48 protein-coding genes, 1 tRNA gene and 1 pseudogene (1 of these 50 only partly in view) are annotated in these 49352 nt (G+C 59.7%); 14 read left to right on the top strand and 36 right to left on the bottom strand.

Going from position 1 to position 49352, the window contains the following annotated elements; genetic code table 11:
• Positions 1-452: 452 nt before the first annotated feature.
• Positions 453-1178 (top strand): hypothetical protein, encoded by a 726-nt coding sequence (locus QZ294_RS05505; RefSeq protein WP_297047744.1) that lies wholly within the window; start codon positions 453-455, stop codon positions 1176-1178.
• 90 nt (positions 1179-1268) lie between these two features.
• On the opposite strand, the gene QZ294_RS05500 is transcribed toward QZ294_RS05505, so the two are convergent.
• The 3 genes from QZ294_RS05500 to QZ294_RS05490 form a co-directional block, all read right to left on the bottom strand.
• Positions 1269-1673 (bottom strand): hypothetical protein, encoded by a 405-nt coding sequence (locus QZ294_RS05500; RefSeq protein ID WP_297047742.1) that lies wholly within the window; start codon positions 1671-1673, stop codon positions 1269-1271.
• 163 nt (positions 1674-1836) lie between these two features.
• A complete protein-coding gene (gene traI / locus QZ294_RS05495; protein ID WP_297047741.1) occupies positions 1837-3456 on the bottom strand; it encodes a TraI/MobA(P) family conjugative relaxase in 1620 nt (539 codons plus the stop codon).
• Positions 3453-3776: a hypothetical protein gene (locus tag QZ294_RS05490; RefSeq protein WP_297047739.1), complete on the bottom strand. Its 324-nt coding sequence runs from the start codon at positions 3774-3776 to the stop codon at positions 3453-3455. Before QZ294_RS05490 ends, traI begins: the two co-directional genes overlap by 4 nt.
• Before the next feature lie 479 nt (positions 3777-4255).
• Here QZ294_RS05490 and QZ294_RS05485 point away from each other — a divergent pair, with 479 nt between their 5' ends.
• Positions 4256-4570 carry a hypothetical protein gene (locus QZ294_RS05485; protein ID WP_297047737.1) on the top strand — a complete coding sequence of 105 codons (315 nt, stop codon included), beginning with the start codon at positions 4256-4258 and terminating at the stop codon, positions 4568-4570.
• A 174-nt stretch (positions 4571-4744) separates the two neighbouring features.
• On the opposite strand, the gene QZ294_RS05480 is transcribed toward QZ294_RS05485, so the two are convergent.
• The 8 genes from QZ294_RS05480 to QZ294_RS05445 form a co-directional block, all read right to left on the bottom strand.
• A complete protein-coding gene (locus QZ294_RS05480; protein WP_297047735.1) occupies positions 4745-5962 on the bottom strand; it encodes an integrase arm-type DNA-binding domain-containing protein in 1218 nt (405 codons plus the stop codon).
• A gap of 234 nt (positions 5963-6196) precedes the next feature.
• Entirely contained in the window at positions 6197-7420 is a 1224-nt protein-coding gene (mobV, locus tag QZ294_RS05475) for a MobV family relaxase (protein ID WP_297047732.1), read from the bottom strand.
• A gap of 86 nt (positions 7421-7506) precedes the next feature.
• Complete coding sequence (locus tag QZ294_RS05470; protein ID WP_297047731.1) at positions 7507-9288, bottom strand: AAA family ATPase; 1782 nt, start codon at positions 9286-9288, stop codon at positions 7507-7509.
• Positions 9281-9490, bottom strand: a complete 210-nt coding sequence (locus tag QZ294_RS05465) for an AlpA family transcriptional regulator (protein ID WP_297047729.1) — start codon at positions 9488-9490, stop codon at positions 9281-9283. Before QZ294_RS05465 ends, QZ294_RS05470 begins: the two co-directional genes overlap by 8 nt.
• A gap of 311 nt (positions 9491-9801) precedes the next feature.
• A complete protein-coding gene (locus QZ294_RS05460) occupies positions 9802-9969 on the bottom strand; it encodes a hypothetical protein (RefSeq protein WP_297047727.1) in 168 nt (55 codons plus the stop codon).
• Positions 9947-11185 (bottom strand): integrase arm-type DNA-binding domain-containing protein, encoded by a 1239-nt coding sequence (locus QZ294_RS05455; protein ID WP_297047725.1) that lies wholly within the window; start codon positions 11183-11185, stop codon positions 9947-9949. Before QZ294_RS05455 ends, QZ294_RS05460 begins: the two co-directional genes overlap by 23 nt.
• Positions 11186-11423: 238 nt before the next feature.
• Positions 11424-11499 (bottom strand) — tRNA-Glu (locus tag QZ294_RS05450).
• Between the two features lie 145 nt (positions 11500-11644).
• On the bottom strand, positions 11645-11902 hold the full coding sequence (locus tag QZ294_RS05445; protein WP_297047723.1) for a hypothetical protein: 258 nt from the start codon (positions 11900-11902) through the stop codon (positions 11645-11647).
• Between the two features lie 463 nt (positions 11903-12365).
• Here QZ294_RS05445 and QZ294_RS11000 point away from each other — a divergent pair, with 463 nt between their 5' ends.
• Positions 12366-12740 carry an integrase core domain-containing protein gene (locus tag QZ294_RS11000; protein WP_367118395.1) on the top strand — a complete coding sequence of 125 codons (375 nt, stop codon included), beginning with the start codon at positions 12366-12368 and terminating at the stop codon, positions 12738-12740.
• Here QZ294_RS11000 and QZ294_RS05440 read toward each other — a convergent pair.
• Positions 12694-13893: an iron-containing alcohol dehydrogenase gene (locus QZ294_RS05440; RefSeq protein ID WP_297047721.1), complete on the bottom strand. Its 1200-nt coding sequence runs from the start codon at positions 13891-13893 to the stop codon at positions 12694-12696. The genes QZ294_RS11000 and QZ294_RS05440 overlap by 47 nt on opposite strands.
• A 158-nt stretch (positions 13894-14051) precedes the next feature.
• Between QZ294_RS05440 and QZ294_RS05435 the strand changes: the two genes are divergently transcribed.
• On the top strand, positions 14052-14300 hold the full coding sequence (locus QZ294_RS05435; protein ID WP_297047719.1) for a hypothetical protein: 249 nt from the start codon (positions 14052-14054) through the stop codon (positions 14298-14300).
• A 147-nt stretch (positions 14301-14447) separates the two neighbouring features.
• Positions 14448-14762 (top strand): annotated as a pseudogene (locus tag QZ294_RS05430) (IS5/IS1182 family transposase); the annotation flags it as partial.
• Between the two features lie 188 nt (positions 14763-14950).
• On the opposite strand, the gene QZ294_RS05425 reads toward QZ294_RS05430, so the two are convergent.
• The 11 genes from QZ294_RS05425 to hflK form a co-directional block, all read right to left on the bottom strand.
• A complete protein-coding gene (locus tag QZ294_RS05425) occupies positions 14951-15184 on the bottom strand; it encodes a hypothetical protein (RefSeq protein ID WP_297047717.1) in 234 nt (77 codons plus the stop codon).
• 17 nt (positions 15185-15201) lie between these two features.
• Positions 15202-16326 (bottom strand): His-Xaa-Ser system radical SAM maturase HxsC, encoded by a 1125-nt coding sequence (gene hxsC / locus QZ294_RS05420; protein ID WP_297047716.1) that lies wholly within the window; start codon positions 16324-16326, stop codon positions 15202-15204.
• A complete protein-coding gene (gene hxsB / locus QZ294_RS05415; protein ID WP_297047715.1) occupies positions 16301-17752 on the bottom strand; it encodes a His-Xaa-Ser system radical SAM maturase HxsB in 1452 nt (483 codons plus the stop codon). Before hxsB ends, hxsC begins: the two co-directional genes overlap by 26 nt.
• Positions 17753-18079, bottom strand: coding sequence for a hypothetical protein (locus QZ294_RS05410; RefSeq protein ID WP_297047713.1), 327 nt, complete (start codon positions 18077-18079; stop codon positions 17753-17755).
• Between the two features lie 625 nt (positions 18080-18704).
• Positions 18705-19550: a 16S rRNA (adenine(1518)-N(6)/adenine(1519)-N(6))-dimethyltransferase RsmA gene (gene rsmA, locus QZ294_RS05405; RefSeq protein WP_297047711.1), complete on the bottom strand. Its 846-nt coding sequence runs from the start codon at positions 19548-19550 to the stop codon at positions 18705-18707.
• A gap of 426 nt (positions 19551-19976) precedes the next feature.
• A complete protein-coding gene (locus tag QZ294_RS05400; RefSeq protein WP_297047709.1) occupies positions 19977-21626 on the bottom strand; it encodes a class I adenylate-forming enzyme family protein in 1650 nt (549 codons plus the stop codon).
• Positions 21627-21635: 9 nt separating this feature from the next.
• Positions 21636-22871 (bottom strand): beta-ketoacyl synthase, encoded by a 1236-nt coding sequence (locus QZ294_RS05395; RefSeq protein WP_297047706.1) that lies wholly within the window; start codon positions 22869-22871, stop codon positions 21636-21638.
• Complete coding sequence (locus QZ294_RS05390; protein WP_297047704.1) at positions 22868-24061, bottom strand: lytic murein transglycosylase; 1194 nt, start codon at positions 24059-24061, stop codon at positions 22868-22870. The genes QZ294_RS05395 and QZ294_RS05390 overlap by 4 nt, the downstream gene beginning before the upstream one ends.
• A 1-nt stretch (position 24062) precedes the next feature.
• Positions 24063-24752, bottom strand: coding sequence for a helix-turn-helix domain-containing protein (locus tag QZ294_RS05385; RefSeq protein ID WP_297047702.1), 690 nt, complete (start codon positions 24750-24752; stop codon positions 24063-24065).
• Between the two features lie 21 nt (positions 24753-24773).
• Positions 24774-25622 (bottom strand): protease modulator HflC, encoded by an 849-nt coding sequence (gene hflC, locus QZ294_RS05380; protein ID WP_297047700.1) that lies wholly within the window; start codon positions 25620-25622, stop codon positions 24774-24776.
• A complete protein-coding gene (gene hflK / locus QZ294_RS05375) occupies positions 25619-26842 on the bottom strand; it encodes an FtsH protease activity modulator HflK (protein ID WP_297047698.1) in 1224 nt (407 codons plus the stop codon). Before hflK ends, hflC begins: the two co-directional genes overlap by 4 nt.
• 210 nt (positions 26843-27052) lie before the next feature.
• On the opposite strand from hflK, the gene QZ294_RS05370 reads away from it, so the two are divergent.
• The 8 genes from QZ294_RS05370 (at position 27053) to QZ294_RS05335 (ending at position 34461) form a co-directional block, all read left to right on the top strand.
• Positions 27053-28411: a DUF4147 domain-containing protein gene (locus QZ294_RS05370; RefSeq protein ID WP_297047696.1), complete on the top strand. Its 1359-nt coding sequence runs from the start codon at positions 27053-27055 to the stop codon at positions 28409-28411.
• 171 nt (positions 28412-28582) lie between these two features.
• Entirely contained in the window at positions 28583-29128 is a 546-nt protein-coding gene (locus tag QZ294_RS05365) for a hypothetical protein (RefSeq protein ID WP_297047694.1), read from the top strand.
• Positions 29125-29448: a GIY-YIG nuclease family protein gene (locus tag QZ294_RS05360; RefSeq protein WP_297047692.1), complete on the top strand. Its 324-nt coding sequence runs from the start codon at positions 29125-29127 to the stop codon at positions 29446-29448. The genes QZ294_RS05365 and QZ294_RS05360 overlap by 4 nt, the downstream gene beginning before the upstream one ends.
• Complete coding sequence (locus QZ294_RS05355; protein WP_297047690.1) at positions 29442-30095, top strand: LysE family translocator; 654 nt, start codon at positions 29442-29444, stop codon at positions 30093-30095. Before QZ294_RS05360 ends, QZ294_RS05355 begins: the two co-directional genes overlap by 7 nt.
• A gap of 59 nt (positions 30096-30154) precedes the next feature.
• Positions 30155-30700 (top strand): DUF177 domain-containing protein, encoded by a 546-nt coding sequence (locus tag QZ294_RS05350; RefSeq protein WP_297047688.1) that lies wholly within the window; start codon positions 30155-30157, stop codon positions 30698-30700.
• Positions 30701-30737: 37 nt separating this feature from the next.
• On the top strand, positions 30738-31814 hold the full coding sequence (gene mtnA, locus QZ294_RS05345) for an S-methyl-5-thioribose-1-phosphate isomerase (protein WP_297047687.1): 1077 nt from the start codon (positions 30738-30740) through the stop codon (positions 31812-31814).
• Positions 31811-33877, top strand: coding sequence for a TIGR04326 family surface carbohydrate biosynthesis protein (locus tag QZ294_RS05340; RefSeq protein ID WP_297047686.1), 2067 nt, complete (start codon positions 31811-31813; stop codon positions 33875-33877). Before mtnA ends, QZ294_RS05340 begins: the two co-directional genes overlap by 4 nt.
• Positions 33878-33978: 101 nt before the next feature.
• The gene (locus QZ294_RS05335) at positions 33979-34461 is read left to right on the top strand and encodes a chemotaxis protein CheW (protein ID WP_297047684.1); all 483 of its coding nucleotides are present in this window, start codon (positions 33979-33981) and stop codon (positions 34459-34461) included.
• Positions 34462-34757: 296 nt separating this feature from the next.
• On the opposite strand, the gene QZ294_RS05330 is transcribed toward QZ294_RS05335, so the two are convergent.
• From QZ294_RS05330 to QZ294_RS05275, 12 genes are all read right to left on the bottom strand, one after another.
• Positions 34758-35489, bottom strand: coding sequence for an outer membrane protein assembly factor BamD (locus QZ294_RS05330; RefSeq protein ID WP_297047682.1), 732 nt, complete (start codon positions 35487-35489; stop codon positions 34758-34760).
• Complete coding sequence (trxB, locus tag QZ294_RS05325; protein WP_297047679.1) at positions 35482-36411, bottom strand: thioredoxin-disulfide reductase; 930 nt, start codon at positions 36409-36411, stop codon at positions 35482-35484. The genes QZ294_RS05330 and trxB overlap by 8 nt, the downstream gene beginning before the upstream one ends.
• The gene (gene trxA, locus QZ294_RS05320) at positions 36408-36728 is read right to left on the bottom strand and encodes a thioredoxin (RefSeq protein WP_297047677.1); all 321 of its coding nucleotides are present in this window, start codon (positions 36726-36728) and stop codon (positions 36408-36410) included. The genes trxB and trxA overlap by 4 nt, the downstream gene beginning before the upstream one ends.
• 425 nt (positions 36729-37153) lie before the next feature.
• Positions 37154-38215, bottom strand: coding sequence for a tRNA (adenosine(37)-N6)-threonylcarbamoyltransferase complex transferase subunit TsaD (gene tsaD / locus QZ294_RS05315; RefSeq protein ID WP_297047675.1), 1062 nt, complete (start codon positions 38213-38215; stop codon positions 37154-37156).
• A 96-nt stretch (positions 38216-38311) separates the two neighbouring features.
• Positions 38312-39313: a class 1 fructose-bisphosphatase gene (gene fbp / locus QZ294_RS05310; protein ID WP_297047673.1), complete on the bottom strand. Its 1002-nt coding sequence runs from the start codon at positions 39311-39313 to the stop codon at positions 38312-38314.
• A gap of 79 nt (positions 39314-39392) precedes the next feature.
• Positions 39393-40892, bottom strand: a complete 1500-nt coding sequence (locus tag QZ294_RS05305; RefSeq protein ID WP_297047671.1) for a hypothetical protein — start codon at positions 40890-40892, stop codon at positions 39393-39395.
• Positions 40893-40938: 46 nt separating this feature from the next.
• Positions 40939-41817, bottom strand: a complete 879-nt coding sequence (locus QZ294_RS05300) for a tetratricopeptide repeat-containing protein (protein ID WP_297047669.1) — start codon at positions 41815-41817, stop codon at positions 40939-40941.
• Positions 41801-42124: a septum formation initiator family protein gene (locus QZ294_RS05295; RefSeq protein WP_297047668.1), complete on the bottom strand. Its 324-nt coding sequence runs from the start codon at positions 42122-42124 to the stop codon at positions 41801-41803. The genes QZ294_RS05300 and QZ294_RS05295 overlap by 17 nt, the downstream gene beginning before the upstream one ends.
• 2 nt (positions 42125-42126) lie before the next feature.
• Complete coding sequence (locus QZ294_RS05290) at positions 42127-42381, bottom strand: hypothetical protein (protein WP_297047666.1); 255 nt, start codon at positions 42379-42381, stop codon at positions 42127-42129.
• Positions 42378-42941, bottom strand: coding sequence for a CDP-diacylglycerol--glycerol-3-phosphate 3-phosphatidyltransferase (pgsA, locus tag QZ294_RS05285; protein WP_297047664.1), 564 nt, complete (start codon positions 42939-42941; stop codon positions 42378-42380). The genes QZ294_RS05290 and pgsA overlap by 4 nt, the downstream gene beginning before the upstream one ends.
• 172 nt (positions 42942-43113) lie before the next feature.
• Positions 43114-44034 carry an Mrp/NBP35 family ATP-binding protein gene (locus QZ294_RS05280; RefSeq protein WP_297047662.1) on the bottom strand — a complete coding sequence of 307 codons (921 nt, stop codon included), beginning with the start codon at positions 44032-44034 and terminating at the stop codon, positions 43114-43116.
• A gap of 39 nt (positions 44035-44073) precedes the next feature.
• Entirely contained in the window at positions 44074-44700 is a 627-nt protein-coding gene (locus QZ294_RS05275) for a protein-L-isoaspartate(D-aspartate) O-methyltransferase (protein ID WP_297047750.1), read from the bottom strand.
• 241 nt (positions 44701-44941) lie between these two features.
• Between QZ294_RS05275 and QZ294_RS05270 the strand changes: the two genes are divergently transcribed.
• Positions 44942-46273, top strand: a complete 1332-nt coding sequence (locus tag QZ294_RS05270; protein ID WP_297047659.1) for a M23 family metallopeptidase — start codon at positions 44942-44944, stop codon at positions 46271-46273.
• 139 nt (positions 46274-46412) lie between these two features.
• Here the strand turns inward: QZ294_RS05270 and QZ294_RS05265 are convergent, their stop codons facing one another.
• A protein-coding gene (locus QZ294_RS05265) for a hypothetical protein (protein WP_297047657.1) crosses the window boundary here: on the bottom strand, positions 46413-49352 show its 3' portion. It continues 90 nt past the right edge of the window; the window shows 2940 of its 3030 coding nt (coding positions 91-3030); its start codon lies off the right edge, out of view; the stop codon is at positions 46413-46415.

Genomic DNA, 49352 nt, shown 5'->3' with positions numbered 1-49352 from the left:
CCCCCGATTTGTCTTTTGCCTTTGGCGGTCAAGCGGCACGCTTGCCCACGGGTTTACGCAGTAAACCCTAGTGGGCTACGCTAAAAATATAATTTTTTGTTTTATATCAATGAATTAAAATCTATAATTATTTATGATACCCCTAAAAAATACCCCTAAAATTTTTGGATACATGTGGATGAAGTAGTACATGGCCGAACAACATCCCGAATTCAGTTTTTCGCAGGACGAGAGGTCTCTCGAAAGATTTTGGTACATGCCAATAAATTTTAGCTATAACTTATTGATATGTTTTGTATAAAATAAATTTGCAAAAAAAGCCCCCGGCAGTTATCCTACAGCAACTTGGATAGTATCGGGTATCATTTTAATACTGCTATATAATTAGGAAATACAATAGAGTTAAAAATGCAGTAAATAATAAACATTGTGTAATGAGCATGGAGGTTCCAATGTATTTCTACCGATTCAGAAATTTTTATAGTGAATATGTAATATATCTTATATGTATATTGTGTTTAATGACATGTTCCTGCACGCATATTTCCTCATTTAGTCTCAATACGCAATCTCAATTTTCCCCACAAGTTAACCTAAGTAATGAGGATAAATTTTTTCTTGCCCCTGACAAATCTTTACAAAACAATGATTTAATTTATGTAAATATAGAAAATAGCGTTCGCTCTGTATTTCAAAACCTTGGTCTCCATGTTGTCAATCTATTATCACAAGCAAATTATTTTGTTACAATTAATTATATCAAAGAATCCAATGAAGAAACTAGATATAACGCAATTCCGAAATATGGAATAACACATTATGAAACACAAAATAATATATTTTGTGGAGGTACTAGGAACAATTTTGTCATTCATGGAACGACAACAACAAAACCAGTTTATGGATATACTGGGACAGAGCTTTCTTCTTATAAATACATACAGTATTATAATGGTGTTGGGTTGAAAATTTATTCGATATCAAATAATAATTATAATCTGATTAGCGATATCGCTATTATCTGGAAAGATTCTACTCCAGACATATTCAAACGTATTGATCTTGCGAGTCTCGTATTGCGGGAGCTTCTCATTGCCAAGACAACTAGTAGAAGAATATACACCTTTAGATGGGAAGATAATAAATTATCTGCCTTTACATGGACACCATGGATGTAATCACGCTGAAATTTTATATCCCTGTAAGCTAGCTTATTGGAAGTATTAGTACAAAAAATCAACAAATATGTAATTGTACTTTTTATAGAGCTAAATATGTTGAAAAAGTTCAGTTAATACATATTTTGTATTGTATATTGAATGGTTTAATTTGTAATTAATCATGGCATCTATAAGGTAAACAAGCTCAATTTTAGCTTTGGTATTTTCCTTAACTATAAATGAAAAATAATTCCAAATTTTCTTTTGTTTTGTGTGTCGCTTTAAACAATCATACATTAAATAACTATTGTTTTTTTGATTTTCATACCAAGAATTTGATATATAAATCGCTCTATCATTATTATATAACACATAAAATCCAGTATAAGATGAAAAATTGATATTGCCATCTTTCGCTGACTTTTTATATCCTAACAATACACCTCGCTTACCCTGATAGCCCCAATTAATTGTTGCTCTGCTCCATCTCAACCCAAAATAGAAATTTACCATAATGAAAACTCCATCCGCGAGAGATGATTTATTCAAGCAGGTTAGTTTAATGATACTCAAGCTGCACGCTCTGGTCAACGAAAAGATTTTTATATCCTAGAGAGCTTTATTTACCATTGCTTGAATTGGCAAAGCTGAACGCTGGTGCATATAAAGGACTGGCTCAGCGTAAACGAAACGCGCGATGCTCCTGCTGTGTTCTCTCCCGTTCCATTTTCTCAGCCTCAAGGTTGAACTTCTGAATATGCTCCATCGTAGGCTGCACATTTGCAATATCAATATCTCCTGCCGTGCCGAAGGCGTACCAGACCACCCTGCGCCCGTACTCTATCCGTTCATCACGGCTCTGTCCCGTGGGGCGGGCGGGGGTGTGTCTGAATACTTCGTTGGCAACTTCCTGTGGCGTGTACCCGGCACAGCGCATGTACAAAACAATGGCCGCATCCAGCCGTGATTCGTCCATCTTTTCGGGAAAACGCTTTTTGACCATTTCCCGGTAGGCGGCATACGGGGAAGCCAATGTACCGACCCTGGGGAACTCGCGTTTCCTGACCTCCACGCCGGGAGCGATCCTTCTCCGAAAACGCCACAGATTGCCAAGATGCGGACTGCGCTTGCCGAGCCAGTGCTTGAAGCGGGGGAGCCGTTCCGGTTTTTCTGCTTGAGACTGCCTATCCCGCAATACCGCTTTTTCCTGCCGCTCCTGTTCTTTCAGGAAATGCCGGGCAATGTTCAATACGGAAAGCCCGTGCGCGGCAAGACGGGCCGTAGCCGCCTCACGGCGCTCTGTTTGTCGCCGTTCCAGTGCCTCCCATTCTTCCTCCCGCTTCGCCTTAGCGAGGCGTCTTTCTTCTGCCAGCCTCTGCCGCTCCTGCTGATACTCCTGCCATTCCTCTCGGCACACATGACTGACCGGCTCTGGGGCGGACTTCTTGAATGCCTGTTCGGAGTAGTAGCCGGGTTTGAACTCGCCGAGCCGCTTGCACAGCTTGGACATGCTAAAATTCCTGTCCACGCTGGACGCCTTGACCGCCGTGTCGCCCACAAAAATCACCGCGCCGGAACCCTTGCGGGAAAAACGCAGACCGACCGCATCCAGCCCGGCGTGAAGTTCTTCCCAGGAGGAGGCGTTCTGGATGACGGCATGGCCGCGTTCCTGGGCAATGCGCTGTGCGGACTTTTCGCCCGTGGCGCTTTCAAAGTCCTCGGCCTTGGGCTTGGGTTTTACCTGTTCCCGCCGCTGGAGGTTTTTGACCACATATCCCTGTTCATTGACGCGATAGCGGGCATTCATCTGCGACGCCCAACCCTGTTTGTGTTCGATTGCGGCAACAATCTTGTGCGCCGCCTCGATATCGAAACCTCTGTGCGGCTGAATTACCTTTTCCGTATAGGGATGCGTCCGGTTCACGACGATATGGAGGTGATAATTTCCCGTGTTCTTGTGCAGGGCGTAGATCGTCTGATGTTCGGCCAGTCTCATTCCCCGGAGAAAGAGACTGACCGCCTCATCCACCTGTTCACGGGAAGGCTGTTCGTTTTCCTGCCATGACAGAATCCAGTGTGTGACCGGCATTTTGCTCTGGATGGATTCCTCGGCAAGGGAAATCATCTCCCTTTTCTGCGCGGCAACAGTCATGGTCAGGAAATTTCTGCTTCCGGCGAAAGCAAGTTTGTCTTTCCCGTTGTCGTCTTGTTCGGCAAGGATATAGTCCACCAGACCACCGATCATGGTGGACTTGGATTTCTTGAAGCTGGTACGCTTGAGCTTTTTGACAATCATTGTTTTTCGCTCAGGGCTTCAATGGCTACCCGGACTTCCCACAAGGCGGCGTCCAGTTCTGCAAGAGTGGCTGCGTTTCCCGTATGCTTCACCACGTCAAAATGATGCTTGAGCAGTCCCCCAAGCCGCCGCAGTTCCCGGATGGTCTGGTCATCCGTTCTGGCGATGATGGGCCTGCAGCCGAAGAACAATCGCCGCATGTATTCGGAAACGGAGATTCCGGCTGTCACGGCCTGCCTGGTCAATCTGTCGTCTTCCTCGGCGGTAAGCCGGAGCGTCCGTCGCCTCTGAAATCTGTTTGCCGCCTTCCGCTTTTCCATCTGCCTTTCCTGCCTTTTTGCGAGCGTGAGAAGCGAAGCGCCGAACGCTCTTTGGAGTCCAGAGGCGAAGCCTTTGGCAGGATGCGAGCTGTTGTCAGACAGCTACCATCCTGTAAAGAAGAACGCTCCTCAGTCTCTGGAACACTACCTTCACCCTTCGGCTGGCGCATCAGTTGCGCCATGCTTCCTCTTTTGGCGCAAGCATAGATGAAAAATGCGCTTGAAGGCCAGAGAAAAAGACAAAAAGACGGTATTGTTTTTCCTTGAACAATACATTCCGGCGGAAATAGGATTAGAAGATGAAAAAGTGCAAAAAAGGAATTGTCCGTATTTGTGGAATAGCGTCCGTATCTATCCAGTTTGGGACGCATTTGTCCGGTAAGAAAAGTTGTCAATAAAGTTTTTACCGTGGTATTGGAAAGGAAAAGGAATTTTTGACAAGGAAGGTGATGCTTGTGGCAACAGCTCGACGCTATACAATGGAACAGATAGAGACCGCCCGGAAAAAGCTCCGCAATCTGCCGGTGAAAGAGGCGGGAAAGACTCGCGGGGAAGTCGCGGAATTTCTGGTCAACGGCATCAAAAAGGCCATGCGGCAGGGCTACACGTTACAGGACATCCGGGACTTGCTGGCGGAGGCCGGGGTATCGGTTCCGCTTGCCAGGCTGCAAGGGCTGTTTGAGAAAGCTCCGAAACCGGAGCTTGCAACGGATGGAGAAGGGTTGGGAAAAGACACGGCTCTCCCCGGTGACGCGGGGGAAAAGGGGAAGCAGGGAAGCCCGGACAGGATATGAGGTGGAAGAGAAGCGGCGCGGCCAATGCATGAACCTTTGACCGCGCCGCATGTTGAAGATGACAGTTGCGTTTATAGAAATATCTTTTTGAATTTTGATTTTCCATGTGTCCCCGTTCGGAGACACTGTACTACGCTCATGCCAAAAGCGATAGGAAAACAGGATAATGTATGATTACGGGTTCGCAGGTCGGGCCTTTTCCCGCAGTTCATCCAGATATGCAGCCCATCTGTTCATCATCCTTTTACGCTCGACAAGATGCTCGGTACGGTTGTAGGCACGACCATTCGGATCATGAACAGCGTGGGCAAGCTGGTGTTCAATATGTTCATAGCGTTCGCCCAAAACCTCATCAAGAAGGGTGCGCGCTGTGGCCCGGAACCCGTGAACAGTCATGTCGGAATAAGGTATTCCCAGCTTGCGGAGAGCACTGCACAGTGAACTGGGTCCCATGGGCTTTGTCTTGTCGTGATAACCGGGAAAAACAAGCTCGCATTCCCCGGAAATTTTTCTTTGTTCGTCGAGAATGGCAATTACCTGGGGAGCCAGGGGAACAATGTGGGGGGTATTTGTTTTGTGAACTGTGTAGCGCCATTCACAGGCGTCAAAATTCATGTCTTTCCATTGAGCATTCATAAGCTCGCTGGAGCGTACAAAAACATACGGCATCATCCGCAAGGCGTTGCGTATAGTACCATATCCCTTGTACTGATCTATCTTGTATAAGATACTGCCCAATGATTCAGGGGCGGTGACAGCTGAAAAATGGCCGTATTTGGGAACCTTCAGTAATTGCCGAATGGATGGGACAGGGTTGATTTCGATGATTTCAAGGGCAACCGCATACTGCATGACTTTTGAACAAATCTGGCATGATCGCTTTGAACTGTACAAAGTCCCTTTTTCCTCAATTTTTCTGAATACCTCTATCAAGTGCGATGGTTTGATTTTTTTAACAGGCATGTCCCCGAAATTTGGGAGAAGATAATTCTTCATGAGGGAATTGTAATATTTCAGGGTCTGCGGAGCTATCTTGGAGCCCATGAAATCAATCCATTGCCCGGCAATAGCTCCAAAGGTATTTCTGGCAAGCGACTTGCTTTCGGCCTTCTCGGCGCGAGCAATTTGTCCCGGATCGTTCCCGGATGCCTTTTGCTGCTTCGCTTCGTCACGTTTTCGCCGTGCCTGTTCCAAAGATACCGCCGGGTATGAACCAAAGGAAAGAAGCCCTTCCTTGCCGTTCTCCTGTCGATATTTCAAGCGCCAGAGCTTTCCCCCGGCCGGAGTGACCAACAAAAACAGGCCGCCGCCATCATAAAGTTTGTAGGGCTTGTTCTGGGGTTTCGCATTCTTGACTTGGACAGCTGTAAGCGGTTTGATGACTCTGGGCATGACAAGCCTCCATAATCGGCATAAAAATCGCTAAAGACGTCCCGTTTTCATACCCCTAAAAATACCCCTAAAAGTCTTGGAGGTCAATGGATTTTGATACTCCTCAATACTGGCATTTGCAATATAACTAGTTGTAAATATAAAAATTTTTAGTCTAATGCCGTCCGGTAAAATCTTATAATTGTAGCCTAGTGGGCTATGACTCGCCTTCGAGTCGGGATTCCCGGCGGACGGTCAGCGCATCCTTGAGCGACGGCGTTGGGTCACGGCTTCCGGCTCTTGCTGGATGTGCCGTTCTCGCTCGGCCTGTTGCCGGGCTTCCTCTTCCTGACGTTCGCGCTTCTGCTGTGCCTTTTCCTGCTGACGCTGGAGCTGTTCGGCTCGCTTGCGCTCCACAAAGTCGAGATGCAGCGGGCGGATTTCCGGCTGACGCAAAAACTCCTGATAGCCTGCCATGAGTCTTTTCATTTTCTTCAACAGCGTCTCCATCTCCTCTTTTTCCTCATGGCTTTGTTTCCTGTGAGCCGTGTATTCCGCTTCAAGCTGTGCCTGCTTTTTGCGTAACGCCTCCACTTCCTTTTGCAGGTTTTCTTTCTGCTTTTGAGCAATGTGTGTGACGGCAAGCGCCTTTTTCAGCTCGGCAATGATGAAGGATACTTTTTTCAGCACGGACTGGTAGTTGAACATGGATGCCTTCGGTAAAGCGGAATCTTCCCGAAGAATCTTTTCCGCCTCTTCAGCCTGTCGCTCATACGCTTCAATGTTCTTTTTCAGTTCTTCTTCACGCTGTTCCAGATCATCAAGGATTTGTCGGGAATTTTGGGCAAGTTCTTCAGATTCCAGAATCAGATTGTTCAGAGCCTCCTGTTGCTGCTTGAACTCCCGCGTATCCAGATGCTTTTTCGCTGCCCCCGGTTTCTGCTCGACGCCGCGCTGAATCTCAAAGCCTCGACTTTGCAGGTAGTTCGGCAACTCGGTTTGCAGCTTTTTCAGACTGGCGCGGGTATAAATGCTGTTGGCGCTGAGCCGTCCATCCGGCGTCACCGGCACATGAAGAAAGTGCATGTGCGGCGTCTTTTCATCCATATGCACCATTGCGGAGATGACGTTTTCCTTGCCGACAAAATCCGTGAGATAGGCCGCGGCTTCCTCGAAAAACCGCCTGGTTTCCTCCTTGCCCATGCGGGTAAAGAACGATTTGTCCGAACTGACAATCAGACCGCACATATGCACGGCATCCTTGCGGACAGCCTTGACCATGAGCAGATCGTCAATGCGATTCTGGATGGCCTGCGCGTAGTTGTCGGAGGTTGATTCATGAAGGTCGTAGTTTCCCGCACTTCGGCTGTAATCAATATCAGGGTTGGAATGGCTCTCGCGTTCGCGCCTATTGTGCGACTGGATGCCGCGAACGGCATCCTTTTTGAACTTGCTCATGTGCAGGACGAGTGTGGACATAATGAAACTTCCTTATCCTGTAGGAAACAGGTGTCCCGCTGTACCGACGCTTAAGCAGCGGTACAGCGGGACACCTGAAAATAGGCTCAATCAAGACCTTCCAGTTTTCTTTTCAGTCTGTGGACAGCCGATTTCGATTTGCCCATTTCCTCGGCGCAGTCACGGATGCTGTAGCCCTCGCCAAGCAACCTTTTCAGCTCCTCCAGCTCCACATCCTCAATTTCCCGAACCTGCCAGTGCAGGGCGTTGCCTTCGGTAATCAGGTTGGCCTCGAAAGGTTTGGCGTCATCGCCGAGAATGCCCCTGGCTTTGGTCAGATGAACCTCAAACCTCGCGCCTTCGGCCATTGCGTATTCCCTGGGCCTGCGAAGGCTGATGACCGTATCCATGATGTCCTCCTTCGCACTGGTGCCGCGCTGGTCGCCGGACTTTCCGGCATGGTGAATCAGGAGAACGGTGATGCCCCTGCGGCGCAGATCCAGAAGCCACGCCTGCATGGCCTGCCAGGACTGCGATTCGTTTTCCTTGCCCGTGCGGCAGAGTGTGGCGATATTGTCCAGCACAACCATGTCCACGCCTTTCAGGAGCGGCTCAATCATGGCTTGCCCGTTGGATGTGGACAAATCCGGCATGGCGCACGGCTGCAAGTCCGGTGTGATGAGTGAAAGGTTTTTCAGCGCCTGCGGCGGGATGGCCATGCCGCCCACAAGTGAGGACAATCGGCTCTGCATGGACGTGGCAGGCATTTCACCGTCCACATAGAGCGTCTTCTTGGGCATGGGCGCGCGCCAGTTGAACACCGCGCCGCCGGAGGCGACGGCCACGGCCACGCTCAGGGCGGCAAAGGTTTTGCCCACGCCTCGCGGAGCATAGAGGATGCCTATCCCTTGAACCGGCAAAATGGGCGATAGAAGATAGCCCCGGTCAGGTATCTGCATGGACAGGAACTCGCTCATGTCCAGGGCAACAAGACCGTGCTGTTTGGTCAGGGCTGTTTCCAGTTGAGAACGGACGGCTTCAAGGCCCTCAATCTGGTGGAGGTCATTGAAATCTGTGCCGTTCCCGCTGATGAATTGAGGAAGCACAAGTTGAGCGTTTGCGAGACGGGCCGCTTCCTCGCCTTTGCTGCGTCCGGTTTCGTCTTTGTCGCCGCAAATGATGATTGAGCTGTCTGGAAACTGTTCTTTTACGCTCTTAGCAACTGGTGCAAGATTATTTGCGGAGAAAGCCATATAGACCGTCCAGCCAGTGGCAAGATGGATGCTTGCGCCAGTGGCAAAGCCTTCACAGATGGCTATCGGCTTTTCCGGCTGCCCCTGAATGATGAACCTGCCGTCTGAGACCTTGCTGCCAATGAGGAAGCGCTTGGTTCCATCAGGATAGATGCGTTGCAGGCTTTGCAGATTGTTTGCGGTATCCAGAACCGAGATAAGCAGAGTACCGTCCCGCGATTGCCGTATGCCTTCCAAAGCTGGAATGCCCTTGCGCCACAAGTAGGGATGGCTGGCGTCGCACACTCTTGCCGCATTCCATTCCTGTCTTGCCTGCTGGGCCGCTTCCGCATGGCGTCTGGTACATTCTTCTTCCCTCTGTCGCCGGATGGAGTGCTGGCGTTCCCGCCATGCGGACATTTCCGCAAATGAAAGTGTCTGCTTTTCTTCGGCGCAGACCGTGCCCTGGTCGTCAGTTTCCCAGTTGCACCACCAGAGGGTGGCCGGTTTGTCCAGATGGGCGATATACGCGCCATTCCGCTTGTGGGGCTTGCCTTCTGTGGGGCAACGATGAAGATTGCCGTCCGCAAAAATTTCTTCAGGGACAAGGCCATGCTGACCAAGCACATCATGGAAAGTGTGGAGAAGATCATTCATGGCCTTCTCCTTCCTTACCAGCGTTTTCAATGAACGCCTTGATGTCCTCGGCGCGCCAGACGGTCGTGCGCGGGCCAAGCTTCAGTGGCTTTGGATAACGGCCGGTTGCACAGCCTTTCCACCATGCGCTCTTGCTGATGGGAAAAAGTTCCAGAACTTGCGGAAGCCGAAGAAAACCAGTGGAGGGGATATCTGATGCCATAGCGATAACTCCGTATAAAGTTGATGGTTACGGAGTACTATAGCACAATTGTTCAATAAATACACGTTGTTTGAAGAAGTAGAATAGAGATTTACAGAGTACGATACCGTACGATAACGATGGATACCGATGTGCATCGAAAGCATTTTTTCAGAAAAAATCCTTCCTTCATGCAATAGTTTTCTTTAATTTGTGAAATAAAAAGAATATTTTTTCATCCTTCCATTGATGAACAACACAAAAAACGGCACGGACTGTACAGTTCGTTACTCCGTACAATCTGTGCCGCCAAGAGGCTTACAGTACGTTTTTCAGCTGTACCACGCACGGATCATGTCCATGTCATCATAACCGGCCTGCCGCATGTGCTCCTTTTCTTCCTCACTCCAGCCGGTATCTCTGGTTGTTATCTGGGACTCTTCTTCAATTTTTCCAATGGAGACGCAAATATCATGGTCATTCATCGCGTCCTCGTTCATGTTTCCTCCTTGAGATTGCTTTTTTCTGATATGCAGCGTCGCGTAATCCTGTCAGATAGTCAGCCCATTCCTGCATCATTCTGCGCCTTTCCGGCAGATACTCCGCATAATTGTAGGCCGCACGAACTTCATTCTGTTCGCCGTGGGCAAGCTGGCGCTCTATCCAGTCCCGGTTATAGCCGCGTTCGTTGAGCAGCGTGGAAGCGATGGAACGGAAGCCGTGCACGCTCATTTCGTGTTTCTGGTAGCCCATGCGCCGGAGGGCGTTGAGCATGGTCATATCCGACAGGGGACGGGTTTCGGTGCGAATGGAGGGGAAAAGGTATTTCCCCTCGCCGGAGTATTTCTGAAGCTCCCGGAGAATGGACAGCGCCTGTTCGGACAGCGGCACAAGATGTTGCCGTCGCATCTTCATGCGTTCGGCAGGAATGCGCCATTCCTTTGCTTCAAGATCAAACTCCTGCCACTGTGCGGCGCGGAGTTCAGTGGGACGGGTAAAAACCAGAGGAGCCAGTTTAAGGGCGCAGACCAGAGGGAAATAGCCCTCGTAGTTGTCGATGTCCCGCAAAAGCTGCCCGACTTTCTCCGGTTCCAGCACTGCCGCCCGGTGGACGGTTTTTCTCGGCCGCAAGGCTCCACGAAGGTCAGCCGCGACATTGTGTTTCGCCCGGCCCGTGATGACCGCATAGCGGAAAACCTGACTGATGATTTGCAGCACGCGCCGGGACGTCTCATGGTTTCCCCGCTGCTCCAGCGGTTTGACCACATCCATGACATCCCGTGTTTCCAGTTTGGCGATGTGCGTCTTGCCGATAGCTGGAAAGATGTATGTCTCCAGCCTGTACATGACGGTTCCTCGATGTTTTTCGGAAAACTCGGCCAAGTGGGTTTCATGCCATTCCTTGGCGATGCCCTGGAAACTCTCGCGCTCGGCTGTGACTCTGGCCTGTTTTGCCTCCCGTTTCTGCAGGGAAGGATCAACACCCTTCGCCAGCAGACGCCGCGCATCCTCGCGCCGCTCTCTGGCATCTCTGAGCGAGACGATGGGATATTCCCCGAAACTGAGCAGTTTACTCTTTCCGTCGTAACGGTACGCCATCCGCCACAATTTGCTGCCACTGGTGGGAACATAGAGGAACAGGCCACCGCCATCGAAATACTTGCGGGGCTTCATGTCGGGTTTCAGACTGCGAATGTGGGTATCGGTAAGAGGCATGGGCACTCCCTGGTTGTCGTTGGACGGAGAGATGCCCACATGGACAAAAAATTTTGTATTCCGGCCGGTTATCCATGTAGGTATCGAAAATGCCGTACCACATTTCTACCTACGGATATACCTACAAAATGTTTGGATGCAAGCGGACGAGGCTGGACTTCGGGAAACCGTATTGGAAGGAAAAAACGAAGAATGCCAAGGTCTTTTGGACTTTGGCATTCTTCGTTATACCCAAATTTGGCGTCACCAACGGGATTTGAACCCGTCTTAGCGGCTTGAGAGGCCGCCGTCCTAACCGGATAGACGATGGTGACAGCGAACTTTTTCTACGTGATACCAAACTGTCCGTCAAGCACTATTTTGGAGTTTCCTTATGGGAGGATTTGACCCTTGACACATTCTGAGCATTTTGAAGATCAGCATGCCCTTCCGTTTGTGCGCGGGGAAGAATGGGGGGAATCAGCCTTTGGGGTGCATCCTGGATGCGGCAGCTTCCCGGGAAGGGGCGAGGGTATCCGTCTCCAGCGCCAGGTTGCGGTTCCAGGCGCGGATGGCGGCGCCCTGGGTCACGGACCACTGCTGGAGGGTCTGGCCGCAGGCGCAGACCACGCGCCAGACTTCCTGACGGCGACCAGGCGGAAGCATGGACTCCAGATGCGCGTCGGTGCCTCCGCAGGCAAGACACGGCCGGATGGCGTGCGGATCGAGTTCTTTCATAGCGCCGTTTTAGCAGATTTGCGGCGGACGCACAAGGCCGCATGCGCACCGGGGCGGAACGAGGTTCAGGACTCATGAAACTCCGTTATGTTTTTTTCAGTGAGGAAAAGAGGTTTTTCCTCTGGCCGCCCTTGGCTCCGCTTCGGGCGGGGATGTCGCCGCAACGGTCCTAAAAAATAAGATTTTTTTGCTCTGCCAAGGAAGCGGACGATTTTGGGTGGGAGTATACTCACGTACATGAGCGATAAAAATCGCCCAGTGACGCGACTGAAGGCGGGGCGAAGGGGCGTGCCCGACGAAGTCGATTCAGCGAAGAGCACATCATCGGGATCTTGCGTCAGGCCGAACCGGGCTGAGAATACCTGCATGTGTGCGTGGACGATGCTTCACGACTGGCATATACAGCGGTCCATGCGGACGAGACCGCGGAATCTGTCGTGGAGTTCCTTTGGAACGCGGTGTCATGATAGGTATCATGGTGGATCGAGTCCTCGCGGACAACGGAGCCTGCTGCAAGTCGTGGAAGTTCCGTCACGCGTGCCGGGAACTCGGAATCCAGCATAAACGGACACGACAGTATTCTCACCACACCACTGGGCATGCGGAACGATGTATCAGAACATCATTAAAAGAGTGGGCATATGCATGTACATATACCCACTCCTGGAAACGCACTCAGGACTTGCCCATATGGACGTACCGGTACAATTTCCAGCGTCCACATGGTTCTTGGCAGGAACCCGCCAGCTTCCCGGCTACCGGGTACGGGAACAAGATGTTGACATCTTACACTAGAGGGCCTTTTTGTAAATGGCGGCCACGGCCTCATCGGTCATGATCCTGGGGTTGGTAAGGCCGCAGGCGTCCTTTTGGGCATTGGCGGTCATGACGGGGATGTCTTCCTCGCGCACTTCCTTGCCATATTTCTTGCCCAGGGCGACGAGACCCTCGGGAATGCCCACATCCTGAGACAGCTCGCGGATGGCCTTGATGGCGGACTTGGCGGAATCGTTGGCCGTGAGGCCCTCGGTCCTTTCGCCCAGCAGTTTGGCGATGCGGCCAAAACGGCGGCGGGCCGCGATAAGGTTGTACTCGCAGACGTAGGGCAGGAGGATGGCGTTGCACTCGCCATGGGGCAGGTTGTAGAAGCCGCCCAGCTGGTGCGCCATGGCGTGCACATGGCCCAGGCTGGCGTTGTTGAAGGCCATGCCGGCAAGATACTGGGCATAGCACATGCCTTCGCGGGCTTCCTTGTCCTTGCCGTTGGCAACGGCGCGGCGCAGATAGCGGTTGATGAACTCAATGGCTTTTTCCGCGCAGGCGTCGGTCATGGGCGTGGCGGCTGTGGACACATAGGCTTCCACAGCGTGGGTCAGGGCGTCCATGCCGGTGGCGGCGGTCAGGGCCGGGGGCATGCCCATCATGAGCACAGGGTCGTCAATGGCAACGCTGGGTGTGCAGCGCCAGTCCACAATAGCCATTTTCACCTTGCGGGAGGTGTCGGTAATGATGCAGAAACGGGTCATCTCGGAGGCCGTGCCCGCCGTGGTGTTCACTGCGATATAGGGCGGGAAGGGCTTGGTGGATTTGTCCACACCTTCGTAATCATGGATGGTGCCGCCGTTGCTGACCACAAAGCCAACGCCCTTGCCGCAGTCATGCGAGCTGCCGCCGCCAAGGGTGATGATGCTGTCGCAGTTGTTTTCCTTGTATGCGGCAGTGGCGTCTGCAACGTTGGTGTCAGTGGGGTTGGGCACCGCGCCGTCAAACACCACATAGGATACTGAAGCCTTGTCCAAAATGTCCGTGATCATTTTGAGTATGCCGCAGGCAACAATGCCTTTATCGGTAACAATGAGAGGGTGTTTGGCGTTCAGGCTTTTAAGCCTGTTGGGGATTTCCTTGCTGCAATCGGAGCCAACAAGGGTGACAGTGGGGATGAAGAAAGAAGTGATCTGCCCATGATACATGTTTTTGACGTCGTGGCTCATGGCAAACTCCTTTGCGAAGATGAAATGGTTAAAAATTCTTGTACAGTATCTTCGTAGCGTAAGGGAAACATTCAGTCAATGCGGTGAGGAAAAAATATTATTTCACAAGCGCAAAGATGAGCAGAATACCAGGATAAAGTATACCGCAAAGAAATTTCATGGCAAACGCTTTTTCAGAAAATTTGCCCAGGGATAGTGAAGTATTTAACAAGATAAAATCAGGCGAGGAGAAATATATGCAAAATTTTGAAAGCATTGCTGGAGAATGTCATCTATATGCTTGTTTTTGCGGCACTCTGCTCTTCTCGCGGAAACAAGGGGGAACACGCGGCCGCACTCGTCGTCATGGCATATTCGACAGGGCTTGGGGACCGCATCTGCCTGACGCCAAGGCTCTCGTAGTATGAGGGCACGTGATGATCGGCATTTTCCTGATGCTGTTTCCCAGATACTTCGTTGGTGCGCCGGTGAAAGATCTGCCGCCGACCATATCAGGCACATCCGCACGCTGTGGGGCATGCGATACAAATCAGACATGAGCGAACAAAAGAGAACTCAACGTAAGGGCGCACCTGGTCGTGAATACGCATGGTATGTCGGGCAGAATATCTGGTATAGCGGGTACAGTTGCGGATTGCTCGCAGGCGTGCAGACTTGTTGAAGGGATTTCTTCCGGATATCTTCTGGCGGACAAGGGATATGACAGTGATGTTCGGGCAGGAATCTCAGGAAAGATGGCATCCGGAGTCATTCCACTGCGTAAAATCCTTAAAATTTTGATCTGCTATGGAAGATGTATCTATTTCACCGGTAATATTGTGGAAAATGATTTTCTTGAATTGAATATATTTATATGGATTACAACATGATATGCATCTAGATATATTATTATATAATTATTGATTGATGGAAGTAAATACCATATATAGAAAATTTATTTCTAATAAAATGATGATAATATTTATAAATTTTTACTTAGTTTGAACGGTATTTATTTTTATGCAATATGCCGTTCCTGTATATCCAATTGTACTTATACAGGAACGGCATTCGTTGATCAATACCTGGATGAAACGTGGCTTCTGTGACTTGAATGACTTCTGTGGCTATAGTGGGCGGCCACAAGTGTTTCATCGGATGCCTTGTTCATGACATCGGAAAAATAAGAATTATCCTGTTGCGTCTTGTCCTGCTGCATCTGGACATCGGCAGATCGCTGGACGGGTTGCTCGATTGCCCCCACCGAGAACACACTCATTGCCATGAACAGGAAGTAAACGATTCTCCTCATGTCTGACCTCCTTTGAATTAATGGAAGGGTTTTATATCTTCCATAGATATTTTCTCCGAAGTGGAGAAAAATCCGCAACACAAGGATTTTTGTGAACAGGAGCAACATTCTTGCGGGAAAAAATTTTTCCATGTCGATATCGATTGTCTTGCAAGATGTCTTATCCGTTCATCGCTCATGCATAAAGGAATATTGTAAAGTGATACGGGCAGGCACGCCCGCTCAAGCAAAAGCGCCGCATCCGCAAGATTCCCTTTATATTGAACGGGATTTACCATTATGCGGTCGGCGTTTTTGACGGCCTCGCCGTGCAGTTCCATTGCCATAAAGGCATAATGATTACAAAATGGAATGTAATTGTAGATGTGGCGTGCCATTTGTGGCAATCTCTTATAATTCATTTTCGTGATTACATGTCTGATTTCAATTTTTACCCCCTTGCGCGCCAAATTATATATCCCGGCTTCCGTTTTTTCAAAACTGCCAAGCTTGTTCACGATGGCATCGTGCAATCCTGGATTGTCGCCATGCAGGGAAACGCAAAAAATCACATTGGGAGTGGCGATTTCGGCAATGCGTGTCACGAAATCCAGGTCGGCAAGCGTCTGCCCGTTTGTGAGGACGGAAATATACGATTCTGGATGCTGAGCCACGCAGTGGGCCAGAAATTCAATGAATTTGTCCTTTGCCAGTGTCGGCTCGCCACCCGTCAGGCAAATGTCTGCAATCTCCCGCCCCTGCAAGAGCTTTAGGATGTGCCGTGCCTCGCCGTATGCCAGATTCTCGAAATCACAGGGGGGCTGTGGGCACATCAGGCATGACACATTGCATTTACCCGTCAGAAAAAAAGCATTGTGTGGTGAACCGACTTCCCATACGAAATCAAACTTTCCGCTGTCATCCAGTATCAGGATATCACCGTCGTTTATTATGGAGATATCGGCTTGCGTAATCGCGCCGGGCTGGAAAATGCCCTTGCCTTTGCCGGAAAAAATGCATCCGGCATAGCCGAGGGAATGAAAACCCGCCGTTTCGCCAACATAGATATGCTTGTGGCGCAAGGACGCGGGAACAGGCTTTGTGGTGGCGATGCCGACGATCCTGTCAAATTTGCTGTTAGGAATTCCCTTGCCCTGTTTCATGTCCCGCCAATCCCGGATTGTTCATTATCCAGCTCCAGATTATCGCTTTGCGTCTGTCGTCCGCGTTCCGCAATATCCGCAAGAGTCCTTCAAAAATCTTTTTATGTTTTATGCAAAAGGGGGTCCCCGCCATATTCCGGCATTCCTTGCCGCTTTCAAGATAATTTCGCACCGGATCAGTTCCGCAGTAGGCCTGATACGCGCACCAGCTGCAGGGAACTGTCGTTTCGACGCAGGCTCTGGAAGTTATTTTCCGCAGCTTTGTGCCGCCAAAAATGTCCGTGAAAGTTCCCTCATTGACATTACCCAGACAAAAATGCCTGTCGCCCATGCGGGCAAGCATCCGGGCCTCGTCGGATGGAAAAACTGATCCGTCAAAATCGTAAATTGCCCCTGCTATTCCCACGCCGCTTGGAGATTGCAGGTCCACGAATCCCGTGGGCATGAATGTCAGCATCCTCGTGAAAAGCAGAGTTGCAAAATATTCAGGGAAATAGCGTTGCTCATTCAGTTTTAGGATATATTCAAGGGCTTCCAGATATTTTTTTGTAAAATCTTGTATTTGATACCCTATGCGCTGGGCGTTTTCCACGGCGAAACCGTAAGGATTGAGGGAGCGGATGAATATTCCGTCCATGCCGAGTCTTACATATTCGTCGATGACTTCCTCCAGCTTGTGCAGGGACGCTGCCGAGGTTGTCATGAGCGCGGAGACCCTGTCGCCAACGATTTCTCTTGCCTTTTTAAAATTGCAGACAAAAGAATCATATGTTCCCTTATCAAAACGCGTCCTGCGGAATTTGTCATGAATATCACGCGTTCCGTCAAGAGATGTTGAAATAGCGATTTTATGATCCTTACAGAAATGGAGTTGCTCATCTGTTATGGAGGTAAGGTTCGAACATATGACGAATTCAACATTTTTTCCGAGTTCAGCCGACCTTCTTTCCGCACTTTCCACAGTTGCGACGATAGTGGGCCAGTTTATGGTCGGTTCTCCGCCCTGAAATTCTATCTTGGGAAAATCTGTGGGGGCGGAAAGGATGAAATCGACGATTTTTTTCGCCGTTTCGACGGACATGTCGTACTTTATGGAATCCTCATCGGCGCTGGATACCTGGCAATAGCCGCATTTCTGATTGCATCGCAAGGTGATGACCATCATGTGCAGACTGGTGAAGTCGCGCAGATATTCCTTGCGGGAACGATATCTGGCGGCAAGTTTGCGAACGGCCTGATCAACATCTCCTGTTGTGAGAAACAGATCGCTCTCAAGATCATCAAAAACAGACGAAGTTTCGGAAAGTCTGTGCCTTATGAAATCGTCAAAGTCTTTTTGTTCAAGAAAGGTAAAGACTCCCGCTTCATTCACCAGAAGCAGGCAATCATCAAATGGGGTGAAGTTGAATGGCAGGATGGTATACATTTACAACTTCTTGAGCGGAGAAAAAGCCTCCGCGACAATTTTTTCCCTGATTTCCCCAAATTCCTTGTTCAAGTCCAGCCAGCTTTGGTGGTCAATAAGCCTGTTCATAAAATCGCGCAAATCATCCTCCGTCAATCGCCTGTCCTCGTCTTTTAGGGAAACATTGATAATGATTGCTTCGGGATCGCTTCTGGCGTCGTAGGACACATGGTAAAGGCAAGATACCTCGGCGGATACATCCAGAATGCATTTTCCCGTAAAGAACTGCTTTTCGGCAGTGATGATCCCCAATTTCCCATCATCCTCAAGGCGAAACGGAACATCCATCACCTTTCATCCATTTCAGAAGTTTTGTTTTCCCCGGTCCTGGCAGCAAAGGTCTCAATGGCCCGTTTCTCCAGCCCGTCGGAAAACGTGTCAACAGCGCCGGAGAACTTAAAACAGGCGCATTGTTTTTTGCGTGTGACGCATGCCATGTTCGGACCGGTTGTCCTTGCCCCGAGCTGCCGCTGATTCTTTGTTGTATTTCTTTAGGTATATCAATAAACGTATAAATGGGATTTGTCTAGAGTCGGGTCCCACGAAGAAGGGGAATCGCGATAAAAATGACGGAAAATTCGTGTGGGTATGGCGCAACAGCAGCCCGGCCAGGGGGATTCACCGCTGGAACTGGACGGCCACAAGCGGCGTGCTGGAAGAAGGATGTCAGGGGATCGCGCGCAAAGCCGCCAGCGGGGAATGAGTCCGTCGCTGCTCGCGTCTGCATCGCCGGAAGTGGTTGACCCGGAAACGCGGAGCATGCAAACGGGTCCACCGAGCGCTGCCTCGGCTTCGCGGCACTTCCAGGGTCGGCACAGAATCCCCAAAGGATTGTTCTTTCGGGGCGCTCCGCTTGCTTGCGAGAGGGCTAAACCTGGACGATATGACAGTGCGGATGCCGATCCGCCCGTGTTCAGGTGCCGGCTTCCAGGCCGGCCAGCCCTTCTTCCGTTTCGCCGGCTGTTTTGTCTGCCAGCAACGCGGAGAGGCGCAGGAAGGCTTCCACTGGGAGGGCCTCCGGCCGCAACTGGGGCGAGAGGCCGAACTCGGGCAGGACCTCGGCAAGCCATGTGAGGCCCGCTCGCGTGAAAATGCCGCCAAGCTGCTTGCGACGTTGCTGAAAACAGATCCGCAGCAGCCGCGCCAGGGCCAGGGGAGAGCGCGGCCGTTCCCCATGCGGCGCGGGCGTGAAGGAGAGGACGGCCGAATCCACCTTGGGGGGCGGGCTGAAGGCGCCGGGTCCCAGCGTGAATTCCAGGCGCGGCAGGCAATGGGCCTGCACCCAGACCGACAGCGCGCCATATTGGCGTGTGCCTGGCGCAGCGGCAAGGCGCTGGCCCACCTCTTTTTGCACCATGAAGACGCATCGCGTGGCAGCGCTTTGGGAAACGATATCCCAGATGAGCGGTGAGGCCACGTTGTACGGCAGGTTGCCGGTGATCTTCCAGCCGGACTCCGGGGGGAGCCGCCGCCAGTCAAAACGCAGGGCATCCATAAGGACGGCGCGCGTGCCGGGAGCGCCGTATCGCTGGCGTTCGACCGCCCAGTGGCGATCTTTTTCCAGCAGAAGCAGGCGGGCGTGCGGTTGCGCCTCCAGCGCGCGCGTCAGTGCCCCCGGGCCGGGTCCGATCTCCAGGACCCGGTCCTCCGCATGCGGCATCAGCAGGGCCGCGATGCGGCGGCAGACGCTCTCGTTACGGAGAAAATGCTGGCCGAGGCTTTTTTTGGCGCGCGGCGCGTCAGGACTCGTTGGCTTCATAGGGGGGAAAGGGTTGGATGCAGAAGGCCCGGATCCCTGAAGCGCGCCCACTGCGCGCTTTCGCACAGACAAGGGAAAAAGGGCGCCGCCCGGCCGGGAGCATTTGGAACGGCGGATCGTTCTGGCAAAAGATTGCCGAAAAAACCATGCCGCCCCGGAGTACGGACCGTTCTGGAACGGCGGACGTACAGTCCGGGGCGGCGACAACGGGAAGCGGGCCGGATGCCGCGGGGCATCAAGCTGCGCGATCCCCGGGGCGGGTGGAACCTCAGGGTTCCGCCGGGGTGCCCATGTGGCTGACATGGGCGTACCGCGCCTTGCGTACTGTTCCCTATCGGCGACTTCCAGAAAAAGTTGAGAGGTTTTGCCGAAAAATTTCCCGGGTGCCGCGCGTGCCCGTTTTTGCCGTTCTCCGCTTCCGTCTGGTCACTCGTTTGCGTCGCGTTCCGCCTGTTCGCGTACCTTGTAGTGGAGGAGCTTGCCCGTGGCCGTGTGCGGCAGCTCCTTCACGAGCGTGTAGAATCGGGGCCGCTTGAACGGCGGCAGCATGGGGTGGGCTGCACAATGGGCGCGCAGTTCCTCCACCGTGAGGCTTTCGTCGGCCGCCACCACATAGGCGGCGACGCACTGGCCGTGCAGGCGGTCCGGGCGGCCCACAACGGCGCTTTCCGCCACCTTGGGATGCTCGTTGAGCACAGCTTCGATCTGCGTGGGATAGATGTTTTCGCCCGCACAGATGATCATGTCGTCCTTGCGGCTGACCACGGTGACGAATTCGTTCTTGTCCCAGGTGCCGAGGTCGCCGGTATAGTGGAAGCCCTTGTGGAATTTCTGGCGCGTCATCTCCTCGTTGCCCACATAGCAGCCGGCGGATTTTGCCGGAGCACGGATGATGATCTCGCCGATCTCCGTATCGTCCTTGGCGGCGAGGTCATCCGGCTCGGCATGGGCGCCTTCGGTGACAAGGCGCACCACGCGCACATCGTCGTCCGTGCAGGACATGCCGGCGCTTCCCGCTTTTTCGGGCAGATTGTAGGGACGGAGGAACGTGTTCCAGAATGTTTCCGTTGTGCCGTAGCCGTTGAAGATATTGGGCGTGAACAGTTCGCGGTAGCGCTCGCAGGCGGCCTTTTCAAAGGGGCTGCCCATGGTCACGATGCCGCGCAGGGCGGAAAGGTCGGCAGGGGAGCGTTCCTGCGCGCGGGCCAGCAGGGCGATGATGGAGGGCACGCCAATGAGAAAGGTGACGCGTTCCTTCTCCGCCAGGGTGAGGCAGCGGCGCGGGTTGAATTCGCGCAGGATGACCACTTCGCCGCCCGCATACAGGGTGGGGGTGGGACCTCCCGAATGCAGGCCGCCCCGGTGGAACCACGGGGTCATGTTCATGGTGCGGTCTGTGGCATTGAGCGGAAAGTGCATGAGCACGTCATGGGCCGAAAGCACCTCGTTGATGTCATTGATGGGCACGGCCTTGGCCCGGTGCGTCGTGCCCGAGGTATAGAGGCGCGTGGTCTCGTCATAGATGTGCTTGCGGAACGCCGGAACGGGATCGGTCTCCGGGTGTCCGGCCACATAGTCCGCATAGGCGGTTTCCCCGGGTGCCGGGGCGTTCTCGCCCTTCGTTTCCGCCGAGACGATCACGATGCGTTCCGGCGCATGTTCGGCCATGGCAAAGGCCTGGCGGGCCACGGGGGCGAAGGCGCCATCGCAGATGAAGATTCGGGGCCTGCTGTCATCGATGAGCAGGGCCAGCTCGCCCGGCGAGAGCCGGTAGTTGACGGGGCAGCCGATGGCGCCGATCTTGTGCCCGGCAAGGTAGGAGAAGACGAATTCCGGACTGTTGAACAGCATATACATGACGACGCTGCCCCGCCCCGCGCCGTCGGCCTGCAGGGCGCGCGCAAGCCGGTTCGCGTCCGCATTGAGTTCCTGATACGTCCAATGGCGGTCAAGCTCGGGCGAATACAGAGCCGGCTGATCGCCAAAACGGCCGACATTACGCAGAAAACCGTTCAGCCAGGTGAATTCGTGTTCGAAATTATCCCGGAAGCGCTCGACGTCATACGTATGCGTCATGGGGATCTCCTATGCGGGACGTGTAACGATGATGCTCGAATTCTGGCCGCCGAACCCGAGGGAGTTGGACATGGCCGCATCCACCCGCGCCTCACGCGCGATGCGGGGCACATAGTCGAGATCACACTGGGAATCCGGCGTCTCCAGATTGAGGGTGGGGGGCAGGATGCCTTCGCGCACGGCCATGATGCAGGCGATGATCTCCGTGATGCCGCCCGCGCCCATGAGGTGGCCGGTCGCCCCCTTGGTGGAGCTGACGGGCGGGGCGGTGTCCGGACCGCCGAAAACGCGTTTCAGGGCGGCGGTTTCGGCAATGTCGCCAAGACCCGTGGATGTGCCGTGGGCATTGACATACCCGATGGCATCGGGCGCCAGACCGGCACGGCGCAGGGCCGCGCGCATGCAGGCGGCAGCGCCTTCGCCTGTGGGGTCGGGGGCGGTGATGTGGTGGGCGTCCAGGCTGTTGCCCCACCCGGCGAGCACCGCCAGGATGGCCGCGCCCCGCCTGCGGGCATGGGCTTCGGTTTCCAGAAGGAGCGCGCCGCCGCCCTCGCCGATGACGAAACCATCCCGATCCCGGTCAAAGGGGCGGGAGGCCGCTTCGGGCGCATCGTTGCGCCGCGAGAGCGCCCGCGCCTGGGCGAGGCTTGAGACCACGCTCGGGCAAAGGATGCTTTCGCCGCCCAGCGCCAGGATGGCGTCCGCCTCGCCGGAGCGCAGCAGCATGGCCGCGGTCATGACGGCATCGCCACCGGCGGAGCAGGCGGTCTCCAGCGTCATGCCCGGCCCGTGGATGCCGTAATGGATAGCCATATGGGCGGCGGCCATATTGCCGATGATCATGGGGACGAAATGCGGACTGACCTTGCCCGTCCTGCTGGCGAGGAAGGCGGCCTCGCCGGCGGTGGCCTCGGCCACGCCCGCCATGGCGGTGCCCATGGTCAGGCCCACCCGTTCAGGAGCGGCGGCAATATCCAGCCCGCCCTGTGTCAGGGCCTCCGTGCCCGCCAGAAAGGCGTACCGCATGAACCGCGCCGCATTGCGGGCCACAGCGCGGGGGAGCGCGTCTTCATCGAAGTGCCGCACCTCCGCCGCGATGCGAACAGGAAGGGCCGAAGCATCGAACCGCGTGAGCGGACCCACCCCGCACCGGCCCTGCACAAGGCCGTGCCAGTAGTCGGGCACGCCTGTGCCCAGCGGCGTGACCGCGCCCATGCCGGTGATGACGATGCGGTCGGGGTTCATGGCCTGCCCCTGTGCATCGTGGCGGCGCGCGACGCGACGGAGATGTCCTGGTTCAGGGCGGCGGGCGTTTGCGATACCAGGTCGCTGAGGGCCAGGATGGTGTTGGCGTAAGTGCGCGAGTGATTGTAGGTCATCAGCAGCGCATGCTGGCGTTCGCGGGAAAGGCCCGCGCGCCAGCCGTGCCTGGCGAGGTAGTGGGCGAGGCTGGCGATGGCGTCCGGCGCGCTGAAAAGATCGACGCGTCCGTCGCCGTCGCCGTCGGCGCCATAGGTGGCAATGTTGGAAGGCATGAACTGGCAGAGTCCCACGGCGCCATAAATGGAGCCGGGCAACGCCTCGGGGGGGATATGGTCGCGGAGCATGTGCTCCACAAGGGCGCGTGTTTCGCGGTAGGCCCAGTCGGCGCGTTTCTGCATGGTTTCCGTGAGCCAGGGGAGATGCTTCCGGTAGCCGGGCAGGCGCGGAAGCCAGTCGCTGATGTCGGCCGGGGCGGTGCTCACCGCCATGCTTGCCAGGGTATAAAAGGCGTTTTCCGGCACATCGCCGAGCACCTTGCCGAGGCGCGTCTCCACAAAGAGCAGGGACGCCGCAATGGCGGGCGGGACCCCGTAGCGTTCTTCCGCGGCGGCAAAGGCCGCCCTGTGGGCAGCGATGAAGTCGCGGCAGAGTCCTGCGTTGGCTGCCGTGACGACCCCCTTGTAGTACAGGGGCGCGGGCGTGGCCGAGGGAGGGCGGGGGAGGAAGCGGCGCCGGTACAGCTCGCGGATCTTGCGGCCCATGGGCGATTGCGAGGGCGTTGGCGCAAGTGTCGCCAGCAGGGCGTCCACCTGCGGCCCGGAAATGCCGTCGGCCTTCAGGCGCGCGGCAAGGGGGCGCCAGCAGGGCGCCATGCCGGTTGCGGGAGCCTGTGGAGGCAGGGCTGCCGCACTCTCTGCTCCGGCAGTGGCGGTGGCGTCCGGCGCGGGCGTGGCTGTTTCGGGCAATGTCCGCTCTTCAGGCGTAACGGGCGCCCGGGTGTCCGGGGCGGAAAGCGTCGTTCCCGTTTCGCGGGCGCTTCCGCAGGCCGCCAGGAGCAGGGCGCAGCCAAGGAGCACGACGAGAAGGCGCGCTGTGCGCCGGGGCGTTGTCCAGAAACTTCCGTGCGGACCGGCCACAGGAAGGGGAAGTTGCCGTGAGTGCGGCGCGCCCATGCTAGAACTCCTGAAGCGTCCAGACCACCCTGCCGAGGAGCCGCTGACGCGCGAGTTCCGGCGCGAGTGTCGTTTCGGGAAAATCGGGGGATTCCGAACGCAACAGATATGCGGTCTGCGCGCCGTCAAGAAAGATGCGGCGCAGCACCAGCCCCTCGTTGGGCGCGAAAAGCGCATAGATCTGGCCGGTGATGCCGTCTTCCCGCGTGTCCACGCCGAAGCGCGCCCCCTGGCTGATGAGCGGGGCCATATTGCCGCCCCGCATGCGAAAAACGAGGATGCCGGGCCGCGCCAGCGTGAGCGGGAGGGAGATCTTGCCCAGAGGGGAGAATTCGGGCCTGGCATCGGTATCCGTCCAGGCGGAGGGCATGGCAAATTCCGTGCACACAAGGTGCTTGGCCTGGTCATCGCCGTAGGCGGCGGTATTTTCCGCCAGAAAGGCCGGCGCGTCCTGGGGCGCGTACCCCTGCTCGGTGCGGAGGTACATGGGACCGATGCCCTGCTTGAGCCAGTCGGGGTTGAGGCCGAATTTTTCAAAAAGCTTCATGTACCAGTCGCCTGGCACGGAATTCCGCCGTTTTGCGTCGGAAATGCTCGACTGGCGGATATCCAGCACTTCTGCCAGTTCCATCTGGGTTCGGCAGTTGGTCGCAAGGGTGATGCGTCCGTATATTTCCGCGAACGAAGACATGCCAAGGCTCCTGACGCTGCGTCATTCCTGAAGGTTGAGCAGCGGCGCTTGGTTGGTGAGAACCATCTTGCTGTTTTCTTTGAAGGATTTTCGCATGGCTTCCAGCCAGCGCTGATAGGCATAAAAATCCGGGGACTTGCTGTAGGCGCCGGCATAGGTGGCCGCCGCCCTGGCATCGCCACGGCCGCGTTCCACCTGGGCCTCGCGGGCCGCTTCGGCAAGGATGAGCGCACGCTGCCGGTCCGCGTCGGAACGGATGCGTGTGGATTCCTCCTCGCCTTCGGAACGGTACTGCTTGGCCTGGCGCTCGCGCTCGGCGCGCATGCGTTCAAAAATGGCGCGCTGGTTTTCCTGCGGCAGGTCTGTCCGCTTGATGCGGACATCGAGCACTTCCACGCCGAAGGGTTTCATGAGGTCCGAGACCTTGTCCGTGACTTCCTTCATGATGGCCGCGCGGTGCGAGGAAACGACCTGCGTCAGCGTATAGGCGCCCACGAGCGCCCGCAACTGCGAATACACCACGTCGTCGAGCCTGGCCTGCGCCCCGGGGATGGTACGCATGGTGCGGTAGAACTGGAGCGGATCGATGATGCGCCAGCGTGCATAGTTGTCCAGAACGATGGCCTTCTTGTCCACAGTGAAGGCTTCGCGGGAGCGGGCCTCGTAATTGAGCACCCGCGAGTCGAAATACACGACATTCTGGATGAAGGGAAGCTTGAAGTGCAGGCCCGGGCCATAGACTTCCGGCAGGGGTTCGCCCAGCTGGAGGACGAGCGCCTTCTGCGTCTGGTGGACGGTGAAAAAGCACTGGCTCGCCAGCGCCGCCAGGGCGAGGAGCAGCACCACGAGCAGGAGCGGATTCTTCTTCATCGCTGTTCTCCCGCGCTGGCTGTCCCCGGGGTGGGGGAGGTCTTGGCCTCCGGGGCGGCACGCCGTTCGGGGCTTGCGGTCTGTCCCTGCGGGGCGCTCAGGCTCGGCAGGGGCAGATACGGGAGCGCCCGCGAGGCGGCCGCGCCGTCCATGAGCACCTTTTCGCCGGAACCGGCAAGGATATCTTCCATGGTTTCGTAATACAGGCGCTGCCTGGTGACCTTGGGCGCCTTGTCGTACTCCACGCGCAGGGCGTCAAAGCGCGCCGCGTCGCCCTCGGCGGTACGCACGCGGGTGGCGCTGTAGGCTTCGGCCTGGTTCTTCATGGCCGCGGCCTGGCCCCGTGCCCTGGGCAGAAGTTCATTGCGGTAGGCTTCGGCCTGATTGATGATCCGGCTCTTGTCCTCGCGCGCGCTTGCCACATCCTTGAAAGCGTCAATGACTTCCTTGGGCGGGTGCACGTCCTGGAGCTGGACGGCGATGATCTGGATGCCCGCGCCGTAGCGGTCAAGGATATGCTGCAGCAACTGGGTCGCCTCGCTCTGGATCTTGAGCTTGCCGTCGGTGATGGCGGAGTCTATCTCGCTGTTGCCGATGACCTCCCGCATGGCGGCTTCGGCCGCGTTGCGTACCAGGGCCGAGGGCGCGCTGACATTGAAGAGATACTGGACCGGATCGCTGATCTTGTACTGGACGCTGAACTGGACATTGACGATATTCTCGTCGCCGGTGAGCATGGACGCCTCTTCGGCGATGGTGCGGACCTGCCCCTGCTGGAACGTGGCGCTCTGCCCCACGGAGCGGAAGCCCACCTCGCTGCGGAGCACCTGCGTGACCTGCGGCTTATAGACGGTCTCAAACGGCGCGGGCAGCGCGTAATGGGGTCCGGGGTCCACCGTGCGGTCATAGCGGCCGAAGCGGAGCACGACCCCCTGTTCGTCGGGATTGACGATATAGATGCCCGAAAGCAGCCAAAGCACGATGACCGCCAGCGCGACAAGCAGGATGAGGCGGCCGTTCGGCGTCTTGAGGCGGGAAAGGCGTTCAAGGGGATTGGGACCGCCGCCGCGGGTGCCGTTGAGCAGATAGCGCTGGTTTCGCGGCTTTTCGCGTCCGGCCTCCACATCGTCGCCGTCCGGCTCTTCCGGACGGCGGGGCGGACGTTGCGCGCCCTGTTGCCGCTGCCGTTTTTCCTGAAGCTTGTCCCAGTCCCAGTTCATGGCAGAAAAAATCCTTGGCTGCTGGTGGGGGCGTCCCGGTGCCGCGACGCGCTACGAGGAGGACTATTCATAGGCTACCCGGCGTTGCTGGTCAAGAAGCAAGGCCGCGCCCCGGCGGGCGCGCCCCGCATGCGGTCCCGAAGTTTCCATGACAAGCGGGGCTGTCTCTGGTATGCGGAAGGCATGGGCATGTACGGAAAAGGAGCGCTCATGGACGGACGTGACAACGGGCGGCGCGAGCGATTGCGGGAGATATTCCGGGCCGCGCTGGCGGCAGTGGCGCCGGACGCCGCCGTGGCGCGCCATGTGCGCCTCTCGCGCGGGGGGCGGCGGCTTGAGGCTGCCGGTCGCGCCTGGGAGCTGGACCGTGGCCGCGTGCGCGTTGTCGGGGCGGGCAAGGGGGCCGCGCCCATGGCCCGGGCGCTGGAATGCCTTTTGGGCGCGCATATCGACGAGGGGTTCGTGGTCGTCAAATACGGGCATGAGTTGCCGCTGCGCCGCATCGTCCTGGCCCAGGCGGCGCATCCCGTGCCGGATGCGGCGGGCGTCGCCGCGGCCGCCCGCATTCTGGAGATCGCCCGCTCCTGCGCTCCGGGCGACCTGCTCATCTGCCTGCTCACCGGCGGCGCCAGCGCGCTCACGCCCGCGCCCGCAGCCGGGCTGTGCCTTGCGGATATCCAGGGCACGACGAACCTGCTGCTCCAGTGCGGCGCCACCATCCGGGAGGTGAATGCCGTCCGCAAGCACCTTTCGGTCTTCGGGGGCGGCCGGCTTTCCGCCGCGGCCAATGGGGCGGATGTGCTCGGCATCATCGTTTCCGATGTGGTCGGTGATGCGCTGGACGTCATCGCCTCGGGACCAACCTCCCCGGATCTGTCCACCTTTGCCGAGTGTCTGGAGATCCTCGGTCGCTTCCATCTCCTCTCCGAGGTGCCCGCGGCGGCACGCCGCCATCTGGAGTCCGGGGCGGCAGGACTGACCGGGGAGACGCCCAAGCCGGGCGACGAGCTTTTTTCCCGGGTCTGCAATGTGCTTGCCGCCACCAATCGCCAGGCTCTGGAGGCGGCGGCCGCACGGGCGCAAGCCCTGGGCATGGAGTCCCGCATCCTCACGGACAGCCTCACCGGCGAAGCGCGGGACGTGGCGCGCGCTCTCGTGGCCGAAGCCCGGCGCGTGGCCGCCGCTCCCGCTTCCGGCGGCCGGCGCGTCTGCCTGCTCGCGGGCGGCGAGACCACGGTGACGCTCACAGGCAACGGCCTGGGCGGCCGCAATCAGGAAATGGCGCTTGCGGCGGCGCTGGAGCTTGAGGACATGCCTGCCGTCAGCTGCATGTTTGCGGGCACGGACGGCACTGACGGACCCACCGGGGCCGCCGGCGGTTTTGCCGATGCCGGCAGCGTGGCCCGCATGGGCGGCAGGGAGGCCGCGTGTGCCTTTCTGCGGAACAATGACAGCAATGCGGCCCTCGCGCGGGGCGGCGATCTCTTCGTCACCGGTCCCACGCGCACCAATGTGATGGATCTCGCCATCCTTGTGGTCGAAACACCCGGCGACGGGCGCGGAGCTTGACGCGGACGCCGGCGCGCGGCACAACCGGTACGCGGAGTGGCCGCGGGCAACGGCGGCGTTCGCAAGGACCGGGAACAGGCTGCGCGTTGCCGCCATTGGCGGCGCAAACGCCGGAAAGCGGAGTGCCCCGCTCCGCACTGCATCGGCGGCCCTGCCGCCAGGAGGAAACGCATGAACCAGCACCCTGACGGCGATGCCGGCAGCGGCGCCATGATCCCCGGGAACCAGCCGGATGACGGCCGCCGCGTCCTTGATGCCGAAGTGCTCGGACCGGAGGACGCGCCCGGCCGGGAAGGCATGGCCGGAGCGTCCGGACCCGGGGACGGCCGTGGCGCGGGGCGCTCCGGCGGATGCCGCGGCGGCGGCTGGCGCCAGGGGGGCGCCGCCGGGGGATGGTCCTCCCGCATGGGCGGCACGTTCCGCGACCGCGCCGGCGCCGGTTTCGGCCGTGTCTGGACGGCCACGGGCGCGGACGGCAATGCCTGTCTTGTCCCCTGCGTCACGTTTGCCCTCTTTCTTGTCTGTCTTTCGCAGTTCGGCCTGCTGGCGGGCATCGGCTTTGCCGTGTTCCACCTTGCGGGCGCCATTGCGGGCAGCATCCGCTCCATGCGGCTGCTCATGGAGGGACGCCAGGCAAATCCCTGGACATGGCGCCTTGGGAACTGGTTCGTCTCGTTCATGCTCACGGTCTGGCTGGCGGGCGGGTTCAACGGATGAGCGCCGCACCGTTGCGCGCGGACGGCGGAGGGAGCGGGGAGACCTTCTGGCATGTCTATCTGCTGGAATGCCGCGACGGTACGCTCTATTGCGGGATCACGCGCGATCCTGAGCGCCGCGTGGCCCAGCATAACGGGCTGTTGCCGGGGGGCGCCCGCTATACCAGGGGCCGGCGCCCGGTGCGCCTTGTGGCGAGCCTGTCCTGCCCGGACAAGGGAACGGCGCTGCGTCTGGAGCGCGCGGTCAAGGCGCGTCCCCGCGCGGAGAAACGGCGCCTGCTGTGCGGGGAGGCCGCCGGCAAGGGGACCGGGCCATGCTGAGCCTTGAGATGGCGAGTGCCTTTTTCGCGGCGGCACTCGTGCTTTCTCTTGCCCCGGGTCCGGACAATATTTTTGTGCTCACCCAGTCGGCCCTGTACGGCGCGGGCGCGGGCATGGTCACCACGCTTGGCCTGGCGACGGGGCTGTGCGTCCACACCACGGCCGTTGCCCTGGGCGTGGCCGTCATCTTCCGCAGTTCGCCCACGGCGTTCTGGCTGCTCAAGATCCTGGGCGCATGCTATCTGCTGTATCTGGCGTGGCTTTCCTTCCGTTCCGGCGCCGCCCTGGCCCGCGTGCCCGAAGCCCCCGGCGCGGCGGCGCGCGGCGGCGCGCAGTTTCCCGGATACGGCGCGCTCTATCGGCGCGGCATCCTCATGAATGTGACCAACCCCAAGGTCTGCCTCTTCTTTCTGGCCTTTTTGCCCCAATTCTGCGAACCTGAGCGCGGCAGCGTGCCCGTGCAGGTCGTCCTGCTGGGTGCCCTGTTCATCCTGGCGACGATCCTTGTCTTTTTTTCGGTGGCCGCCCTGGGCGGCAGACTGGCGCGCCGGTTCAATGCCTCGCGCCGGGGGCAGATTTTCGTCAATCGGGCGGCCGGTCTCGTGTTTCTGGGGCTTGCCGCGGCCCTGCTCGTCACGGGGCAGTGACGGCCGATACAAACTGATGCCCGGGCGCGCATCCCTGCGCGCCTGAGAGCGAGGGACCCATGCGCAAGTATCTTGTCTCCATCAACGATCTGCCTCCCGGTGGAAAGGACTTCACGCTTGACGACCAGGACATCTGGCTCGCGCCCCTGCGCGAGTTCCATATGGAGTGCCGCATCCAGCGGCGGCTTGAGGCGCATATGAGCGTTGTCCCCGCGGAGGATGGCTGCCTCGTGCGCGGCCGGCTCACGGGTTCCGTCATCATGCCCTGCAACCGCTGCGCCGAGGATGCCGCCGTGGAGATCGACGCCGGCTTTGAGGAGTTTGAGGAGATCCCCCCCGAGGAGAGCGCCGCGCTGGCCGATGCCGACCCCGATGGCACCGGGCATGTGGTGTATGACCGGCACGCGCCCATGCTCGACCTTGCCGCCGTCTGCTGGGAAGAATTCCTGCTGGCCCTGCCGGTGGCGCCGCTGTGCCGGGAGGAATGCAGGGGACTGTGCCCCATCTGCGGTACCAATCTCAATGAAGGGTGCTGCGCCTGCGCGCCGGAAGAGGAGGACCCGCGCATGGCCCCCCTGCGGGAGCTGGCGGCGCGGCGGCAATAGCCTGGACATGCGGACGGAAACACCGGAAAGGTGACCTGTGAACAGTCATATCCGTTTTGATGCCGATGAGGGGGCGCTGCATCTGCTTGACCAGCGCCTGTTGCCCGAAGCGGAGGCCGATGTGGTCTGCCGCACGCCGGATGACGTCATTGACGCCCTGAAAACCATGGTGGTGCGCGGCGCGCCCGCCATCGGCGTGACGGCCGCCTTCGGCTGCGCCCTTGCCGTGCGCTGCGCCGTCGCCCGGGGCGGGGATGCCGCCCGGCGCCGTCTTGAAGCGGACCTTGAACGCCTGGCGGCGGCGCGGCCCACGGCCGTCAACCTGCGTTGGGCCGTGGAACGCATGCGCGGCGTCTGGCGCGCGGCGGAAGCGGGGGAGGACCTTCCCCTGGCGGAGCTGCAGGCGCTCTTTGACCGCGAGGCAACGGCCATACAGCGCGAAGATGAAGCCCTGTGTCGCCGTATGGGACGGCACGGCGCGGAACTCCTCCGGGACGGGGATTGCGTCCTCACCCATTGCAATGCCGGAGCGTTGGCTACGGCGGGATATGGCACGGCGCTTGGGGTCATTCGCGCGGCGGTGGAACAGGGCAAGCGCATCCGCGTCATTGCCGATGAAACGCGGCCTTTTCTTCAGGGGGCGCGGCTTACCGCCTGGGAACTGGCGCAGGACGGCATCCCCGTGACGGTGGCCTGCGACAATGCCTGCGCCCATCTCATGAGCAGGGGGATGATCCAGGCGGTCGTTGTGGGCGCGGACCGCATTGCCGCCAACGGGGACACGGCCAACAAGATCGGCACCATGGGCGTGGCGATCCTGGCGCGGCATTTTCAGGTGCCGTTCTATGTGGCGGCGCCGCTCTCCACCATCGATGCCGCCACCCCCGACGGCGCGGGCATCCCCATTGAGGAGCGCCCCGCCGGGGAAGTCACCCGCATGGGCGGCCGCCGCATCACGCCCGAAGACGTGCCGGTGTACAATTTCGCCTTTGACGTCACCCCGGCCGGACTCATCAGCGGCATCATCACCGAAGCGGGCGTCCTTCGGGCGCCGTATGGCGATGCCATCGCGGCAGCCAGGAGAGGCGCCGAAGGAGGGGGAGCGCTGTCGTGAAGCGGCTGTTCCTGTGGGCTGCCGGGGATCGCGGACCGACAGGGGACCTGCCCGGTGCGGACGCCCCCCCGCATGATGCGGATACAGTCGTCGCCCTCTGGGACGAGTGGGAAACGCGGCCCGGCGAGGTCTCCATCCCCGCGCGCCTGCATGCCGATCTTCTGTCCATCCGCGCCGAACATATGGCCTGGGCCTATGACATGGGGCGTCTCCCCACAGGTCCGGGCGGTCCGGAGGCATGCGAGCTGCAGGAGCGCCTGCGCTGCGGCGAGGACCTTTCCATGTGGTGGTGCTCCCTGCTCTATGAACGCCATCCCAAGATGACGCCGGATCTTTACAGCATCTACAGGCTGCGCTGTCTTGAACGCCTTCTGGAAGCGGAAGGTTGCGCCGGCGTGCTTCTGGTGGGGGGCGATGCCGACCTTCGGGCAACGCTGGCCGGATTTTGCTCCGCCACCGGGCGGGAGTTTTCCGCCTCGTCTCCGGCGGGGGGCGGGACGGCGGAAGGGGCGCCTTCACTGGCGCGGCGGCTCTATGGATGGTGCCCGGCACCGGTGCGGGCGCTGGCGCGTTTTGTCCACTGGTGGTGGAAGGTCCGCCGGATGCTGCCGTTTGCGGGCGCCGGCCGGCCGGAGCGCGCGCCCGGCAGGGAACGGGAAGACCTGACGGCCACCATCGTGACCTATTTCCCCAATGTGGATATGCATGCCGCGGAAGAAGGGCGGTTCCGTTCCCGGTACTGGGAGGGACTCCATGACGCGTTCAATGCGTGCGCGCGGCGCGAGTATCCCCGGGGCGGACACTTTGTGCGCTGGCTGTTCATCCGCTTTCCGTCGCCCCAGCTCAGTTTTGCCCGGTGCCGCGAACTGCGCGACCTGTTCCGGAAAACCGGAAAGGACGGACTCTCCTTCCACTATCTTGAGGAATTTCTCGACACGGGCGATCTGTGGGCGGCGAGCCTGCGCTGGCTGCGGCTTGCCGTGGCGAGCCTGCGCTTTCAGAAGCAGGCCGCGGCGGCCTGCCGTTTCGCCGGTTCGCGGCTCAATTTCTGGCGCTACGCCAAAAAGGATTGGGCGGAATCCTTCCGGGGCTGGCGCTGTCTGGAGCGTTGCCTGCAACAGCGGGCCTTCCTGCGCTATGCCGATTGGTGCGGTCCGCAGCGCTGGACGCTTTTCCCCCTGGAGAATTGTCCCTGGGAGCGGATGCTGACCACAGCCGTGCGGTCCCGCGGGGCGGCGCGGCCCGCGTCAGCCGGAGGCAGGACAGTTCCCGGGCGTGATGTGGCCGCGCGGACCCCAGGCCCGGTCATCGGCGCGCAGCACTCCAGCATCCGCCCGACGGACTTCAGATACTTCGATGATCCGCGTACCTTCACGGCCCCGGATTGCGCCGTTTTTCAGCCGGACGCCATTGAGGGCAACGGCCGTTCGGCCTGCCGCCAGTGGCTGGACGCGGGCATGCCCCGCCAACGTCTGGGAGAAGTCGAGGCCCTGCGCTATCTCTACCTTGCGGAAGGCGCGACGGATGCCGCGCTGTCCGTACCTGGCGAGGCCGGGGGGCATGCAGCGGCGCGGCGGCTTCTTCTGCTCACGAGTTTTTTCCGCGATGAAACAGAGGCCCACTTGCGTCTTTTTGCCCGCTGTTTTCGCCAGGGGCTGCTGACGGGATGGGAGATCACGGTCAAGCCGCATCCCTACCTGCCGGTGGATGGGATCGTGCGCGAGCTGCTCGGCGCGGATGCCGAACGCGTGCGTATCAGTGACGCGCCGCTGGCGCTGGCGCTTGCCCCGGGCGTGACGGTCTGGACATCCAACTCCACCACGGCGGCGCTGGAAGCGGCGCTCAAGGGCCTGCCGCTCATGGTCATGGTTCCCGAGGATGATTTTGACCTCTGCCCGCTTCAGGACGTGCCGGGGCTGGCGCGCACGGCTACTCCGGACGATGTGCGCCGGCATCTCGCCGCGCCTGCCGTCCCCAGCATCCCGGAGGGGTATCTGGACCTTGATCCGGGGCTTCCGCGCTGGCGCAGGCTTCTGGGGCTTGGCCCGAGGCATCCCGCATGATGGGCAGGCCGCGGAGGTCCTAAGTTTTTTCAGAGGCTGCCGATAAGGCAGGCACAAGGACGGCATGGCGGCGGGACGACGCCGCGCAAGGAGGATATGCCATGACTCAGGTCGCGACGGCTCCGGGCCATGATCCGCACGACGACGATCTCATCCAGCTGGTCACATTCCGCATCGGCGAGGAAGAGTTCGGCGTGGACATTCTCGCCGTGCAGGAGATCATCCGCCTGATGCAGATAACCATGGTGCCCCGCGCGCCGGAATTCATCGAAGGGGTCATCAACCTGCGCGGCAAGGTCATTCCGGTCATCAACATGCGGACCCGTTTCAACAAGGCCGCGCATACCCCGGACAGCAACACCCGCATCGTGGTCATGGAACTGGAACAGAAGATCGTGGGCTTTCTCGTGGACGGTGTTTCCGAGGTCCTCCGCATCCCCGAAAGCACGGTGGAAGATCCGCCGCCGGTGGTCGCGGGCATCGGTTCCGAATATATCCGGGGCATTGGCAAGCTGGACAACCGGCTGCTCATCCTTCTGGATCTGGATCATCTGCTCGGCAGCATAGATTTCGTCCCCGCCTGAGCCTTTTCGGCGTAAGAACGCCCGGTTGCCGGTCAGGGAAGCCGTGGCGCGCATGTTCTCGGGCGCCGGGCGCGTGCCGCAGGAGACGCGCACAACGTCAGGGAAGAGAAAGGAAGGCTGGTCCGGAAGGACGGTACCACATCGGCGGACGGTCACGCGGGGGCGTGGCTGTCCGCCGATGTGCTTTTGGGGCCTATTGGGGCATGGCGATGCCCTGACACATGGCCGGTGCAAAAGGGGTTCTCTGAGAGCCGCCACATCACGGCTGCGCGGTGAACGGCAGGGACGCCTCGCCGCTAGAGCCAGGTGAACCAGTTTTTCCAGGAACCCTGGCGCTTTTCGCGGATCTGGTTCGCCTCTTCGGCGCGGAAGTTATGGTAGGCCGCCACGCTCTTTTCCTTGGCGTGTTCGGCGACTTCGGGCACATCCTTGAAGTTTTCCGCGATGAATTCATAACGGCGCCAGGCCGGACCGTATTTTCCCATATGCCAGAAGACATCCGCAATGTAGAGTTCATGCTCGGCCATGAGCTTGCGGCAGTTCCGCATATTTTCTTCAGCGCCCTTGGCGTAGGGCGTATCGGGATACGTCTGCTGGAGACGGCTGAAGCAGTCATAGGCTTCCTGCAGTTCCGTTGTGGCCCGGTCAATGGACCGGAACTGCTTCATGAGGGACATGCCCGTCTGGTACAGCACATAGGGGATGGCGTCATGGCGCGGGTGGAGCGCCTCAAAGTCCTTGTAGGTCTCGGCGGCGAGGTCATACTCCTCGTCAAGGAAGTAGGCGTCGCCCAGCGAAAGTTCCGCGTCGATGGTGTAGGGGCTGAACGGGTAGGTATCGCGCAGCTTGTTGTAGAGTTCAACGGCGCGCACATAATTCTTTTCGCTCATGGCGTCGTTGGCCGCTTCAAAGATTTCCTGTGCGGTATCCTCTGCCGGCGGCAGATAGAACATGTCGATGATGCCGCAGCCGGAAAGTGTGCCGAGACACAGGACCACCAGAAGACAGCGGAGCAGTTTTTTAGCCATCGAGCTGTTCCAGAAAGACAAAAGCCGACTGAGCGGCTGTTGCGCCGTCGCCCGCGGCGGTGATCACCTGGCGGCAGAGTTTGGAACGAATGTCACCGGCGGCGAAAATGCCGGGCACATTGGTGCGCATTTCCGTATCGGTCACGATGAATCCCTGGGCATCCCGCTCAAGGTTCCCGGGCAGATAGGCCGTTTCAGGGGCGAAGCCCACATAGATGAAAAGCCCGCTCACGGGCAGATGTTCCCGCTCGCCTGTCTTGACATTTTTCAGGCTGAGTCCCGTCAGCTCCTTCTCTCCTTCCAGGGCCTCAATGATGGTGCTGCGGTGCAGCTCCACCTTGTCGTTGGCGGCGAGCCGGTCCTGATAGACCTTGAGACCACGGAATTCATCCCGGCGGTGGATGAGATGCACCCTGGCCGCGATATTGGAAAGATAGAGCGATTCTTCCAGCGCGGCATTGCCGCCACCGGCCACGGCGACGGTCTGACCGCGATAGAAGTTGCCATCGCAGAGGGCGCAATAGGAAACGCCGTGACCGATGAACGCGTCCTCTTTGGCAAGTCCGAGCTTGCGGTGCCGCGCGCCCGAACACACCAGGACCGCGCGGGCATGATATTCATCGCTGCCCGCCGAAGCCCTGATGGTGAAATCGCCCGCAGTGCCGCTGATGGAAGTCACTTCCCCTTCAGGGCGCTCAACAGCGAGTCCTTCCAGGTGGGCCGCAAAGAGGTCCGCCAGCTCGTAGCCCTTGATGCCCGAGGGATAGCCGGGATAATTCTCCAGCTTTTCCGTGAGAAGCACCTGGCCGCCCGGCGTCAGTTGCTCGAACAGGAGCACCGAACAGCCGGAGCGCGCCAGGTACAGGGCAGCCGTTATGCCGGCAGGACCCGCACCAACGATAACGGCATCGTGCATTTTCATGCGAGGGCCTTGGTATCGAGAAGATCCTTGAGGGCGGACTTGGCGACGGCCCCGGTGATCTGCTCGACCGTGTCACCGTTCTTGATGAGGACAAGGGTGGGGATGGCGCGCACGCCGTACTTGGTGGGCGTGACGGGGTTCTCGTCCACATTCATCTTGCACACGCGGACGCGGCCTTCATATTCCTTGGCTATTTCGTCCACAATGGGACCCATGGCGCGGCACGGGCCGCACCACGGCGCCCAGAAGTCAATAAGGACAGGCAGGTCGGACTTGACGATGTTTCCAAACGTGGCGTCAGTGATCTGTTCAGCCATGATATTCTCCTTCAGGTTTCGGCGGCTGTGCCGCCGGAACGGGGCGGGGAGCATCCCGCACCCATTCCACACGAACGCGCATGGCGTTCCCGCTTGATGGCAACAAGCTCCGCCGCGCAGTATGCGCGCCGCCAGCGGCGGCGGACTGCCAGGCGGAGGGACGCGAAAATCAGCGCAATGGCTGCAAGATCTCACATATTTTCGCGCCGCAGGCGCAGATCCCGTGCGTGCCTTTGCACTGGCCCGCGGTCGGCAGCGTCGTGGACCCACCATGCGCTGCCGGAACGGGAAACCGCTGCTGCTCCTGATTTTCGGGTCCGCTGACGTTGGCAGCGGCCCATGAAGCGCCCGGAGGCGTCCACTAAGAGTCTTGTAGTTTCCCCGGCGCATGCTGTCAAGGCGTCAGGCCCGCCGCCAAGGTGCGGCTAGGGGGCATTCCGCAGGCGCATGTCGTCCGGGATCCTTTTGCCGCGCGGGATGGTCTCCATGTCAAGGCCGTGCCGATACCCCGCGTTCCCCAGAAGCCAGCCGGCATATGCCGTCATGACGGCGTTGTCGGTGCAGAGTCCGGGCGGCGGCACCAGGCAGCGGCCGCCGCGTTCCCGCATGAGTTCCTCTGCGCGCTGCCGGAGCAGGGAATTGGCTGCCACGCCACCCGCCACCACAAGCGTGCGGATGTCCGGGTTTTGTCGCAATGCCCGGGCCACCTTGACGCACAGGGTATCCACCACGGCGTTGTTGAAGGCGGCGCAGAAATCCCGCAGCTCCTGCGGCGCGGCCTCGGGGGAGGGCAGCGGCCTGGGCCAGGCGACGGGGCAGCTTTTTTCCAGCCAGAGCGCGGCGGCGGTCTTGAGTCCGCTGAAGCTGAAATCCAGACTGGCATTGTCCAGATAGGGCCGGGGCAGGACGATGGCCGTCGGGTCGCCGCCTTGCGCCAGCCTGTCCAGCAGCGCTCCGCCCGGATAGGGAAGGCCCGCCAGTTTTGCCGCCTTGTCGAACGCCTCGCCGGCGGCATCGTCCAGCGTGCGGCCCAGGGTGAGGAAACGCCAGGGCGCTTCCATGCGATAAATATGGGTGTGCCCCCCGGAAACCAGAAGGCCGAGGCAGGGGAAGGGCAGTTCGCCGTCAAGTCCGGCAGCCAGAAGATGGGCATGCAGATGATCGATGCCGAGAAACTGCGCTCCGGTGCCCAGCGCAAGCGCCTTGGCAAAGGCCACCCCCACCAGGAGGCTGCCCAGAAGGCCGGGGCCGCGCGCCGCGCAGACCAGATCGAGCGCGCGCGGGGCGATATCCGCCCGGCGCATGAGTTCATCGAAGAGCGGCCCTATGTAGCGGTAGTGTTCGCGCGAGGCCAGCTCCGGCACGACACCGCCGAAGAGGGCGTGGATGTCGGCCTGGCTGGCGAGCACCGAGGCCACGGGCCGGCCATCGGCCACCAGGGCCAGAGCGGTTTCATCGCAGGAGCTTTCTATGCCGAGAACAAGCATGGCGGATCGGGAATGCGCGGCTGAGGGCATGCCGGTCATTCCCCGGCCTCGCGAGACCGGGGAATGACCGGAAACAGGCGGTCTGTGACGCGGCGGCTAGGAGTGCTGGGCGTAGATGCGTTCCACCGCTTCCACATCCTTGCGCGAGCCAATGAAGAGGGGGGTCCTGGCATGCAGGCGATCGGGCCGTTTTTCCAGAATGCGCTGCCGGCCGTCGCTCGCCATGCCGCCCGCCTGTTCGGCGAGGAAGGCCAGAGGATTGGCTTCGCACATCATGCGCAGCTTGCCTTCCGGCTTGCGCTGGTCGGCGGGGTACATATAGATGCCGCCGCGGAGCAGGGTGCGGTGAAAATCCGCCACAAGGGCGCCCACATACCGGGCGGAATAGGGCTTGCCCTCCGGGCTTTGGCAGTTATGGAACCATTTGACGGCTTCGCGCGTGGGTTCGTCCCAATAGCGCCAGTAGCCTTCGTTGACGGAATAGATGGAACCCTGCTCGGGGATGTGCATGTCGGGATGCGACAGCAGAAATTCTCCCACGCCCGGGTCAAGCGTGAAACCGTGCACGCCCTGGCCGGTGCTGAGCACCAGCATGGTGGATGGCCCGTAGAGGATGTAGCCAGCGGCCACCTGCTGGATGCCGGGCTGGAGCACCTCCTCAAGGGTGACGTCGCCGCTGTTGCCGGCGGGACGCCGCAGAATGGAGAAGATGGTGCCCACATCCACGTTGATGTCGATATTGGAGGAGCCGTCCAGCGGGTCGAAGATGAGGATGTAGTCGCCCCGCGGAAATTCCGGCGCGACGCGGATGAGGTCGGCCTCTTCCTCGGAACTCATGGCGCAGAGCGCGCCGCACCGTTCCATGCGATAGATCATGATCCGGTTGGCGATGGAATCCATTTTCTGGACATCTTCGCCCTGAACGTTGACTTCCCCCGTTCCCCCGAGAATGTCGAGCAGCCCGGCCTTGTTGATGCGCCGCGCAATGGACTTGCCGGAAAGGATGAGGTCATAGAGCAGACCGGTGAACTGTCCGGTGGCGTGGGGCGAACGTTTCTGGTGCAGGAGAAGGTGCTCGGTAACCGTAATGTCAGCCATGAGAGCCTCCTTTGTTGGCCTGGCGGCGCCGGCCACGGCATGGACCCGCACGCCATGCGCGGGCGTCCTCCACATATCCTCAGTTGCGCGGTCCGAAGGGGCTGGGTCTGCCGCCCGGAAGCGTCGCCGGTTCCCGCGCAGGCGCGTCTTCGACCGGCGCGGTGGCCTCGGGGTCCGGCGCCGGGGCAGTTTTCTGCGGCCGGGTCTCTTCGGCAGCCGGCGCTTGAGGGGATTCCTCGGACGCGGGCCGCGCCGTCTCTTCCTGGGGCGCGCTCTCCTTCGGGCCGAAGGGGCTGGGGCGCGCGGGCGCCGCCTGATCCTCGCGTGGGCCGAAGGGGCTGGGCCTGCCGCCCGGCAGGGCGGGCATGTCCGCATCAGGGATGAGGTCCAGCGCGGGCGCCTGCGGGCGCTGCTTTTTCGGCGCGGCAGGACGCCGTGGCCGCTGCACGCGCTCGACCGGCACATTTTCGCCCTCCAGCTGCCGCTCCTGCACGCGCTGCCGTTCCTTTGCCTTGCCCTTGAGCAGGACGCTGTCTCGGCTGCCGGGAGCGATCTCATTGGCGGACCTGGCCGGGCGCTCCGCGCCGTTGGCGCCCGAAACCGCGTCAGCCGGGCTTGGGGCAGGACTCGCGCCCTCCATGCCGGCGGCACCGGCAAGGGGCGCCTCTTCACCCGGGGCGGCGAACGCCGGGACGGCGCCGTCCGTCTTTTTGGCGCGTTCAGGCATGGGCGGCGGGGGCAGCTTTTCGCGTTCCTGGGGGAAGAACTGGGCGCCCTGCTGCACGTCGCCATTGCCCTCCGGGAACGTCCCTTTTTCAGGGACGGCAAAAATGAGCGGCAGGTTGCCCAGATAACGGACAAGGTAGAAGAACGAACCCGTGGCATTGGTGCAGGTGCCTGCCGAACTGTGCTTGACGATCTCGCCCCAGTCCAGCCCGGCCAGGGGCGTGGCGGCAAATTCGTATTTGCCGGGCCACAAAAGGGCGGAGGGCGAAAGCACCACCATGTCCTGCGGATGCTCGGAATACTGCATCAGGGCGCGCATATCGAAATAGGCGACCACGATGCCGAGAAAATCGACGCCATCATAGAGCGGCGTGGCGAGCATGACTTCCGGCCCGAGCGGACTCGGTTGCACATCCGCCCGCAAGGCGCGGCTGTTCTGTTTTTTGTCTTCGTAGAGCAGGGGGATGAAGTCGAGTTCCTTCAGCGCGTTGGCCGGTTCCTGCCCAAGAATGGTGCCATCGTACTTGACGCCGGCAAATCCGCTGAGCCAGGGGAACGAAGCGAACAGGCCGTTGAGCCATTCGCGGGTGGGCGGCTTGTCGGCATTCTGCATGACACGCTCAAGCTTGCCCAGCTCCACATCGATGCCGATCATGCTTGTGGAAAGCGCCAGCGCCTGCGGCGGCAGATCGCCTTTTTCCTCATAGTCGACGCTGGCCGGAGGACTCACATAGGTGTTCCAGAGTCCCTTTGTCGTTTTCCAGACATTCTTGGTGGGCTGGTAGGCATTGCAGCCGCACAGGAATGCCGCGGCCAGCAGGACAAGGAAAGAGCGCAAGCAGAAATGTGACACCGTATTTCTCCGATTCTCCCGTACCATGTTCGTCAGAGATGCCGCGTCAGCTCTGTGCCCTGGCTTCCACCCGTTCCGCAAGAGCCTCGAGCATGCTGATGAGCCTGTCGGTGCTCCTGCCGTTTTCGCCCTCAACGGGAGGAACGGGCTGGGGGACATCGGGCTGGTGACTCATGCGGGCGGTCAGGGTGGCGATGCGGTGCTGGAGGTCCGCGCATTCCTCCGGCAGTGTGGCCGCTGCCGCCAGCTCGTTGTAGATGTCCAGCGCGCCCCTGATGTCTCCCTGTTCGGCAAGCACCTCGGCCATGGAACGCGTGCGGAGCGAAAAATGTTCTTCCCCGTCCTCCTCGGCGCGCGGGTCGTCCGTCGAAGGGGCCGCGCTCTCCCACTCGGGCGCCGGCTCCGCGCCGGCGGGGGCGTCGATGCTTTCAACGGGCGCGGCGGGCGCGGCCTGCCGCACCGGGGAGGCGGCGGTCATGCCGTGGTGCGCGGCGACGGCGCCGTGGTGGGGACCATGGTCCTGAAGGGTCTCCAGGCCCCGGTCGAGCACCTCATGCAGGGAAATGGGACCATGGAGGAAGTGCGCCGCAAGAAAGCGCAGCACGGTGGCCGTGTCCGCCTCGCCTTCCACCTCGGAAAGGCAGGCCGCCCACGCCTGCCAGAACCCGGCATAGGAGGCGAACATGGCGCTGAGCCGCTCGACCTGTCTGGCGCAGGCATCCTGCCGCCCTGTCCTGTACAGCAGTTCAATGAGAAAGAGCCGGGCTTCGAGAAATTCGCCGTGGCGTTCCAGGCCATGCTCCAGGGCCGCTATGGCCTCATCGTCGCGGTTTTCCCCGGCGAGCAGTCGGGCGAGCGGGAAGAAGACCTTGGAGTTCGGCTCCAGTTCGAGCACCTCTTTGTACCATTCAATCTTTTCCGTCATGTGCCGAGGCTCCGGGGCTGGGTTGGGCCGAGCTGCCAAAGAGGTAGAGCACCTCATTGTCCCGCATGTAATGCAGGCGCTGGCGAATCATTTTTTCCACATACTGGCTGTCGGACTGCAAAAGGCGGATGTCCTTGCTCAATGCCCTGTTTTCCGCGTCAAGGGTGCTGATCTCCGTCAGCAGGGCCGCGTGCTGGCGTTTGAGATCGCGGTATTCGACAAGCCCTGTGGGACCCCAGATCATGCGGCTGAACAGGGCGAGATTGAAAATGCCCAGAATGAGCAGGATGGAGACGCGCCAGAACATGACTATTGCAGCAGACGCCGGTCATGGGCATTCCAGCGTCGGGAAAGCCCGAGTTCCGTAAGCAGGGTGTCGGTGGCCCCTTCGAGACGCCGCACGTCTTCCTCCGCCAGATCCATGCTGTCGATGCGGGAAAGAAAGGTCTTCAGCGAAGCGAAATCCTCATCGAAGCTCCTGCCCGCCCCCGAGGCGCGCATGCCGGGTTCCAGTTCGAGGATCGTCTGGATGCAGTTCTTGAGGCGGATCTGCAGCCTGCTCATGCCGATTTTCCTGCGGAAACGGTGTTCGCCGCGTGCCGGTAAAAATACCGGCAGTAATTGACCCCGGAAAATACGGCAACGGCCATGGAGGCGTAGAGCAGCACCTCGCCCGCGGGCCAGAGTTCAACGCCGAAAATGGGGTAGTGGAGCGTGAGGGGGATGATGGCGGCGATCTGGAGCACCGTCTTGGCCTTGCCGAACCTGTCGGCGGCCAGGACGATCCCCTCGTCGATAGCCATGGCCCGCAGCCCCGTCACCACCAGTTCGCGGCAGACGATGACGATGACGACCCAGGCCGGCGCCCAGTCGAGCTTGACGAACATGATGAGCACCGAGCAGATGAGCACCTTGTCCGCAAGGGGATCGAGAAATTTGCCCATGCTGGTGACCATGTCGGCGTGCCGCGCTATGTACCCGTCGATCCAGTCGGTGATGGCGGCAAAGATGAAGACCAGAGCGGCCAGGATGCAGAGCGTCGGACCCTGGAAATACAGGAGGACGACGACAAGCGGCGCCATGAGGATACGCAAGAGGGTGATTTTGTTGGCAAGGTTGAGCATTGCTCCTCGCTCGCGCCTGGAGGGATTCGACTGCTCGTTCAGCGGTAGCATAAAACCGGGCCGGAGAAAAGAGGAAAAACGCGCGCCCCGCCTGCCTGCGTTCCGTGCGGAGGAGGCGACAGATGCAGGGCGCGCCGGTCCGTTTGTCTGGTTCCGCTTCCGGCTGAAGCCGCTATTTCCGGGCCGCCGGGGCGGAGAGGCCCTCCAGGCTGCCGTCGCAGGCTTCGGCAATGGCGTCGGCCAGCGCCAGAAAGGCCGTCTTGGCCGGGCAGTCGCCCTCAAGGTTCACGACCGGGACGCCGCGGTCCGCGGCCACGACAGTGGCCGGGTCCAGCGGGATGGACCCCAGGAAGGGGATGCCGCAGCTTTTCGCCAGCTCACGGCCGCCGCCTTTCTTGAAAAGGTCGATTTCCGTGCCGCAGTTCGGGCAGACAAGGCCGCTCATGTTTTCCACCATGCCGAGAATGGCCGCATCCGCATACTGGAGGAAGTTGATGGCCTTGCGTACATCCGCCAGGGAAATCTCCTGCGGAGTGGTCACCACGACGCACTGGGCGTCCGGGATGCTCTTCAGGACGGTCATGTGCTCGTCGCCGGTGCCGGGAGGGGAATCGATGAGAAGATAATCGAGAGCGCCCCATTTGACGTCAGCCAGAAACTGTCTGATGGCCGAGGATTTTTTGGGACCGCGCCAGAGGATGGCCTGGTCCCTGTCCTCCAGCAGGGAATCCATGGAAATGACGGAAAGATTGTCGTTGCACACCGCGGGCAGCATGAGACCGGTGGCGGCGTCGATTTCCACGGAACCCTTGAGACCGAGGAGATTGGGGACGCTCGGGCCGTGCATGTCCACATCCAGGATGCCGACCTTGTGACCACGGCTGGCAAGCGCCGCCGCCGTATTGACGGTGACGGAACTCTTGCCCACGCCGCCCTTGCCGCTCATGACGAAAATCTTGTGGCGGATGCCGCCCAGGGTCTGGGCGATGCGTTTGTCCTGAAGCGCGAACTGGTCGTTGCAGTTGCCATCGCCGCCATGCGTGGTGGAATGCGAACAGGATGCGCCCGACGGACAGGAAGAGCAGGATGACATGGCATTTCCTTGGGGCTGAACGTTACGGAAGGCGGGAGATCACGGCCGCCAGCCATGATCGCCCACAAGATCCACAAAGATGACGGGACCCAGGTCTTCCGTATCCGTCCGACCCAGGTGCTTGTGTACTCTCAGGAGGCGCTGCGTGCGCGGCCGGGACCCCACCGGTATCAGCAGGATGCCGCCCTCGGCGAGCTGGTCGAGAAGCGGCGCCGGGACTTCCGGCCCTCCGGCGGTGACGATGATGCGCTCAAAGGGCGCGGCCAGCGGCAGCCCCCTGGTGCCATCGCGGCAATAGGTGCGGATGTTCGCCAGTTGCAGCGATCGCAGCAGCGCGCTGGTGGCGGCGTGCAGTTGCGGCATGCGCTCCAGCGAAAAGACCGCGCAGCCCATGGCCGCGAGCACTGCCGCCTGATAGCCGGAACCTGTGCCGATCTCCAGCACGCGCATGCCGGGCTGCGGCCGGAGCATGGCGGTCATCAGCGCGACGATGGAGGGCTGGGAAATGGTCTGACCAAAGCCAATGGGCAGCGGAGTGTCTTCATAGGCATGGGCGCGGAGCGCCTCCTCCACAAAGAGATGCCGGGGCACGGCGCCCATGGCCGCAAGCACGGCCGGAGCCTCGACGCCCCGTTGCGCGAGCTGCCGGGCGAGCGCTTCCACCATGCGCTGCCGAAGGCGCCGGGGGTCCACCTGGGGCGTGCCCGGAAGGCGTCCTCCCGCAACGCCGGGATGGAGATGTCTGCCGCTGAACATATGCGGGAAGTGAGAACAGATTTTTCGCTCCAAGTCAATGTGCCGCGCGGGGCGCCCATGATTTTCGGGGCGCCGGGGTCCGGCGGCCCGCGCCGCCTTGAAAAAGTCGCCTCAGTATGCGACCATCGCCGCATCTCACAAGGAGTTGCCGATGCGTACCTCAAGCATCCTGTCCACGGCGCTGGCGATCCTGGTCATCGGGGCGCTGGCCGTCGGCGGCTATGTCTTTTTCAAGGATCTTGACGGACCCGTCATTCAGATCTCGCCGTCCACGGGCCGTGTTTCGCCCGCGACCGTCCTTGAGATCAGGATGAAGGACCCGGCGGGCATCCGTGCGCTGGTGGTGGGCATCCGCAAGAACAACGTCCTCAATGTCATCTTCAACCGCCATTTTGACGACTATCTTCCCGAGCGCACGGTGAGCGTTCCCCTCAAGGACGCCCAACTGCGCGAAGGGGCGTTCGAGCTGGAGATCCGCGCGACGGACGGCTCGCTGGCGGGCTTCGGCCAGGGCAATACCCGCACCGAACTTGTGCCCATGCGTCTGGATACGCAGCCGCCGCGCATTTCCGTAAAGACGCTGCCGCCCAACGTGCGCCGCGGCGGCGCGGCGGTCATCCGGTATGCCATCGACGAGGAGGTGAGCCGCAGCGGCGTTCTTGTCGCCGGATATTTTGTTCCGGGCTATCTCCAGAAGGACGGCAGCTACCTGTGCTTCTTTCCCTTCCCCTACACGATGACCGCCCGCGACTACAAGAACGCCGTCGAGATCACGGCCACGGACCTTGCCGGCAATACGACCAAAAGCCGGCTTTCGGTCATGGCGTTTGAGCGCACCTTCAAGAGCGACAACCTCGAACTCAAGGACAACTTCCTCCTCGCGGTGGAAAACAAGCTGCGGCACCTTGCGCCGGGGGCCGCCAATCCCCTGGAGTGTTACCTCTATATCAATAATGAGGTCCGCGCGGCCAATGTGCAGAGCCTGCGCGAACTCAGCCGGGACACGGCGGCCGCGATCCTCTGGCGCGGAGCTTTTTCGCGGCTGCCCCGCTCGGCGGCGCGCGCCGGCTTTGCGGATCATCGCTTCTTCCACTATCAGGGCCAGCTGGTGGGGGAATCCTTCCATCTCGGCTTCGACCTGGCCTCCGTGCGGAATGCGGAGGTGCCCGCCGCCAACAGTGGCCGTGTCATTTTTACGGCAGAACTGGGCATTTACGGCAATCTCATCGTCATCGACCATGGGCTGGGGGTCATGTCCCTCTATTCCCACCTGAGCGAAACGCTCACAGAAGCCGGAAAGGTGGTGAGCAAGGGGCAGATCATCGGCCGCACCGGCAGCACCGGTCTCGCCTTCGGGGATCATCTGCACTTCGGCATGCTGGTGGGCGGCGTGGAAGTCACGCCGCTTGAATGGATCGACCCCAAGTGGATCCGGGACAATATCGTTGAAAGGATCGGTCTGGAGTTTTTCGGCGGCCGTTGAGCGGCGGCGCGGAACGCGAAAAAAAAGGGACCTCCCGGTGACGCGGAGGTCCCTTTTTTTCGCCAGAGGCCGTACCTCCGGCATCTTTCCTGAAGCCGCAGACCCCCGCCTTGTTGAGGAAGCCGAAACGACGAATGCCCTATGCCGCCGTTGTATGGGCGTACGCCTGATGCTGGCCGCGCTGTTGGCGTGGTGGGCGGCACAGCTTGCTCATCTGGCGCAGATACTGCTTGTGACGGCTGAGGAAAAAGGCCAGCGGCGGCGAGAAATTGCGCCCGAGCAGGCCATCCACCAGCATCTGACTGATCTCGCGTTCCCGGGTGAGCACCAGCTGGGCGCGGGCCAGGACATGGCGGTCCGCATCAGGCATGGAGACAAGCATTTTGCGGAACGCTTCCTGGGCGCGTGGCTGATAGTACCAGAAATACATGAGATCCAGAGCATTGATGATGAACGCCCGTTCCAGCTCCCGCCCCCTGGAGCCGCCGTGCCCCTTGAGTCCGCCCGGCCGCGCCAGCATGACCAGCGCGTCTTCCTGGGGAAAGAGCAGTTCCAGGCGCGTATAGCAGGCAAAGACGTTGGCGATCTTGCTCTTGTAGTCCCAGCGGCGCATACGCAGATTGACCTGGCTGTCGGCATAGCCCTCGATGATGGCCGCCACCGTGTCGGACGCCATCTTGGAGACCACGGCCGCGCTCGGCACAAGATAGAGTTCGGGCTGGGCGACCCCCACGAACAGGAGGAGCTTGAAGAGCATGAAATCATAGAACGAGGAGACCGGAATCGCCAGACCGCTGCGGAAGAAGTTGCCGATGGCCGCTTCCTTGGGGAACCCGCGAAAAACATTGTGCGCGCAGATGTAAAAACCGTTGACGATATTGAGCACCGTGAAGACGAGGGTCGGATTGTTCTCCACGGAAACGCCAAGGCCGTCCTGAAGCAGCCAGACGCGCACCATGACTTCGAGCAGAAGGACGGAAATGCCCGTGTACATCAGCGAATCGCAAAGACGGCTGATGCTCACCTGTTCCTTCCAGTGGACGAGCGTGCCTCTGGAAAAGCCATTGGCGGCAAACATCATCTGCACGACATTGCGGACACCCGTGATGCCGAACCAGATAAAGGTGCCGAACCAGGCGAGGAACCACCAGTCCTGGGTGTAGAGGAAGGAAAAAAAGGCGGGGATGAAGCCGAGGAGCACCTTGAGCCAGTTGCTGATGGCACTGTTGAGGTAGGACAGGCCGAGCCGTGTTTGCCCACGGGAGTTGCCGGCGCCGAGCAGGTCGTTCTGGCGCGCCTGGTTGAGTCCGCCCAGATTGGCGATATTGCCGTTTTTGCAGATGCGGCAGTATTCACTGGCGGTTTCCCATTCCCGCTTGCGTTCCATGCCCAGATGGCGGCAGCCGGGGAGGCGGCGGAAGTACGCCCCCAGTCGTTGCCAGAACGTCGGATTTTCCGGTTCGCGGAAAACCTCGGTCTCTTCCACGGGTGAACAGAGGGGAATGGGCCGCACCTGCTGCGGTTTGCGCTTGAGTTCGGCCAGGGCGCGGTGGGGCAGCGTTTCCCTGAGCACGAGTCCCATGCCGAAGGAGCGGCGGCCGCCGGAGCTTGTGCCCAGGCGGGACCTGAGCGGATTGTGGCGATAATGCTCCCAGAGCTTGGGCACATTGCGAAGGATGTCCCGGAACTTGGCGGCCCGCTCTTCATCGCCCTCGCGTTCCAGATGGCGGCCCATCTGCCGGATCATCTGCTTGACGCGCGGGCCGAGGCCGAGATTCAGGGCGCGCTGCAATTCGCCGATGGCCTCAAGGTCATGCAGGCGCCCTTCAAGCCAGGCGCGCATGTTGAAGATCTCCAGATGGGTGATGGCGCCGTGGCAATCGGAGAGCACCTCCGCCACATCTTCCACCCGGAGGTCCGTGAGGCCAAGCACGAGGCGATAGCCGGGATTGAGTTCCTGAAGGTCGCGCACAAGCTCCTGCGGGCTGAGGCGCAGCAGTTCCGGGATGTTTTCGGAGCCTGACAGGGTCGCGTCACGCGCATTCGGGAGGGTATCCGGGGCAAGCCACTCATCGGCGATGATGTCCGCGCTCAGATTTTCCAGGGCGGCAAGCTCCTCAGCGACGGCAGGGTCCGAGGAACCGCTGTGCGCCAGCCGTTGCGCCCGTTCCCGGGCGGCGGGCAGCACATGCCGGTGGAGACATTCGGACAGATGGTGCATGGAGGGCTGCCCCCGGCCCACAAAGCGGAGAAACTCCCGGGGGTCAAGGGGGGGCACATCCACGCCCCAGGCGGCGGCCAGGGTGGGCCGCGATTGTTCGTTCCAGGCGTTGAGGATGTTGAGGATGCGCTCCTTTTTCCAGGCCAGGACTTCCTTGCCGCGCTTCATCATCTCCGCGAGCTTGGGATTATGGAGAAATTCCAGGAAGTCCTCGTTGGAGCTGAAACCGCGCGGGATCCAGAACAGGCGCGCATAGCGCCCGTGAAAAAGCACCTGGTATTCGATACCGATACGCACGGTGATGCCGGTGATCTCCGCTGCCCGGAGGATCTCGCGCGCCGCATCCGGCGGCACCCAGTATTCATATCCGATGGTAATGTCGCGGAGGCCCTTGATCCAGGCGTCCATGATGAGATGCGTGGGCGTTTTGCGGCCCTTGGTATTGGCATCGTACACATGGTCGTCAAAGGCGATCTGGTTCCACTCCTCGGGCATTTCCGGCAGGTGATAGCGGGCGAGCATGTGCCGCACGATGCGCGGCGTGCCCTGCGCCGTGCGCCGGAAATCATGGGCCAGCTTGAGCTGTGTCAGCCGGTCGCCATGGGCGCGCACCATGTCTTTCATGATCTGCATGAGGACACGCGCGGTATTGCGCCGCAGGAGCGAATGGGCGCTGTTGAGCACCTCGTCGTAGAGGACTTCAAGGGCAAGGAGCCTGTCGCGGGCCTGCGCGTCGCCCACCTCCAGATTGCGGAGGAGATTGATGACCGCGTAGGCCATGCGCGCCACCGGCGTGGCGGCCAGCTCCTTGATGCCGTGCGGATGGAGGTTGGGGTCAAAAAGACCGTCATCGGATGG

The sequence above is a fragment of the uncultured Desulfovibrio sp. genome (genome assembly GCF_910584445.1).
In the GTDB taxonomy this organism is placed as follows: Bacteria; Desulfobacterota; Desulfovibrionia; order Desulfovibrionales; family Desulfovibrionaceae; genus Desulfovibrio.
The sequence above is the reverse complement of the archived record's forward strand: the minus strand, read 5'-3'. Positions and strand labels throughout refer to the sequence as shown.

Coding starts and splice junctions, on each gene's coding strand:
- fbp (WP_297047673.1), bottom strand. CDS start 39,313: ATGGCTGACATTACGGTTACCGAGCACCTTCTCCTGCACCAGAAACGT.
- pgsA (WP_297047664.1), bottom strand. CDS start 42,941: ATGCTCAACCTTGCCAACAAAATCACCCTCTTGCGTATCCTCATGGCG.
- QZ294_RS05395 (WP_297047706.1), bottom strand. CDS start 22,871: ATGAACCCCGACCGCATCGTCATCACCGGCATGGGCGCGGTCACGCCG.
- QZ294_RS05500 (WP_297047742.1), bottom strand. CDS start 1,673: ATGGTAAATTTCTATTTTGGGTTGAGATGGAGCAGAGCAACAATTAAT.
- QZ294_RS05360 (WP_297047692.1), top strand. CDS start 29,125: ATGAGCGCCGCACCGTTGCGCGCGGACGGCGGAGGGAGCGGGGAGACC.
- mobV (WP_297047732.1), bottom strand. CDS start 7,420: ATGTCCACACTCGTCCTGCACATGAGCAAGTTCAAAAAGGATGCCGTT.
- hflC (WP_297047700.1), bottom strand. CDS start 25,622: ATGAAGAAGAATCCGCTCCTGCTCGTGGTGCTGCTCCTCGCCCTGGCG.
- tsaD (WP_297047675.1), bottom strand. CDS start 38,215: ATGCTTGTTCTCGGCATAGAAAGCTCCTGCGATGAAACCGCTCTGGCC.
- traI (WP_297047741.1), bottom strand. CDS start 3,456: ATGATTGTCAAAAAGCTCAAGCGTACCAGCTTCAAGAAATCCAAGTCC.
- hxsB (WP_297047715.1), bottom strand. CDS start 17,752: ATGTATACCATCCTGCCATTCAACTTCACCCCATTTGATGATTGCCTG.
- QZ294_RS05440 (WP_297047721.1), bottom strand. CDS start 13,893: ATGAGCCACGACGTCAAAAACATGTATCATGGGCAGATCACTTCTTTC.
- QZ294_RS05410 (WP_297047713.1), bottom strand. CDS start 18,079: ATGGATGTTCCGTTTCGCCTTGAGGATGATGGGAAATTGGGGATCATC.
- QZ294_RS11000 (WP_367118395.1), top strand. CDS start 12,366: ATGATAGGTATCATGGTGGATCGAGTCCTCGCGGACAACGGAGCCTGC.
- QZ294_RS05350 (WP_297047688.1), top strand. CDS start 30,155: ATGCGCAAGTATCTTGTCTCCATCAACGATCTGCCTCCCGGTGGAAAG.
- rsmA (WP_297047711.1), bottom strand. CDS start 19,550: ATGAAGCCAACGAGTCCTGACGCGCCGCGCGCCAAAAAAAGCCTCGGC.
- QZ294_RS05355 (WP_297047690.1), top strand. CDS start 29,442: ATGCTGAGCCTTGAGATGGCGAGTGCCTTTTTCGCGGCGGCACTCGTG.
- QZ294_RS05425 (WP_297047717.1), bottom strand. CDS start 15,184: ATGAGGAGAATCGTTTACTTCCTGTTCATGGCAATGAGTGTGTTCTCG.
- QZ294_RS05465 (WP_297047729.1), bottom strand. CDS start 9,490: ATGGCATCAGATATCCCCTCCACTGGTTTTCTTCGGCTTCCGCAAGTT.
- QZ294_RS05445 (WP_297047723.1), bottom strand. CDS start 11,902: ATGAAAGAACTCGATCCGCACGCCATCCGGCCGTGTCTTGCCTGCGGA.
- QZ294_RS05490 (WP_297047739.1), bottom strand. CDS start 3,776: ATGGAAAAGCGGAAGGCGGCAAACAGATTTCAGAGGCGACGGACGCTC.
- QZ294_RS05435 (WP_297047719.1), top strand. CDS start 14,052: ATGGCAAACGCTTTTTCAGAAAATTTGCCCAGGGATAGTGAAGTATTT.
- hflK (WP_297047698.1), bottom strand. CDS start 26,842: ATGAACTGGGACTGGGACAAGCTTCAGGAAAAACGGCAGCGGCAACAG.
- QZ294_RS05385 (WP_297047702.1), bottom strand. CDS start 24,752: ATGTCTTCGTTCGCGGAAATATACGGACGCATCACCCTTGCGACCAAC.
- QZ294_RS05330 (WP_297047682.1), bottom strand. CDS start 35,489: ATGGCTAAAAAACTGCTCCGCTGTCTTCTGGTGGTCCTGTGTCTCGGC.
- QZ294_RS05460 (WP_297047727.1), bottom strand. CDS start 9,969: ATGAACGAGGACGCGATGAATGACCATGATATTTGCGTCTCCATTGGA.
- QZ294_RS05400 (WP_297047709.1), bottom strand. CDS start 21,626: ATGACGCATACGTATGACGTCGAGCGCTTCCGGGATAATTTCGAACAC.
- trxB (WP_297047679.1), bottom strand. CDS start 36,411: ATGAAAATGCACGATGCCGTTATCGTTGGTGCGGGTCCTGCCGGCATA.
- QZ294_RS05390 (WP_297047704.1), bottom strand. CDS start 24,061: ATGGGCGCGCCGCACTCACGGCAACTTCCCCTTCCTGTGGCCGGTCCG.
- QZ294_RS05290 (WP_297047666.1), bottom strand. CDS start 42,381: ATGAGCAGGCTGCAGATCCGCCTCAAGAACTGCATCCAGACGATCCTC.
- QZ294_RS05365 (WP_297047694.1), top strand. CDS start 28,583: ATGAACCAGCACCCTGACGGCGATGCCGGCAGCGGCGCCATGATCCCC.
- QZ294_RS05335 (WP_297047684.1), top strand. CDS start 33,979: ATGACTCAGGTCGCGACGGCTCCGGGCCATGATCCGCACGACGACGAT.
- QZ294_RS05275 (WP_297047750.1), bottom strand. CDS start 44,700: ATGGTGGAAGCGCTCGCCCGGCAGCTCGCGCAACGGGGCGTCGAGGCT.
- QZ294_RS05470 (WP_297047731.1), bottom strand. CDS start 9,288: ATGAATGATCTTCTCCACACTTTCCATGATGTGCTTGGTCAGCATGGC.
- QZ294_RS05505 (WP_297047744.1), top strand. CDS start 453: ATGTATTTCTACCGATTCAGAAATTTTTATAGTGAATATGTAATATAT.
- QZ294_RS05485 (WP_297047737.1), top strand. CDS start 4,256: ATGGAACAGATAGAGACCGCCCGGAAAAAGCTCCGCAATCTGCCGGTG.
- trxA (WP_297047677.1), bottom strand. CDS start 36,728: ATGGCTGAACAGATCACTGACGCCACGTTTGGAAACATCGTCAAGTCC.
- QZ294_RS05280 (WP_297047662.1), bottom strand. CDS start 44,034: ATGTCATCCTGCTCTTCCTGTCCGTCGGGCGCATCCTGTTCGCATTCC.
- QZ294_RS05300 (WP_297047669.1), bottom strand. CDS start 41,817: ATGACGGAAAAGATTGAATGGTACAAAGAGGTGCTCGAACTGGAGCCG.
- QZ294_RS05455 (WP_297047725.1), bottom strand. CDS start 11,185: ATGCCTCTTACCGATACCCACATTCGCAGTCTGAAACCCGACATGAAG.
- QZ294_RS05480 (WP_297047735.1), bottom strand. CDS start 5,962: ATGCCCAGAGTCATCAAACCGCTTACAGCTGTCCAAGTCAAGAATGCG.
- QZ294_RS05295 (WP_297047668.1), bottom strand. CDS start 42,124: ATGTTCTGGCGCGTCTCCATCCTGCTCATTCTGGGCATTTTCAATCTC.
- hxsC (WP_297047716.1), bottom strand. CDS start 16,326: ATGAAACAGGGCAAGGGAATTCCTAACAGCAAATTTGACAGGATCGTC.
- QZ294_RS05270 (WP_297047659.1), top strand. CDS start 44,942: ATGCGTACCTCAAGCATCCTGTCCACGGCGCTGGCGATCCTGGTCATC.
- QZ294_RS05370 (WP_297047696.1), top strand. CDS start 27,053: ATGGACGGACGTGACAACGGGCGGCGCGAGCGATTGCGGGAGATATTC.